Annotated in this window: 33 protein-coding genes; 23 read left to right on the top strand and 10 right to left on the bottom strand. The window is 60.3% G+C overall.

Annotated elements, in window-relative coordinates; genetic code table 11:
* Nucleotides 1–322 precede the first annotated feature (322 nt).
* Nucleotides 323–2,500 (bottom strand): malate synthase G, encoded by a 2,178-nt coding sequence (locus AUK77_RS16485; RefSeq protein WP_296131806.1) that lies wholly within the window; start codon nucleotides 2,498–2,500, stop codon nucleotides 323–325.
* 245 nt (nucleotides 2,501–2,745) lie between these two features.
* On the opposite strand from AUK77_RS16485, the gene AUK77_RS16490 reads away from it, so the two are divergent.
* The gene (locus tag AUK77_RS16490) at nucleotides 2,746–3,192 is read left to right on the top strand and encodes a GNAT family N-acetyltransferase (RefSeq protein WP_296131808.1); all 447 of its coding nucleotides are present in this window, start codon (nucleotides 2,746–2,748) and stop codon (nucleotides 3,190–3,192) included.
* Nucleotides 3,193–3,213: 21 nt separating this feature from the next.
* Nucleotides 3,214–3,732: an ACT domain-containing protein gene (locus tag AUK77_RS16495; RefSeq protein ID WP_296131810.1), complete on the top strand. Its 519-nt coding sequence runs from the start codon at nucleotides 3,214–3,216 to the stop codon at nucleotides 3,730–3,732.
* Between the two features lie 210 nt (nucleotides 3,733–3,942).
* On the opposite strand, the gene rarD is transcribed toward AUK77_RS16495, so the two are convergent.
* The 3 genes from rarD to AUK77_RS16510 all read right to left on the bottom strand — a co-directional run bounded on the left by rarD (nucleotide 3,943) and on the right by AUK77_RS16510 (nucleotide 6,991).
* Nucleotides 3,943–4,839, bottom strand: coding sequence for an EamA family transporter RarD (gene rarD / locus AUK77_RS16500; RefSeq protein ID WP_296131813.1), 897 nt, complete (start codon nucleotides 4,837–4,839; stop codon nucleotides 3,943–3,945).
* A gap of 224 nt (nucleotides 4,840–5,063) precedes the next feature.
* Entirely contained in the window at nucleotides 5,064–6,038 is a 975-nt protein-coding gene (locus tag AUK77_RS16505; RefSeq protein WP_296131816.1) for a serine/threonine protein kinase, read from the bottom strand.
* Between the two features lie 218 nt (nucleotides 6,039–6,256).
* On the bottom strand, nucleotides 6,257–6,991 hold the full coding sequence (locus AUK77_RS16510) for a ComF family protein (protein ID WP_296131818.1): 735 nt from the start codon (nucleotides 6,989–6,991) through the stop codon (nucleotides 6,257–6,259).
* Nucleotides 6,992–7,071: 80 nt separating this feature from the next.
* Between AUK77_RS16510 and bioB the strand changes: the two genes are divergently transcribed.
* The 16 genes from bioB to hutC all read left to right on the top strand — a co-directional run bounded on the left by bioB (nucleotide 7,072) and on the right by hutC (nucleotide 26,739).
* Nucleotides 7,072–8,127, top strand: a complete 1,056-nt coding sequence (bioB, locus tag AUK77_RS16515) for a biotin synthase BioB (RefSeq protein ID WP_296131821.1) — start codon at nucleotides 7,072–7,074, stop codon at nucleotides 8,125–8,127.
* A 121-nt stretch (nucleotides 8,128–8,248) separates the two neighbouring features.
* Entirely contained in the window at nucleotides 8,249–9,430 is a 1,182-nt protein-coding gene (gene bioF, locus AUK77_RS16520; RefSeq protein ID WP_296131824.1) for an 8-amino-7-oxononanoate synthase, read from the top strand.
* Nucleotides 9,423–10,154 carry an alpha/beta fold hydrolase gene (locus tag AUK77_RS16525; protein WP_296131826.1) on the top strand — a complete coding sequence of 244 codons (732 nt, stop codon included), beginning with the start codon at nucleotides 9,423–9,425 and terminating at the stop codon, nucleotides 10,152–10,154. The genes bioF and AUK77_RS16525 overlap by 8 nt, the downstream gene beginning before the upstream one ends.
* On the top strand, nucleotides 10,147–10,959 hold the full coding sequence (gene bioC, locus AUK77_RS16530; protein ID WP_296131830.1) for a malonyl-ACP O-methyltransferase BioC: 813 nt from the start codon (nucleotides 10,147–10,149) through the stop codon (nucleotides 10,957–10,959). Before AUK77_RS16525 ends, bioC begins: the two co-directional genes overlap by 8 nt.
* Nucleotides 10,959–11,648 carry a dethiobiotin synthase gene (gene bioD / locus AUK77_RS16535; RefSeq protein WP_296131833.1) on the top strand — a complete coding sequence of 230 codons (690 nt, stop codon included), beginning with the start codon at nucleotides 10,959–10,961 and terminating at the stop codon, nucleotides 11,646–11,648. The genes bioC and bioD overlap by 1 nt, the downstream gene beginning before the upstream one ends.
* 96 nt (nucleotides 11,649–11,744) lie before the next feature.
* Nucleotides 11,745–12,044 carry a hypothetical protein gene (locus tag AUK77_RS16540; RefSeq protein WP_296131837.1) on the top strand — a complete coding sequence of 100 codons (300 nt, stop codon included), beginning with the start codon at nucleotides 11,745–11,747 and terminating at the stop codon, nucleotides 12,042–12,044.
* Between the two features lie 65 nt (nucleotides 12,045–12,109).
* Nucleotides 12,110–12,895: a putative metalloprotease CJM1_0395 family protein gene (locus tag AUK77_RS16545; protein WP_296131840.1), complete on the top strand. Its 786-nt coding sequence runs from the start codon at nucleotides 12,110–12,112 to the stop codon at nucleotides 12,893–12,895.
* Between the two features lie 166 nt (nucleotides 12,896–13,061).
* A complete protein-coding gene (locus AUK77_RS16550) occupies nucleotides 13,062–14,867 on the top strand; it encodes a phenylacyl-CoA dehydrogenase (protein ID WP_296131843.1) in 1,806 nt (601 codons plus the stop codon).
* A gap of 201 nt (nucleotides 14,868–15,068) precedes the next feature.
* Nucleotides 15,069–16,358, top strand: a complete 1,290-nt coding sequence (locus AUK77_RS16555) for a GGDEF domain-containing protein (RefSeq protein WP_296131845.1) — start codon at nucleotides 15,069–15,071, stop codon at nucleotides 16,356–16,358.
* Between the two features lie 112 nt (nucleotides 16,359–16,470).
* On the top strand, nucleotides 16,471–18,267 hold the full coding sequence (locus tag AUK77_RS16560; protein ID WP_296131847.1) for an acyl-CoA dehydrogenase C-terminal domain-containing protein: 1,797 nt from the start codon (nucleotides 16,471–16,473) through the stop codon (nucleotides 18,265–18,267).
* Nucleotides 18,268–18,438: 171 nt separating this feature from the next.
* Nucleotides 18,439–20,217, top strand: a complete 1,779-nt coding sequence (locus AUK77_RS16565; RefSeq protein WP_296131850.1) for an acyl-CoA dehydrogenase C-terminal domain-containing protein — start codon at nucleotides 18,439–18,441, stop codon at nucleotides 20,215–20,217.
* 189 nt (nucleotides 20,218–20,406) lie between these two features.
* Nucleotides 20,407–21,642: an imidazolonepropionase gene (hutI, locus tag AUK77_RS16570; RefSeq protein ID WP_296131852.1), complete on the top strand. Its 1,236-nt coding sequence runs from the start codon at nucleotides 20,407–20,409 to the stop codon at nucleotides 21,640–21,642.
* On the top strand, nucleotides 21,632–22,630 hold the full coding sequence (gene hutG, locus AUK77_RS16575) for a formimidoylglutamase (protein ID WP_296131856.1): 999 nt from the start codon (nucleotides 21,632–21,634) through the stop codon (nucleotides 22,628–22,630). The genes hutI and hutG overlap by 11 nt, the downstream gene beginning before the upstream one ends.
* On the top strand, nucleotides 22,627–24,309 hold the full coding sequence (hutU, locus tag AUK77_RS16580) for a urocanate hydratase (protein ID WP_296131859.1): 1,683 nt from the start codon (nucleotides 22,627–22,629) through the stop codon (nucleotides 24,307–24,309). Before hutG ends, hutU begins: the two co-directional genes overlap by 4 nt.
* Nucleotides 24,306–25,841 carry a histidine ammonia-lyase gene (hutH, locus tag AUK77_RS16585; RefSeq protein WP_296131862.1) on the top strand — a complete coding sequence of 512 codons (1,536 nt, stop codon included), beginning with the start codon at nucleotides 24,306–24,308 and terminating at the stop codon, nucleotides 25,839–25,841. Before hutU ends, hutH begins: the two co-directional genes overlap by 4 nt.
* 184 nt (nucleotides 25,842–26,025) lie before the next feature.
* The gene (gene hutC / locus AUK77_RS16590) at nucleotides 26,026–26,739 is read left to right on the top strand and encodes a histidine utilization repressor (protein ID WP_296131865.1); all 714 of its coding nucleotides are present in this window, start codon (nucleotides 26,026–26,028) and stop codon (nucleotides 26,737–26,739) included.
* A gap of 6 nt (nucleotides 26,740–26,745) precedes the next feature.
* On the opposite strand, the gene AUK77_RS16595 is transcribed toward hutC, so the two are convergent.
* The 3 genes from AUK77_RS16595 to AUK77_RS16605 form a co-directional block, all read right to left on the bottom strand.
* On the bottom strand, nucleotides 26,746–27,402 hold the full coding sequence (locus tag AUK77_RS16595) for an endonuclease (RefSeq protein ID WP_296131868.1): 657 nt from the start codon (nucleotides 27,400–27,402) through the stop codon (nucleotides 26,746–26,748).
* A gap of 504 nt (nucleotides 27,403–27,906) precedes the next feature.
* Nucleotides 27,907–28,791, bottom strand: coding sequence for an alpha/beta fold hydrolase (locus AUK77_RS16600; protein ID WP_296131871.1), 885 nt, complete (start codon nucleotides 28,789–28,791; stop codon nucleotides 27,907–27,909).
* Nucleotides 28,788–29,378 carry a TetR/AcrR family transcriptional regulator gene (locus AUK77_RS16605; RefSeq protein ID WP_296131873.1) on the bottom strand — a complete coding sequence of 197 codons (591 nt, stop codon included), beginning with the start codon at nucleotides 29,376–29,378 and terminating at the stop codon, nucleotides 28,788–28,790. The genes AUK77_RS16600 and AUK77_RS16605 overlap by 4 nt, the downstream gene beginning before the upstream one ends.
* 388 nt (nucleotides 29,379–29,766) lie before the next feature.
* On the opposite strand from AUK77_RS16605, the gene AUK77_RS16610 reads away from it, so the two are divergent.
* Nucleotides 29,767–29,973: a hypothetical protein gene (locus AUK77_RS16610; RefSeq protein ID WP_296131876.1), complete on the top strand. Its 207-nt coding sequence runs from the start codon at nucleotides 29,767–29,769 to the stop codon at nucleotides 29,971–29,973.
* Nucleotides 29,974–29,996: 23 nt separating this feature from the next.
* On the opposite strand, the gene AUK77_RS16615 is transcribed toward AUK77_RS16610, so the two are convergent.
* Nucleotides 29,997–30,896 (bottom strand): LysR family transcriptional regulator, encoded by a 900-nt coding sequence (locus AUK77_RS16615; RefSeq protein WP_296131879.1) that lies wholly within the window; start codon nucleotides 30,894–30,896, stop codon nucleotides 29,997–29,999.
* Between the two features lie 105 nt (nucleotides 30,897–31,001).
* Here AUK77_RS16615 and AUK77_RS16620 point away from each other — a divergent pair, with 105 nt between their 5' ends.
* Together AUK77_RS16620 and speB are read left to right on the top strand one after the other, a co-directional pair.
* Nucleotides 31,002–32,090 (top strand): polyamine ABC transporter substrate-binding protein, encoded by a 1,089-nt coding sequence (locus AUK77_RS16620; RefSeq protein WP_296131881.1) that lies wholly within the window; start codon nucleotides 31,002–31,004, stop codon nucleotides 32,088–32,090.
* Nucleotides 32,091–32,265: 175 nt separating this feature from the next.
* Nucleotides 32,266–33,237, top strand: a complete 972-nt coding sequence (gene speB / locus AUK77_RS16625) for an agmatinase (protein ID WP_296131883.1) — start codon at nucleotides 32,266–32,268, stop codon at nucleotides 33,235–33,237.
* A 197-nt stretch (nucleotides 33,238–33,434) separates the two neighbouring features.
* Here the strand turns inward: speB and tyrS are convergent, their stop codons facing one another.
* The gene (gene tyrS / locus AUK77_RS16630; protein ID WP_296131887.1) at nucleotides 33,435–34,676 is read right to left on the bottom strand and encodes a tyrosine--tRNA ligase; all 1,242 of its coding nucleotides are present in this window, start codon (nucleotides 34,674–34,676) and stop codon (nucleotides 33,435–33,437) included.
* Between the two features lie 349 nt (nucleotides 34,677–35,025).
* Between tyrS and AUK77_RS16635 the strand changes: the two genes are divergently transcribed.
* Nucleotides 35,026–36,039: a GGDEF domain-containing protein gene (locus AUK77_RS16635; protein WP_296131888.1), complete on the top strand. Its 1,014-nt coding sequence runs from the start codon at nucleotides 35,026–35,028 to the stop codon at nucleotides 36,037–36,039.
* A 150-nt stretch (nucleotides 36,040–36,189) separates the two neighbouring features.
* Nucleotides 36,190–37,593 carry an EAL domain-containing protein gene (locus AUK77_RS16640; protein WP_296131891.1) on the top strand — a complete coding sequence of 468 codons (1,404 nt, stop codon included), beginning with the start codon at nucleotides 36,190–36,192 and terminating at the stop codon, nucleotides 37,591–37,593.
* A 118-nt stretch (nucleotides 37,594–37,711) separates the two neighbouring features.
* On the opposite strand, the gene AUK77_RS16645 is transcribed toward AUK77_RS16640, so the two are convergent.
* Nucleotides 37,712–40,683 (bottom strand): GAF domain-containing protein (locus AUK77_RS16645; RefSeq protein ID WP_296131894.1); only part of this gene is annotated, 2,972 nt, incomplete at its 5' end.

Below are 40,683 nucleotides of genomic sequence, written 5' to 3' on the forward strand. Positions count from 1 at the left end.
CTGCGCTTGAATCCTTTGGTGTGAGAGCCTGGATTCTACCGGTGGCTGGCCCTCTGCCTATCGTTTCAAGCGTTGCACTTATTCTATGAATTCAGGATGCATCAGTCCACATTGTGAACATGGGCGGCTATGCGGTCATCTTGCGGTCATATTTTTCTGTGTGACCATTTATGCTTTCGGCGGGCCTACCTATTTCTATAGCCAATGACGTCGCACTTTGCGCTTTTTTGTCTGACAAAACGTGTTTATTTCAGACCTAAAGCCTTTCGGCGACGCAAAAAAACCGCCCCTAGGGGCGGTTTATATCGACTGCGGTACTACATCACTGCCCGTTGGCCGCTTTGAACTCGCGGCGGCGGCGGTGCAGAACTGGCTCGGTGTAGCCGTTGGGCTGCTTGGCACCTTCAACCACCAACTCCAGCGCCGCCTGGAAGGCGATGTTGCTGTCGAAGTTCGGTGCCAGCGGACGGTACAGCGGGTCCGCTGCGTTCTGACGGTCAACCACTGGAGCCATGCGCTTGAGGCTGGCCACGATCTGCTCTTCAGTGGCAATGCCGTGACGTAGCCAGTTGGCCAGCAGTTGGCTGGAGATACGCAGGGTGGCGCGGTCTTCCATCAGGCCGACATCATTGATATCCGGTACTTTGGAGCAACCCACGCCTTGGTCGATCCAGCGCACCACGTAGCCGAGGATGCCCTGCGAGTTGTTGTCCAGTTCGTTCTGAACTTCTTCCGGCGTCCAGTTGGTGTTTTGGGCCATCGGAATGCTCAGGATGTCGTCCAGCGACGCGCGCTCACGCTTGGCCAATTCGGCCTGACGAGCGAACACGTCAACCTTGTGGTAGTGCAGCGCATGCAGGGCGGCGGCAGTCGGTGACGGTACCCAGGCGGTGTTGGCACCGGCCAGTGGGTGCATGATTTTCTGCTCGACCATCGCGGCCATCAGGTCAGGCATGGCCCACATGCCTTTACCGATCTGCGCACGACCTTGCAGGCCGGTTGCCAGGCCGATGTCGACGTTCCAGTTTTCGTAGGCGCTGATCCACTTCTCGGCTTTCATGGCTGCCTTGCGCACAACAGCGCCAGCTTCCATGGAGGTGTGGATTTCGTCACCGGTACGGTCGAGGAAGCCGGTGTTGATAAACACCACGCGCTCGCTGGCGGCTTTGATGCACGCCTTGAGGTTGACGGTGGTGCGGCGCTCTTCGTCCATGATGCCGACTTTCAGCGTGTTGCGCGGCAAGCCCAGTGCGTCTTCAACGCGGCCGAAGATCTCGGTGGTGAAGGCGACTTCTTCCGGGCCGTGCATCTTCGGTTTAACGATATAAACCGAGCCAGTGCGGGTGTTCTTGCGCTGGGTGTTGCCATTCAGGTTGTGGATGGCGATCAGACTGGTGAACAGCGCGTCCTGTATACCTTCGGGGATTTCGTTGCCAGCAGCATCGAGAATCGCCGGGTTGGTCATCAGGTGGCCAACATTGCGCACGAACAGCAGGCTGCGACCATGCAAGGTCAGCTCGCTGCCGTCGGCCTTGGTATAGACGCGGTCCGGGTTCATGGTGCGGGTGAAGGTGGTGCCGCCCTTGACCACTTCTTCAGCCAGGTCGCCCTTCATCAGGCCGAGCCAGTTTTTGTAGACCACGACTTTATCGTCGGCATCCACGGCGGCAACGGAGTCTTCGCAGTCCATGATGGTGGTCAGCGCGGCTTCCATCAGCACGTCTTTCACGCCAGCGGCGTCGGTTTGGCCGACTGGGGTGTTGGTGTCGATCTGAATCTCGAAATGCAGGCCGTTGTGCTTGAGCAGCACGGCAGTCGGTGCCGCAGCATCGCCTTGGAAGGCAATGAACTGAGCGGTGTTCTTCAGGCCAGTGCGACTGGCGTTTTTCAGCGCCACGCTGAGCTGGCCATCAACCACGGTGTAGGCGGTGGCATCAACGTGGGACGCGCCTTCAAGCGGTGCGGCGTCATCCAAGAAGGCGCGCGCGAAGGCGATAACTTTGTCGCCACGGACTTTGTTGTAGCCCTTACCTTTTTCTGCGCCACCTTCTTCGCTGATCACGTCGGTGCCGTACAGGGCATCGTACAGCGAGCCCCAGCGGGCGTTAGAAGCGTTCAACGCAAAGCGCGCGTTCATCACCGGTACGACCAGCTGCGGGCCGGCCAGACGGGCGATTTCTTCGTCGACATTTTCTGTGGTGGCGTGGAAGTCGGCGGGCTCTGGCAGCAGGTAGCCGATTTCTTCCAAGAATGCTTTATAGGCGACCGCGTCGTGGGGCTGGCCTTTGCGGGCTTGGTGCCAACCGTCGATTTGTGCCTGAATCTGGTCGCGTTTAGCGAGCAGCGCATGGTTTTTCGGGGCCAGGTCATTGATGACCGCTTCGGCACCCGCCCAGAACGTCTCGGCAGCAATGCCGGTACCGGGGATGGCTTCGTTATTCACGAAGTCGAACAGCACTTTGGCAACCTGCAGGCTGCCTACTTGAACGCGTTCAGTCATCACTTGCCTCACTCTGCTCAGCTCTACTTTTAGCCGCATCGGACCCGGGAATTTAAGTCTTGTAGTCCGAGGCGCGGCATACTACATCAAGATCCGGGGAAAATCAGTGGGTGTGCGTCGCTCCGCGACCAAGAAGCGCTCTGCAGTCATTGTTAGCGCACGCGGTTACACCACATAGACTGACAATAGGCGTGCTAGCTGTTGCCCATATTGGGGTGCCTACCCCACTTTCTAGAGGTGAGTTTATGCGTGTTGAGCCTGCAACGGCTGCGGATTTGCAGCCCTTGAGCGAGCTGTTTGCGGACTATCTGCGCTTTTATGAAGTGGGCAAGCCGCAGGCACAGGTGCATGAGTTTCTCGGCACACGTTTGCAGCGCGGCGATTCGACCATTCTGCTGGCCCGCGATGACAAAGGTTCGGCGCTGGGCTTTGTCCAGCTGTATGCGTTTTTCTCATCGCTGGCGTTGCAGCCGGCTTGGCTGCTTAGCGATCTTTACGTCAGTGAGGCGGCACGTCGGCAGGGTGTGGGCGAGGCGTTAATGAATGCCGCCCGCGCCCATGCCGAGGCAACCGGCGCTTGCGGTTTGCAGTTGGAGACGGCAAAGAGCAATCTGCCCGGACAGGCGCTTTATGAGCGATTGGGTTATGTGCGCGATGAGGTGTTTTACACCTATTGGCTGGCGCTCAAGTAAACAGTGAATAAGGAGTGGTTCATGGATCATCTGGTATTGACCGTTATTGCTCAGGATCAACCCGGTCTGGTCGAGCGCATCGCCCAGTGCATCAGCGAGCATGGCGGCAACTGGCTGGAAAGCCGCATGTCGCGTATGGCCGGGCAGTTCGCCGGGATTCTGCGGGTGGATGTGGCGTTGGAGTCGCATGCTGGGCTGGCTGATGCGCTGGAGGCGTTGCAGAGTCATGGCATTCGGATACAGATCGCCGCTGGCGGCGCTGAGCCTTCCGTCGTCTGGACGGCCATTCGTCTGGAGTTGGTGGGCAATGACCGGCCGGGTATCGTGCGTGATATCACCCGACTGCTCAGCAGTCACGGTGTCAACGTTGAGAGCCTGAATACCGAGGTGGTGCCCGCGCCCATGAGTGGTGAATTGCTGTTCCAGGCGCAAGCCCTGCTGGGTGTGCCGCAGAGCCTTACGTTGGAGCACCTGCAGGCGCAATTGGAAACCCTGGCGGATGATCTGATGGTGGAGCTGAAACTACAGGTCGAACCCTAAATGACGTTATCCACGCGTCCTGTGGATAAAGCTGTGCGTAGCATGAGGAGCCCCGGAGCACGCCATAGTGTCCCGGGGCTTTTGGTTAATTGCTTATAAATTAACCACTTGGCTGTTGGTTGTGCACAAAGGCCGGGGATGCTTCTGTGGATAAGCCGGGGGCAACTGGCTGCAGCCCTGTCAGGGAGGGTGCTGCAGTGAGCTGGTTGTTTATTGATCAGTTTGCCGCTTGCGCAGACTTAACCAAGCGTCGACGCTGTAAATCGCCAGGCCGGCCCAGATGCAGATAAAGGCCAGCAGTGTGCTCGGGTCGAAATGCTCGCCAAACAGGAATATCGCCTGCAGCAGCACCAAGGTAGGTGCCAGGTATTGCAGAAAGCCTAAGGTGGTGTAGGGCAGATGGCGGGCAGCGGCGTTGAAACACACCAGTGGCACCAGCGTGATCGGCCCGGCAGCGATTAGCCACAGCGCTTCTGGCGTACTCCAGAACTCCGTTTGAGTGCTCATTGCTGCGGGGTGCAGCAGCAGCCAGCCCAGGGCTAAGGGCAGCAGCAGCCAGGTTTCCACCACCAAACCGGGGAGGGCGGCCACGGGGGCTTGCTTGCGGATAATCCCGTAGAAGCCAAACGTCAGCGCGAGCACCAGTGATACCCAGGGTAAGCTGCCGACCTGCCACAGTTGCTGCAATACACCCACGGCGGCCAGGGCGACGGCCAGCCACTGCAAGCGGCGTAACCGTTCGCCGAGAATCAGCATGCCCAGCAGCACGTTGATCAGCGGGTTGATGTAGTAACCCAGGCTGGCTTCAAGCATGCGCTCGTTGTTAACCGCCCACACATACACCAGCCAGTTACTGGCGATCAGCGTGCCACTCAAAGCCAGTACGGCGAAACGTTTGGGATGGTTCAGTAGCTCGCGCAGCCAGCCAGGGTGCTTCCACACCAGCAACAACAGCGCACCGAACAGCGCCGACCAGAGCGCACGATGGACGATGATTTCCAGTGCGGGCACGCTCTGGATGGCTTTGAAGTAGAGCGGGAACAGGCCCCAGATGATGTAGGCAGTCAGGCCGAGAATATACCCACGACGCGGGTTGGCGGTGGCCATGCAGGGTCCTTGCTTAGATGGCTAACGGAAGGCCTGCGATTCTAGTCGGCGCGGCACGGGCTTGTCCGGCTGGACAGGATTTTCTTCAGGGGTAAACCCATTTGTCTGTCACAAAGACGTTACGGGGTTAGGGCCAACTGTAGTGGTTGGCCCTGAAGCCCGGATAAGCCTTGGCGCAATCCGGGAGTGCTATCCCGGATTACATCCGGACTACGCAAGCAGTGTCAAAACAGCTTGAGTGGTTCTTCATCCAGCGCCGACAGTTGCTCACGCAGGATCAGAATCTGCTCGCCCCAGTAACGCTCGCTGCCAAACCAGGGGAAACTCATGGGGAAGGCCGGATCGTCCCAGCGCCGCGCCAGCCAGGCGCTGTAGTGCATCAGGCGCAAGGTGCGCAGGCCCTCAATCAGCGGCAGTTCGCGCGGGTTGAAGTCGTGAAACTCCTGATAGCCGTCCATCAGCTCCGACAGTTGGCCGAGGCGTTCGTGGCGTTCACCGGCGAGCATCATCCACAAGTCCTGCACTGCCGGGCCCATCCTGCAGTCGTCGAGGTCGACCATGTGGAAGGTGTCGTCGCGGCACAGCAGGTTGCCGGGATGGCAATCGCCGTGCAGGCGAATCGCCTTTACCGGGTTGGCGGCAAACAAGGTGTCCAGGCGCTTGAGCAGGTCGCGCGCCACCGACTCGTAGGCGGGCAGCAGGCTGCGCGGAATAAAGTTGCCATCCAGCAACGTGGCCAGTGAAGCGTGGCCGAAGTTGCTCACTTGCAACGCTTCGCGATGAGCAAAGGGCTTGAGCGAGCCGACGGCATGCAGGCGGCCGAGCAGTTGGCCGAGGCGATAGAGTTGATCAAGGTTGCCCGGCTCCGGTGCGCGACCACCCCGCCGCGGAAACAGGGCAAAGCGAAAACCGGCATAACTGAACAGCGTTTCGCCATCGCGCGATAGCGGCGCGACCACCGGCACCTCGCATTCGGCCAGTTCGAAGCTGAAGCTGTGTTCCTCGCGAATCGCTTCATCGGTCCAACGATCCGGGCGGTAGAACTTGGCGATCAGCGGTGTTTCGTCCTCGATGCCCACCTGATACACGCGGTTTTCATAACTGTTCAGCGCCAGTACACGGGCATCGCTGAGGTAGCCGAGGCTCTCCACGGCATCCAGCACCAGGTCAGGCGTGAGTGCGGCAAATGGATGGGACATGGGCGACTCCGGCAGGTTGGCCGCAGAGTGTAGCGCTTCTGCAAGGGCGGGCGGTGTTTGAGCGCTGTGTAGGATGGCGTTGAGCGCAGCGATACCCATCACCACGAGTCCGCTCAAGCCCGGTGCCGTCAGGGGTCGTACGTAGCCAGATAAGCCTTGGCGCAGTCTGGACGTGCTGACCCGGATTGCGCTGCGCTTATCTAGGCTTCGGGCGCAGCTTAATCCCCCGGCTTTGGCGTGCGTGCCAGGCAGTACACATCGACTCTGCTCGCCCCAGCCTTGATTAATAGCCGCGCCAGGCGTTCGGCCGTTGCGCCGGTGGTCAGCACATCGTCGACTAAGGCCAGGTGCAGGCCGTTGACCTTGCACTCGGGTGTCAGGGCAAAGGCATTACGCAGGTTGCGTTTACGTGTGACGGCGTCCAGTTGCTGCTGCGCTGGTGTGTCGATAATGCGCCGCAACCAGAGCGGCTCCATAGGCAGTGAAAGGTTCTTGCCAAGCCATGTGCAGAGCATCTCGGCTTGGTTGAAGCCGCGCTCACGTTGGCGTTTATTGGCCAAGGGCACGGGTAGCAGGATGTCGGGTCGCGGCAGCCCTTCATCGAAGGCATGTTGCAGGTGGTGTGACAAAAGCTCGCCGAGCAGGCGTCCCATTGGCCACTTGGCCTGATGCTTGAACCGGTTAATCAGGCTGTTGATGGGGAAGGCGTAGCGCCAGGGCACTTCAACCTTGGTAAAGCTCGGCGGTTTTTTCAGGCAGGCACCGCATACCAAACCCTGACTTGGCAGTGGCAGTGCGCATACCTGGCAATGCCCGCCCAGCCAAGGCAGTTCGGCTTCGCAGTGGCCGCAGATGGGCTGTTGCGTGTCGGTCTGTTCATCGCAAAGTAAGCAGTTTTGTTTGATTTTTAACCAGTTGTAAACCGGCTTTAACAGGTTGGGTTGACAGCGCATAAGCCTTCCATAACTATGCCGAACATCCGTGTAGCGCCCTTTGAATCTAGCAGGGTGCCGCCAACAATAAGGAATTACCGATGAGCGCAACCACCGCCGCCCACCTGCGTCACGACTGGACCCTCACCGAAGTCAAAGCACTCTTCGAGCAACCGTTTAACGATCTGCTGTTTGCGGCGCAGACGGTGCACCGCGCGCACTTCGATGCCAATCGCGTGCAGGTGTCCACGCTGCTGTCGATCAAAACCGGGGCTTGCCCGGAAGACTGCAAGTACTGCCCGCAGTCCGGCCACTACAACACTGGCCTGGATAAGCAAAAACTCATGGAAGTGCAAAAGGTGCTGGAGGCCGCAGCCGAGGCTAAGGCCATCGGCTCCACCCGCTTCTGCATGGGCGCGGCGTGGAAGCACCCGTCGGCCAAAGACATGCCCTACGTGCTGAAAATGGTTGAAGGCGTGAAAGCCCTAGGCCTGGAAACCTGCATGACCTTGGGCAAGCTGGACAAAGAACAAACCGAGGCGCTGGCTGCTGCCGGCCTCGACTACTACAACCACAATCTGGACACCTCGCCGGAGTTCTACGGCAACATCATCACCACCCGCACCTACGCCGAGCGCCTGGAAACCCTGGCCTATGTGCGTGATTCGGGGATGAAGATCTGCTCCGGTGGCATTCTCGGCATGGGCGAGTCGCTGGACGACCGCGCCGGGTTGTTGATTCAACTGGCCAACCTGCCGGAGCACCCGGAGTCGGTGCCGATCAACATGCTGGTGAAAGTCAAAGGCACGCCATTGGCTGATGAGCAGGACGTCGATCCGTTCGACTTTATTCGTATGCTCGCCGTGGCGCGGATCATGATGCCGCAGTCGCATGTGCGCTTGTCCGCCGGCCGTGAGCAAATGAACGAGCAAATGCAGGCCTTGGCCTTCTTCGCCGGTGCCAATTCGATTTTCTACGGTGAAAAACTGCTGACAACCGCCAACCCACAGGCCAGCAAAGACATGCAACTGTTCGCCCGTCTCGGTATCAAGCCCGAAGAGCGTGAAGAACACGCTGACGAGGTGCATCAGGCCGCCATCGAGCAGGCCTTGGTCGAGCAGCGCGATTCCAAGCTGTTTTATAACGCTGCGGTCTAATCCATTCGAACCGGTAGGAGCCAGCTTGCTGCGGTCCGACGTCTCGGCGATCCCGTTTGCCGCTGATCGCGAGCAAGGACTGGGCGTCCCCCTCGCTCCTACAAAAGCCACCAGGGCTACCATGAGCTTCGATCTCGCTTCACGCCTCGCCGAGCGACGCGCCGCCAACCTCTATCGCCAACGGCCCTTGCTGGAGTCCCCGCAAGGGCCGTTGGTCAGGGTCGATGGCCAGCAACTGCTGGCGTTCTGTTCCAACGATTATCTGGGCTTGGCCAATCATCCCAAAGTGATCGAAGCCTGGCGCGCCGGAGCTGAGAAGTGGGGTGTGGGCGGCGGCGCTTCGCATCTGGTGATCGGTCACAGCACGCCGCATCACCAGCTTGAAGAAGCGCTGGCCGAGTTCGCCGGGCGGCCGCGGGCGTTGCTGTTTTCTACTGGCTATATGGCCAACCTAGGGGCGATGACGGCGCTGGTCGGGCAGGGCGATAGCGTGCTTGAAGACCGCCTCAACCATGCCTCGTTACTGGATGCTGGCCTGCTCAGTGGTGCGCGTTTCTCACGCTATTTGCATAACGACACCGTCAGCTTGGCCAACCGCTTGCGCAAGGTCACCGGCAATACCTTGGTGGTCACCGACGGGGTATTCAGCATGGACGGTGATCTGGCTGACCTGCCCTCACTGTGCGCCGAAGCGCGCCGCGCCAATGCCTGGGTGATGGTGGATGATGCGCACGGCTTCGGCCCGCTGGGCGCAACCGGAGGTGGCATTGCCGAGCACTTCGGGCTGGGTATGGATGATGTGCAGGTGCTGGTTGGCACCTTGGGTAAAGCCTTTGGCACCGCCGGTGCTTTTGTTGCCGGCAGTGATGATTTGATCGAAGCACTGGTGCAGTTCGCCCGTCCTTATATCTACACCACCAGCCAGCCGCCCGCTTTGGCCTGCGCCAGCTTGCAAAGCCTGGCGTTGCTGCGCAGCGAGCACTGGCGGCGCGAACACCTGAATGCCTTGATCAAACGTTTTCGCGACGGCGCGCAGGCCATCGGCCTTGAACTGATGGACAGTGCCACGCCGATTCAGCCGATTGTCATTGGTGACAGCGGTCGCGCTTTGCAGCTTTCGCAGAGGCTGCGCGAGCGTGGCCTGTTGGTGACGGCGATTCGTCCTCCGACTGTCCCCGCCGGCAGTGCGCGTTTACGCGTGACGCTGTCTGCCGCGCACAGCGTGGAGCAGGTGGATCAGTTGCTCAACGCTTTGGCCGAGTGTTGGCCCGCGCTCACCGGCGGGGTGCCCGCACATGACTGAGTCATTGATTCTGTTGCCCGGCTGGGGGCTGGGCTCTGCACCTTTAGCGCCCTTGCATGCAGCCCTGCGTGAGGAGATGCCTGACGTGGCGGTGACGATTGCTCCGCTGCCGTCATTGGTAAGTGCCGATCCGCGCGATTGGCTGGATGAACTGGATGCCAAGCTGCCGCAAGACGTCTGGCTCGGTGGCTGGTCGTTGGGTGGCATGCTCGCGGCTGAATTGGCGGCGCGACGCGGCGCGCGCTGTCGGGGTCTGATCACTTTGGCCAGCAACCTGTGCTTTGTGGCACGGGCAACGTGGCCGACAGCCATGCCGGTCGAGACCTTTGCCGCGTTTCGTCAGGGCTGTGCGGAGAATGTCGGCGCGACGTTGAAACGTTTCAGCCTGCTGTGCGCGCAAGGTGCTGTGCAGCCGCGTGAGCTATCACGGCAGTTGCTGGCGGCCGCACCGCAAGCACCGTCAGCCGAACTGCTCGCCGGGCTGGATGTGCTGGCGGCACTGGACACGCGCGGGGCATTACAGGGGTTTACCGGCCCGCAACTGCACGTGTTTGCCGGGCAAGATGCGCTGGTGCCTGCGGCCGCGTCGCAAGCCCTGCGCACTGCGCATGCGCAAAGTGATGTCCGGCTGATTGAGCATGTCAGCCACGCCTTCCCTCTGGAGCACCCGCAGGTGCTGGCCGCCGCGATTCAGGCGTTTATTCGTGAGGCGGCAAATGACTGATCAGACCCATGAAGCGCTCGGTCACCTGCCAGATAAGCGCCAGGTAGCGGCTTCTTTTTCCCGCGCTGCGCACAGCTATGACAGTGTGGCGGCGCTGCAACGTGATGTCGGGCAAACGCTGTTGAGCCAATTGCCGGCCTCGCTCAGCCCCGCGCGCTGGCTGGATCTGGGCTGCGGCACGGGGTACTTCAGCCGCGCGCTGGGCCAGCGTTTTGCGAACAGTGATGGACTGGCAATGGATATCGCTGAAGGCATGTTGCAGCACGCGCGACCTTTGCGCGGCGCTCAGCACTTTATTGCTGGCGATGCTGAGCGGCTTCCGCTGCGGGATGCATCCTGCGACCTAGTGTTCTCCAGTTTGGCCCTGCAATGGTGTGCGGACTTTGCCGGTGTATTGGCCGAGGCTGAGCGCGTGCTGCGTCCGGGTGGCGTGCTGGCGTTCAGCAGTTTGTGCGCGGGCACCCTGCAGGAGCTGCGCGACAGTTGGCAGGCCGTGGACGGATTTATCCACGTCAACCGCTTCCGCCGTTTTGCGGACTATCAACAGCTATGCAGCGGCACTGGCCTGGCTTGTAAAAGCCTGCAGGTCATCCCCGAAACCTTGTTTTATGCCGATGTGCGCAGCCTTACCCATGAGCTGAAAGCCCTTGGCGCGCATAACCTCAACCCCGGTCGACCGGGCGGCCTTACGGGGCGCGCGCGCATGCTGGCGCTGCTCAATGCCTATGAACAGTTCCGCCAGCCGCAAGGCCTGCCCGCGACCTATCAAGTGGTTTACGGCGTTCTATATAAGGAGACTCGCTGATGACTGCTGCCTTTTTTGTGACGGGTACGGACACCGAAATCGGTAAAACCACTATTGCCGCCGGTTTGCTGCACGCCGCTCGACGGGCTGGCTTGTCCACCGCCGCGGCCAAGCCGGTGGCTTCGGGATGTGTGCGCACAGCGGACGGCCTGCGCAACGACGATGCCCTGGCGCTGCTCGGTGAATGCACCTTGGCGCTGCGCTATGACGAGGTGAATCCCTTGGCGTTCGAGCCGGCTATTGCCCCGCATCTGGCGGGTCGCGAAGTGGGTGTATTGCTGGATGTTGCTTCCTTGCAGGCTGCGGTACAGGTCATTTTGGCCAAGCAGGCGGACTTCACCTTAATTGAAGGCGCAGGTGGTTGGCGTGTGCCTCTGGCCGGGCAGGCGTCGCTTTCTGACCTGGCCGTAGCCCTCGGTTTACCAGTGATTCTGGTGGTTGGCGTGCGTTTGGGCTGCATCAATCACGCGCTACTGAGTGCAGAAGCAATTACGCGTGATGGCCTGCGATTGGCCGGCTGGGTAGCCAATTTGGTCGACCCGCAGACCGCGCGTCTGGAGGACAATCTGGTCACGCTGGCCGAGCGTATGCCTGCGCCCTGCCTGGGCTACGTACCGCGCCTGGCTGAAGCCACGCCAGGCTTGGTTTCCGAGTATCTGAACCTCGATTTATTGCTTCGTGGGCTATAAGCAGAGCTCCTGCCATAGCCTTTTGCTTGTACGTTTTTCGATCAGCATCTGCTTCAATTAAAGCTGTAAGTGGTTCGCCACCTCGGGAGTCTAATCATGGAAATCTCTAGAAGCGCCTTTGCTTCAGGCACTAGCACCATCCAGTCCGGTCAGCGTCGTGTTGATCAGGCCGCGTCGGATATCGCCAGCAACGCGATCACCCAGCCGCAACAGCCTACCTCGACGCCGCCGGCCAATCAGGTCAACCCTTCTCCTCGCGCAGCCGAGCAAACGCGTGCTGATCTGGCCGAAAGCCTGGTTGCTTTGCGCCAAGGCCAAAACGAGGCCGAGGCTGGGGCTAAGGTGGTTAAGACGGCCGATGAAGTGCTGGGCACTCTGATCGATACCAAGGCCTGAGTCGCTTGTCTCGGTCACACCTCTACCGCGCGGTGAGGTGATCACGCCGAGCGAGGAGGCATACGATGCAAATTGGCGGCGCAACGTCTTATTCCGCGCCAGCAGCCACGTTACTGCCGGCCCGTTCGCCTGCGTCCAGCGTGTCCCCCGACGTCAGTCAAGATATAACCCGCGCGACCCAACCGCCTGTCACGGCTGCTCAGCCTCAGGCTGACGCGCAGTCTGCGTCGTCTCGAGAAGAGGCGGACAAACCCGTTGAAGGTGAGTCCGAAGGCGAGCAGTCAAAGCGCTCAGGTACACAGCCCAGCCCGCAAGAGCAGCGCCTTGAACAACTGGAAATCACCCAGCTCTCTTCGCGCGATCAGGAAGTTCGCGCCCACGAACAAGCCCATGCAGCAGTAGGCGGGCGATACGCAGGCGCGCCTACCTACACCTATGAGCGCGGCCCTGACGGTAAGCGTTATGCCATTGCTGGCGAAGTCAGCATTGATACCGGCTCGGTGCCCAGCGATCCACAGGCCACTATTCGCAAGATGGAGGTGGTCGTCCGTGCGGCATTGGCGCCGGCCGAGCCGTCGGCCCAAGATCGTCAAATCGCGGCCCAGGCCACGGTGCAAATGGCTGAGGCGCGTGTCCAGCTGGCCCAGATGCAGCGCGATGAAGCTCAAGCGGCTATTGAGGCCCGTGCGGCGCAGCGTGATGAGCAGGAAGAAACTGACGAGGCGTCAACGCCGGGTGAGGCAACAGCGGCAAATCCGCAGCAGAAGTTGCTGCCAGCACCTAATCTTGATTTATACGCACAACTGAGCGGTCTCGAGGAGGCTGTCCCGGTGATTGATTTGGTGACCTAAAACGGCAGGGGAGATGCTTGACATTAAATAGGCATAAACGTATGTTTCAAACGCTTGTTTGATTGGCTCGACTGCCAAGGCGCAGGCGAGTCGCGGGGCTGACCCCGAAAATGACCGAATAACCGGTCACCTACACACTAAGAATCCACCGCAGAGGTTAACCGCTATGCCTGATTACAAGGCCCCCTTGCGTGATATCCGTTTCGTACGCGACGAACTGCTCGGCTACGAAGCGCATTATCAGAGCCTGCCTGGCTGCCAGGACGCTACTCCGGACATGGTCAACGCCATCCTTGAAGAAGGCGCCAAGTTCTGTGAGCAAGTGCTGTCCCCGTTGAACCGTGTAGGTGACACCGAAGGTTGCACCTGGTCCCCGGAAGGCGTGAAAACCCCTACCGGCTTCAAAGAAGCCTATCAACAGTACGTTGAAGGCGGCTGGCCGAGCCTGGCGCACGACGTTGACCACGGCGGCCAAGGTCTGCCTGAGTCGCTGGGTCTGGTACTCAGTGAAATGGTCGGCTCGTCCAACTGGTCGTGGGGCATGTACCCAGGCCTGTCGCACGGCGCGATGAACACCATCTCCGAGCACGGCACCGACGAGCAGAAGCACACCTACCTGACCAAGTTGGTCTCGGGTGAGTGGACCGGCACCATGTGCCTGACCGAGCCACATTGCGGTACTGACCTGGGCATGCTGCGCACCAAGGCTGAGCCGCAAGCTGACGGCACCTACAAAGTGTCCGGCACCAAGATCTTCATCTCCGCTGGCGAACACGACATGGCCGATAACATCGTCCACATCGTACTGGCCCGCCTGCCGGACGCGCCGCAAGGCACCAAAGGCATTTCCCTGTTTATCGTGCCGAAGTTCACCGTCAATGCCGACGGCACGGTGGGCGCGCGCAACGCCGTATCCTGTGGTTCGATCGAGCACAAGATGGGCATCCACGGCAACGCCACGTGCGTGATGAACTTTGACGGCGCCACCGGTTTCCTGATCGGCCCAGCCAACAAAGGCCTGAACTGCATGTTCACCTTCATGAACACGGCGCGTCTGGGTACTGCTCTGCAAGGTCTGGCCCATGCCGAAGTCGGCTTCCAGGGCGGCCTGAAGTACGCTCGCGAGCGTCTGCAGATGCGTTCTTTGACTGGCCCGAAAGCGCCGGAAAAAGCCGCTGACCCGATCATCGTCCACCCGGACGTGCGTCGCATGCTGCTGACCATGAAAGCCTTCGCGGAAGGCAACCGTGCGATGGTGTACTTCACTGCCAAGCAAGTGGACATCGTCAAATACAGCAAAGACGAAGCCGAGAAGAAAGCGGCCGACGAACTGCTGGCCTTCCTGACACCAATCGCCAAAGCCTTCATGACCGAAGTGGGCTTCGAAGCCGCCAACCACGGCATGCAAATCTACGGTGGCCACGGCTTTATCGCTGAGTGGGGCATGGAGCAGAACGTTCGCGACTGCCGTATCTCCATGATGTACGAAGGCACCACTGGTATTCAGGCTCTCGACCTGCTGGGTCGTAAGATTCTGATGACCCAAGGCGGCGCACTGAAGAACTTCACCAAGATCGTGCACAAGTTCTGCCAGACCAACGAAGCCAACGACGCCATCAAAGGCCTCGTCGAGCCGCTGGCCAAGCTGAACAAAGAGTGGGGCGACATCACCATGAAAGTGGGCATGGCCGCTATGAAAGACCGCGAAGAAGTCGGTGCCGCTTCGGTGGACTACCTGATGTACTCCGGTTATGCCTGCCTGGCCTACTTCTGGGCTGACATGGCTCGCCTGGCTGCCGAGAAGATTGCTGCCGGTGCTGAAGACGAGGCGTTCTACAAAGCCAAGCTGCAGACCGCCAACTTCTACTTCGCCCGCATCCTGCCGCGTACCCGTATGCATGTGGATGCCATGCTGTCTGGCGCCAACAACCTGATGGACATGGCCGAAGAGAACTTCGCCCTGGGCTACTAAGCCTTCGTCCATTGAGGTCGAAAAAACCGCTGCCCTTGGGTAGCGGTTTTTTTATGGGCGTCAGTCGTGGCGCGTTTCCGGGTGGTTGCAGGTGTTCGCGCGAACTATTGAGAAAATTGCCCGCTGCGTCCCGTGCGAAATTGGCCTGTTACAGGCAAACTGCAGGACGTTAGCCGCGTGTATCGCGCTGTGGAGTTCGTCTTGTCGCGTTTTGCTGCTGTGCGCCTGAGCCATTTCCTGCCTTCACTGTTGCTGTTAATCAGCGGCATGCTGGTGGCGCGCTTGGCTGTGCTCAGCGAGTTCTTCACCTCTCTGTTCAATGTGCTGCCGACGTTGTTGCTGTTGCTCGGCGGCGCGTTTTGTCTGGTGTATGGGCGTCAGCGTGAAGTGTTCCTGCTGCTGACCCTGTACCTCGCCTATTTTCTGCTCGACACCCAGGTTGACCATTTCCGCACCACGGGCCAGGTCCGCAGCGATGCCGCGTTGACCTTTCACCTGTGCAGCTTGTTGCTCCCACTGCTTTATGGGCTTTATGCGGCCTGGCAGGAACGGACTCATCTGCTGCAAGACCTGATCGCCCGCGCCGCCGTGATGCTGGCCATCGGTGCGGTGGCCGCCGGGCTGATGCAGCGTTTTCCGGACGCCTTGTTGCAGTGGTTATCCCAGGTGCGCTGGCCAGCGTTGCAGGTTGAGTGGATGGTGCTGGTGCAAGTGGCCTATCCGGTCTTGTTGATCGGTTTGATTCTGCTGGTGGTGCAGTACCTGCGTACGCCGCGGCCGTTGCATGCGGCGCAATTAGTGGGCCTGTGCGGCGTGTGCTGGATGCTGCCCAACACCTTTATCCTGCCGCATGCGCTCAACGTCATGAGCAGCCAGATCATGCTGATTTTGGTGGTGGCGGTGGCGCATGAGGCCTATCAAATGGCCTTTCGTGATGAACTCACGGGGCTGCCTGGTCGGCGCGCGCTGAACGAACGGCTGCAGCGACTCGGCCGCACCTACGTGATTGCCATGGCAGACGTCGATCACTTCAAGAAATTCAACGACACCCACGGTCACGATGTCGGTGATCAGGTGCTGCGCCTGGTGGCCAGTCAACTGCGCCAGATAGGCGGTGGCGGCAAGGCGTATCGGTATGGCGGCGAAGAGTTCACCTTGGTTTTCCCGGGCAAAACCCTTGAAGAATGCTTGCCGCATCTAGAGCAGGTGCGTCAGGCCGTCGAGCAATACCGTTTGCACCTGCGTGATCCGCAGCAGCGTCCGCAAAGTGACAAACAGGGGCGGCAGCGCCGAGCGGGCAAAGGTGCATCTGAAGTGTCGGTCACCATCAGCATGGGCGTGGCGGAGCGCGGCATACAGCACGCTGCGCCTGAAGATGTGATCAAAGCCGCCGACCAGGCGCTCTACAACGCCAAAAGCGCCGGGCGTAACTGTGTACGCAGTCACGGTCAGCGGCGCAGTGCGGTGAAAGTCGACATGCCGGCCCACTAGGTCGGCCCGCTTATGGCGCTGCATTCAGCGGCTCAACGGTCATTGTTGTCAGTGGTGTTCGCGCCTTAGGTTGAGTGCTTTAGCGATCCCTTGAATCTGCTGGAGCATGACCATGCCTGATTACAAAGCCCCGCTGCGCGACATGCGCTTTTTGCTCGATGACGTGTTTGATTTCCACGGCAGTTACGCTGCATTGGGGGCCAGCGAGGCCACCCCTGATATGGTCAGCGCGATTCTGGAAGAGGGCGCGAAATTCTGCGAACAGGTTCTGGCACCGCTCAATCGCTCGGGTGACGAGGAGGAGTGCCAGTTCAACCATGGCGTGGTGACCACGCCGCAGGGCTTTAAAGAAGCTTTTGCCCAGTACGTGGAAGGTGGCTGGAATGGCCTGGCGGCGGACCCGGCTTACGGTGGCCAAGGTCTGCCGCAATCGCTGGGTTTGATGATCAGCGAGATGGTCGGCGCCAGTAACCTGTCCTGGGGCATGTACCCAGGCCTGACCCACGGTGCGATGTCGGCGATTCACGCCCACGGCACTGAGGCGCAGAAGCAGACCTACCTGAGCAAGCTCACCGAAGGCCGTTGGACCGGCACCATGTGCCTGACCGAAGCCCATTGCGGCACCGACCTGGGCCTGATCAAAACCCGCGCCGTGCCGCAGGCCGACGGCAGCTATGCGGTTACCGGCAGCAAAATCTTCATCTCCGCCGGTGAGCACGACATGAGCGAGAACATCGTGCACTTGGTGCTGGCCAAGTTGCCCGATGCCCCAGCGGGCACCAAAGGCATTTCGCTGTTTATCGTGCCCAAGTTTCTGCCGGATGCGGCGGGTGAAGCGGGCGCGCGCAATGGCGTGAGCTGCGGCTCGATTGAGCACAAGATGGGCATCAAAGCCTCGGCCACCTGCGTGATGAACTTCGACGGCGCCACCGGCTACCTGATCGGCGAGCTGAATAAAGGCCTGAACTGCATGTTTACCATGATGAACCATGCCCGCTTGGGCACGGGCATGCAGGGCTTGTGTCTGGGCGAGGCGAGCTATCAGGGCGCGCTTAAATACGCCAACGATCGTCTGCAGATGCGTGCGCTCAGCGGTCCGAAAGCCCCGGAGAAAGCCGCCGACCCGATCATCGTGCATCCCGATGTGCGACGCATGCTGCTGACCATGAAAGCCTTCAACGAAGGCAACCGCGCGCTGGCTTACTTCACCGCACAGTTGCTTGATCAAGCACACCTAGGAGGCAGTGCCGAACAACGGGAAGAAGCGGAAAACCTGCTCGCTTTCCTCACGCCGATCTGCAAAGCCTTTATGACCGAGACCGGTCTGGAAGTGACCAACCACGGCATGCAGGTGTATGGCGGCCACGGTTTTATCCGCGAGTGGGGCATGGAGCAACTGGTGCGTGACTGCCGCATTGCGCTCATTTACGAAGGCACCAATGGCATCCAGGCCCTCGACCTGCTCGGTCGCAAGGTATTGGGCAGCCAGGGCAAGCTGCTGCGTGGCTTTAGCAAAATTATTCATAAATTCTGTGAGGCGCAGACTGAGCAAGCGCCGTTCGCCGCGTACGTCAGCCAGTTGGCAGGCCTTAACAAGCAGTGGGGCGAACTGACCCAGCAGATCGGCATGGCCGCCATGAAGAACCCAGACGAAGTCGGTGCCGCTTCGATGGATTACCTGATGTACTCCGGGTACGTCATTCTGGGCTACTTCTGGCTGCGCATGGCGCTGGTGGCGCAGGCCAAACTGGCCGCTGGCGAAGGTGATGCGGCCTTCTATCAAACCAAGCTGGCCACCTGCGAGTTTTACTTCAAGCGGTTGTTGCCGCGCACGGCGGCGCACCTTGCCGCCGCGCAGGCCGGCAGTGCGTGCATGATGGATTTGCCGGCCGCGCATTTCGCCCTCTGACGAACGGTTAAGTTGTGTAAAAACCCGCCAGCAGGCGGGTTTTTACTATGGGTTGCCGATCAAACGATTTGTGGCTTAATGGTCACGACGCGACCCTATGTGTCTGAAATGGTGTTCGGTTAGACTCTGGCTTCTTTCGTATACCCGCTGGTTCGTTCGAGGATTTGCTCCATGGCTGACTACAAAGCTCCCCTGCGCGATATGCGCTTCGTGCTCAATGAAGTGTTTGAAGTGTCCAAGCTGTGGGCCCAATTGCCGGGCCTGGCCGAGGTGGTGGATGAAGACACCGCAGCGGCGATTCTCGAAGAAGCCGGCAAAGTCATGGCGGGCAGCATTGCGCCGCTTAACCGCAGCGGCGATGAAGAAGGCTGCTCGTGGAACAACGGCGTGGTGAAAACCCCAGCCGGTTTCCCTGAGGCCTATCAAACCTACGCCGATGGCGGTTGGGTTGGCGTCGGTGGTGATCCGCTATTCGGCGGCATGGGCATGCCCAAGGTGATCTCCGCGCAGGTCGAAGAAATGGTCAACTCGGCCAACCTGTCGTTCGGTCTGTACCCGATGCTGACCGCCGGCGCTTGCCTGTCGATCAACGCCCACGCCAGCGAAGAGCTGAAAGAAAAATACCTGCCGAACATGTACTCCGGCGTTTGGGCCGGTTCCATGTGCCTGACCGAGCCGCACGCCGGCACCGACTTGGGCATCATCCGCACCAAGGCCGAGCCGCAAGCCGACGGCAGCTTCAAGATCAGCGGCACCAAGATCTTCATCACCGGCGGTGAGCACGACCTGACCGAGAACATCATCCACTTGGTGCTGGCCAAACTGCCGGATGCACCGGCTGGCCCGAAAGGCATCTCGCTGTTTTTGGTGCCGAAAGTCATGGTCAATGCCGACGGTTCGCTGGGCGAGAAGAACAGCCTGTCCTGCGGCTCGATCGAACACAAAATGGGTATCAAGGCCTCGGCCACCTGCGTGATGAACTTCGACGGCGCCACCGGCTGGATCGTCGATGCGCCGAACAAGGGCCTTGCTGCCATGTTCACCATGATGAACTACGAGCGTCTGGGTGTTGGCATTCAGGGTCTCTCCCTGGGCGAGCGCAGCTACCAGAACGCCGTGGAATATGCCCGCGACCGTATCCAGAGCCGCGCGCCGACCGGCCCGGTGGCTAAAGACAAAGCCGCTGACCCGATCATCGTGCACCCAGACGTGCGCCGCATGCTGCTGACCATGAAAGCCCTGAACGAAGGCGGCCGTGCCTTCTCCAGCTACGTGGCCATGCAACTCGACACCGCCAAGTACAGCGAAGACACCACCACCCGCAAGCGCGCCGAAGAGCTGGTCGCCCTGCTGACGCCAGTGGCCAAAGCCTTCCTCACCGACATGGCGCTGGAAACCACCGTGCACGGCCAGCAGATCTTTGGCGGCCACGGCTTTATCCGTGAGTGGGGCCAAGAGCAGCTGATCCGCGACTGCCGCATCACTCAGATCTACGAAGGCACCAACGGCATTCAGGCGCTCGACCTGGTCGGCCGCAAAGTAGTCGGCAGCGGCGGTGCGTTCTACAAGCACTTCGCCGAAGAGATCAAAGCCTTCACCGACAGCGCCGACGCCTCGCTGGCCGAGTTCGTCAACCCGCTGAAAGACGCCATCGCCAACCTGGAACTGATGACCAGCGACTTGCTGGAGCGCGCCAAGGCCAACCCGAATGAAGTCGGTGCTGCCTCGGTCGAGTACCTGCAGGTGTTCGGTTACACCGCCTACGCCTACATGTGGGCGCTTATGGCCCGTACCGCACTGGCCAAACAGGATCAAGACGAGTTCTACGTGAGCAAACTGGGCACCGCGCGTTTCTTCTTCGCCCGCCTGTTGCCGCGTATCCACTCGCTGACCGCTTCGGTTAAAGCCGGTAGCGAGTCGCTGTACCTGCTGGACGCAGCGCAGTTCTAAACGCTGTCTGGCAACCCCAAAGCCCCGGCCTCGTGCCGGGGTTTTGCGTTTTGGCAGCCTAAAAAATGCGACGACGGTTTAAAGCCAAAAGCCATCACAGCCTATTTGTATAGTCATTTGTTGCTATATGGGTTGATAAAAGGGTTTTTTAGGTTTATTCGTATATACAAATAAAGCGGAAGCCTGACCATGTCCCGTGCATCCTCCATTCAGTTATGGCGTGACCTCGTGTTGTTTGACGGTGAGCAGACCTGCCCGCAACCCATGGCCGTGTGGGTGCAAGACGGTCGCATCGCCGGCTTTTGCCCGGAGGCTGAGTTCGACGCGGCGGCGCTCAGCGATGTACGTGAGGTGGGACGCGGCGGCGTGATGACGCCGGGTCTGGTCGATTGCCACACCCATCTGGTTTATGCCGGTAATCGCGCCCGTGAATTCGAGCAGCGCCTTGAAGGTGTCAGCTACGCCGATATTGCCCGTGCCGGCGGCGGCATTCTCAGCACTGTGCGCGCCACCCGTGCAGCCAGTGAAGACGAACTGATCGCCGCCAGCCTGCCGCGCCTGGATGCCTTGCTCGCGGATGGCGTGACCACGCTGGAGATCAAATCCGGTTATGGCCTGAGCCTCGATGATGAACTGAAGCTGCTACGCGTGGCGCGTCGACTGAGCCAGCTGCGCCCGGTGCGCGTGCTGACCACGCTGTTGGGCGCACATGCACTGCCGCCGGACTACCACGAGCGCGCGGATGAGTACGTGACGCTGGTCTGTGAGTCCATGATCCCTGCGGCGGCCGCGCAAGGGCTGGCCGATGCGGTGGATGTGTTCTGCGAGCATATCGGCTTCAGCCCGGCGCAGTGTGAGCGGATTTTTCAAGCGGCGCAGCGTCACGGCTTGCCGATCAAGGCGCATGCCGAGCAACTGTCCAATCAAGGCGGCAGCGCGCTGACGGCGCGTTATCAGGGCTTGTCAGCCGACCATATCGAATACCTCGACGAGGTCGGCGTACAGGCCATGGCCGCCGCCGGCACGGTCGCCACCCTATTGCCGGGGGCGTTTTACACCCTGCGCGAAACCCAGTTACCGCCCATCGCGTTACTGCGCCAATACGGCGTCCCCATGGCTCTGGCCAGCGATGCCAACCCCGGCACTGCGCCTATTTGCTTCCCAACCCTGACCCTTAATCTGGCCTGCACCCTGTTTCGCCTGACCCCGCGCGAAGCGCTGGCTGGCATGACCGCGCACGCGGCCCGCGCGTTGGGTCGGCCGGATTTGGGACGTATTGCCGTGGGCGTGCCTGCCGATCTGTGCCTGTGGGCCGTGCAGCAGCCCGCCGAACTGGCGTATGCCGTGCAACCGGGGCGCTTACGCCAGCGCATCGTCAACGGCGTTATTTGCCACCCCATCGAGGTTGATCATCATGCACGCTGATCGTCACTGCATGTCGCTTTGGCAGGGTCGGATTGACCCCGAAGCCGACAGCCCGCGCTGGCATCAGCGCATTCAGCCGCTCGCCGCAGACAGTGCGCCGGGCTTGGCGTTGCTGGGGTTCGCCAGCGATGAAGGCGTGCGCCGCAATCAGGGGCGCGTCGGTGCGGTCAATGGCCCGCCGGCCATGCGCAAGGCGTTGGCCAATCTGGCCTGGCACCGTCAGGGCGCGGCCTATGACGCTGGCGATGTACTGTGCGCCGATGGCGATCTGGACGCCGCCCAGGTGCGTCTGGGTCATAACGTCTGTGCGCTGTTGAATGCCGGGCATTTGCCCATCGTGCTCGGCGGCGGCCATGAAGTGGCTTTTGGCAGTTGGCTGGGCCTGGCCGCGCACATGGCGTATAGCTCTTCACAAATAGCCGCCCCACGGATGGCCGTCCCACGTATTGGCATTATCAATTTCGATGCGCATTTCGACCTGCGCGACCCGGCGCATGCCCATTCCTCGGGAACGCCCTTTGCGCAAATTGCCGAAGACTGTGCTGTCCGTGGTTGGCCGTTCGCCTATGCCTGCCTGGGCGTCAGCCGCGCCAGTAACACCCGCGCCTTGTTCCAACGCGCCGCTGAATTGAACGTGCTGGTGCGCGAAGACCGCGAGATTCGCGAGTCCAGCCTACAGGCCATCAGCGCCGAGCTTTCTGGCTTTATCGCAGGCTGTGATGCGGTTTACCTGACTATCGATATCGACGTACTGCCCGCCTGCGAAGCGCCGGGCGTTAGCGCACCGGCCGCGCGCGGCGTGCCGCTGGCGCTGCTCGAACCGCTGCTGGAAGGCATCCGCGATAGCGGCAAGCTGCGCCTGATTGATCTGGCCGAACTCAACCCGGATTACGACATCGACAGCCGCACCGCCAAGGTTGCGGCCCGCCTCATCCATTTGCTGAGCCTGACTGGCTTACCTCAACCCTCAACAAGGAGCGCGCCATGAACCGTTATCGCGACACCACCATTCGTGCCGCCCGTGGCACCACGCTGACCGCCAAAAGCTGGCTGACCGAAGCGCCGCTGCGCATGTTGATGAACAACCTCGATCCGGACGTGGCCGAAAATCCAAATGAATTGGTCGTGTACGGTGGCATCGGCCGCGCCGCGCGCGATTGGGCGTGCTACGACAAAATCGTCGAGGTGCTCACGCGCCTTGAAGACAACCAGACGCTGTTGATCCAGTCCGGCAAGCCGGTCGGCGTGTTTGAAACGCACAAAGACGCGCCGCGCGTGCTGCTGGCCAACTCCAACCTGGTGCCGCACTGGGCCACCTGGAAGCACTTCAACGAACTGGATGCCAAGGGCCTGGCCATGTACGGGCAGATGACCGCCGGCAGTTGGATCTACATCGGCAGCCAGGGCATCGTCCAAGGTACTTATGAAACCTTCGTTGAAGCCGGTCGTCAGCATTACGGCGGCAACCTCAAAGGCCGTTGGGTGCTCACCGCAGGCCTAGGCGGCATGGGCGGCGCGCAACCATTGGCGGCAACCCTGGCCGGTGCCTGCTCGCTGAATATCGAGTGCCAGCAGTCGCGCATCGATTTCCGCCTTAAGACCCGCTATGTCGATGAGCAAGCCAGCGATCTGGACGACGCCTTGGCGCGTATCGACCGTTACTGCAGTGCAGGCCAAGCGGTGTCCATCGCCCTCTGTGGCAACGCCGCTGAAATTCTGCCGGAACTGGTGCGCCGTGGCGTGCGTCCGGACATGGTCACCGACCAGACCAGCGCCCACGACCCCCGCCACGGTTACCTGCCGGCCGGCTGGAGCTGGGACGAGTACGTGGCCCGTGGCAAAACCGAGGAGGCGCTGGTGGTCAACGCCGCCAAGCAATCCATGGCCGTGCACGTGCGCGCCATGCTGGCCTTCCAGCAGATGGGCGTGCCGACCTTTGACTACGGCAACAACATCCGCCAGATGGCGCTGGAGGAGGGCGTCGATAACGCCTTCGATTTCCCTGGCTTTGTCCCAGCCTATATCCGCCCGCTGTTCTGTCGCGGTATTGGTCCGTTTCGTTGGGTTGCGCTGTCGGGGGATCCGGAAGACATCTACAAAACCGACGCCAAGGTCAAAGAACTGATCCCCGACGACGCCCATCTGCACAACTGGCTGGACATGGCCCGCGAGCGCATCAGTTTTCAGGGTTTGCCCGCACGGATCTGCTGGGTCGGCCTGAAAGATCGCGCGCGTCTGGCGCAGGCCTTCAACGACATGGTCGCCAGCGGCGAGCTGAAAGCACCGATCGTCATCGGCCGCGACCATCTGGATTCCGGCTCGGTGGCCAGCCCGAATCGTGAAACCGAAGCCATGCAGGACGGATCCGACGCCGTGTCCGACTGGCCATTGCTCAACGCCCTGTTGAATACTGCGGGCGGCGCGACCTGGGTGTCGTTGCACCACGGTGGCGGGGTTGGCATGGGCTTTTCGCAGCATTCCGGGGTGGTGATCGTCGCTGACGGCAGCGCCGACGCCCGCGCCCGTCTGGGCCGAGTATTGAGAAATGATCCAGGTACCGGGGTGATGCGCCACGCCGATGCCGGTTATGAAATGGCTGTAGATTGTGCCCGCGAGCAGGGCCTCGACCTGCCTATGATTGCTGCGACCCAAGGAGCCCCCTTATGAGCCTGTTTACCCTGCACCCCGGTCAGCTGAGCCTGGCCGATGTGCGTGCCGCCTACCAAGCGCCGCTACAGGTGCGTCTGGACCCTAGCGCTCACGCCGCCATCGAGGCCAGCGTGGCCTGCGTCAACGGCATCATCGCCGAGGGCCTTACGGCTTATGGCATCAACACCGGTTTTGGCTTGCTCGCCTCAACCCGTATCGCCAATGAAGACCTGGAAAAGTTGCAGCGTTCGCTGGTGTTGTCGCATGCCGCCGGCGTCGGCGAGCCGCTGGACGACGCCATGGTGCGGCTGATCATGCTGCTCAAGGTCAACAGCTTGGCGCGCGGTTTCTCCGGTATTCGCCTGCAGGTGATCGAGGCGCTGATTACGCTGATCAATGCAGAGGTCTACCCGCATATTCCGCTCAAGGGGTCCGTCGGCGCATCTGGAGATCTGGCTCCCTTGGCGCACATGTCGCTGGTGCTGCTGGGTGAAAGCCAGGCGCGCTACAAGGGGCAATGGCTGCCCGCCACTGAGGCATTGGCCATCGCCGGTTTACAGCCGATGACCCTGGCCGCCAAAGAAGGCTTGGCGCTGCTTAACGGTACGCAGGTGTCCACCGCCTATGCGCTGCGCGGCCTGTTTGAGGCTGAGGATCTGTTTGCCGCCGCCACTGTTTGCGGCGCACTGACGGTCGAGGCTGCGCTGGGCTCGCGCGCACCGTTTGACCCGCGCATTCATGCGGCGCGTGGCCAGCGCGGGCAAATCGATGCAGCGGCCATCTATCGCCACCTGCTCGGTGAGAGCAGCGAGGTCGGGCGCTCTCATGAGGCCTGCGACAAGGTGCAGGACCCTTACTCATTGCGCTGCCAGCCGCAGGTGATGGGTGCCTGCCTGACCCAGCTGCGCCAAGCCGCTGAGGTGCTGGCGGTGGAAGCCAACGCCGTGTCGGATAACCCGCTGGTGTTCGCCGCCGAGGGCGATGTGATTTCGGGTGGCAACTTCCACGCAGAACCCGTGGCCATGGCCGCCGACAATATCGCCCTGGCGATTGCCGAAATCGGCGCACTGAGCGAACGGCGTACCTCGCTGATGATGGACAAGCACATGTCGCAGCTGCCGCCGTTTCTGGTGGCCAATGGCGGGGTCAATTCCGGCTTTATGATCGCTCAGGTCACTGCTGCCGCCCTGGCCAGTGAGAACAAGGCATTGGCTCACCCGCACAGCGTCGACAGCCTACCGACGTCGGCGAACCAGGAAGACCATGTCTCCATGGCCCCAGCCGCCGGTAAACGCCTGTGGGAAATGGCCGCCAACACCCGTGGCGTGCTGGCCATCGAGTGGCTGGGAGCTTGCCAGGGCCTGGATTTCCGCCAAGGGTTGCACAGTTCGCCGCTGCTCGAGCAAGCACGCCACGCCTTGCGTGCGCAGGTTCCGTATTACGTGGAAGACCGTTTCTTTGCTCTGGATATCGAGGCCGCCAATACCCTGCTCGCCGAGCGCGTGCTGAGCCCGCTGTTGCCGAGCGGGTTATTACCGTCGCTGACGTAGCCCGGATGAACTCCGGGAGCTCGCGTGTGGTCCGCCCCGGATTGCATCCGGGCTACGTCGTGTATTGCTTTGGTAGGGTGGACAACGCGCAGCGTGTCCACCAGCTCCGCGCGTTGCCCGCCCTACGTCGCGGCTTGTTGACGGGTTATTATCCGCGCATCGGGACCATCCCCAAGGAGCCGCTGTGAGCAGTGCCACCCCGCGTTACAAAGTGATTGAAGCGTTTCTACTGGAGCGTATCCACAGTGGCGCATACCCCATCAATCACCAGATTCCGCCGGAAGAACAGTTGGCGCGGGATTTTGGAGTGAGCCGCATGACGGCCAACAAGGCCATTCGCGACCTGGTGCAAAAGGGCTATCTGCTGCGCCAAGCGGGCTTGGGTACGTTTGTCACCGACCGCAAAGCAGAATCCTCACTGCATGAAGTGCTGAACATCGCCAATGAAGTGCGCGGGCGTGGCCATGCTTACAGCAACGACATTATTTGCTGCGAGGCGCTGGCGGCGGATGATGAAGTAGCGCTGCGCCTGGGGTTGCGCGTGGGCGCTGAGGTGTTCCACAGCATGCTGGTGCACCGCGAAGACACTGTGCCGATCCAACTGGAAGACCGCTTCGTTAACCCGCGTTGGGTGCCGCACTACCTGCAAAGCGATTTTGCCAAGCAGACGCCCAACGAGGTGCTGGTCAACAGCTGCCCGATTTCCGATGTCGAACATGTGGTTGAGGCGGTGCGGGTGGATCAAGCGGTGGCGGCCTTGCTGGATATCGACATGACCACGCCGTGCCTGAGTGTGATTCGCCGGACGTGGTCCGATGACCATCTGATCAGCTACGCCCGGCTGATTCATCCGGGCGATCGCTACAAACTTCGCTCACTGCACAAGACGCGGCCTTAACCGCGATCAGTTTTTGATCTGCTGCTCGACCAGTTCGGGATTATCGATAAAGCGGTTGCGGGTGCCCTGCAGGCCGGCAATCTTGTCATTTCGGGCTTTTTCTTCCGCGTCGGGCGGGTCCATCTGGTGCCATTTTTTGAACATCTGCACCTGGCCGACGATGGGCAGGTCGTATTCAACGTGCATGTAGAAAATCGCCCGGGCTATGTTGCCCTTGGCCTCGTCGCGCGGCTCGACCAGTTGGAAACTGGTTTTCATGTCGCAGCCAATATCCGCGAATTTGCTCGGCACGCTGTCATCCAACTCGCCGAACTGGGCGTTGCGCCGCGCCAGTTCAACACGGGTCAGGGCCGGATAGAGGTTGTGCAGGTCAGAGGCGATGTAGCTGTAGCGCGGGTTCATGATTGAACACTGGCGGTCGGTTACGCAGCGCAGCGTACTCTTCAGTTGTTTGGTGCTGTAGATCGGGCTGGCTTTGAGTTGACCATTTTCGCCGCCGAATGAGCTGCCGCAGTAAAGGGTTGTACCGCCCTGGCCATAAACCTGGCTCCAGAACAGCTGCACCGCGGCTTTAGGGTCGGCAATTTGGTCTTGCCCGTTGGCGGCTGCCAGAGGGCTGGCGACGGCTGTGAGACAGCCAAGAACAAGAAGCAGTGAGCGCATGTTTGGCCCCAATGACCGCCGTTGACGGGGTCTGTTGTTTTTGTAAGACAAGTTTGAGTCTAACAAGACCTGCGTCACAAAATAAAGCCACGGGTTTTCTTTAGGGTTTGCGAAATTTACGCACAGATGCCGCCGCACAGGCGTTTGCCTGCACAGTGGCGTCGCATCAACAGCGTGTAAGTCATTGCTTACAAAGCGTGCAGCCCATTGCCACTATACCTTCGGTCGGTGGGTAACTAATCTGCCACCCATGGACGTCGCGCAGGAAGCGCACTTTAGCAACAGGGATACGCTGGACAGCTGCCAGGATGGCAAGCCGATCAAGGATGTCAGTACACAGTCTGCATAAGCCCCGCGAAAGCGGGGTTTTCTTTTTCTGGCTCGCCATCCATTGCAGCCACCCTTCAGGCCATCGTTGCGCGATGTTAAAAATTGCACCAGGCAATTTTTAAGGTGTTCGCCAAGCCGCACAACTTCAAGCAGCCGAACCCTTTTCAGGGGTGATCAGGCGGTTTGACGCGATCCCTGTAACTCGGCAAACCAGTTCAACGTTTCATCCCACAGTGGCTGCGCCGCCGGGCGGAAGTAGCCCATATGGCCGATTGCGCCGATCGGTTCTGCGCAGTCGATGGTTCGCGCTTGATAGGGGGCACGGCTGTAAGCGGCCATAAAGGCATCGCGCGAAGCCGGCGGTGCCCATAAATCGTCCAGGGCATTGGCGGCCACAATCGGTGTACTGACCTGAGCAAAACGTTCCGCCAGGCCGGGCATCTGCGGGTCTTCAAAGAAGTAGCGTGGGTAGCCGCACCAGCGCTTCCACTGGGTGTAAACGCCCAGAGGCAAGTCTTCGCCCATGCCCAGTTTGCTCCAGGCCAGATAGCCTTTGTAGCGTGTCATCAATGGGCCAATAAGCCGCCACATGGTTAGCACGCGCAGTTGTTCGGCCTTGGGCATCCAACCGTGCCAGCCCGCGCCCGTGCCGAAGGTGTAGAAACCCTGCACCTGATCATGGTTAGGCAGCAAGCCAAAGGCATGCCCGCCAAACGAGTGGCCAACCATATACAGCGGTCGTTGTGCGTGCCGGTGTTGGTCAACGGCGGCGGCCAGATCCAGGTGAGCCCAGTCCAGGTAGTCCATCTTGAAACCACGCAGGGTGTCCGGTTTGGATTGGCCGATGCCTCGGTAATCCAGCGTCAGGGTGCTGAAGCCGCGCTGTGCGGCGTATTCGGCAAAGCGGCGGTAAAAGCCTTGTGGTACGCCGGTCGCGCCGGCAATCACCAACTGCGCGCGTGGTTGCGGGGCGTGATACAGCGTGGCGGTGAGCGGGTAGCCGTCGAGCGCGGGGAGCGTGATGGCTTCACTGAGAATGGCGCGGGTGTTGGCACTCATGGTCGGACTCCTCCCGGAAACTGTTCGCGGGCCAGGTTAAACAGGGCAGTGGCGGCACGTCTGAGTGGTTCACTGCTGCCTGCGACGCGGGCTTGCAACAGCCCGCCTTCATAGATCGCCACAAACAGGGCAGCGAGGTTTTCGGCCTGCTCGTCGGCATAGCCATACGCGCGTAGTTGCCGGCTTAGCGCTTGGCGTACAGCGTTAAAACTGCGTTGCAGTGCGGCGCGAATCTCAACGTCGTCGGCGCTGCTTTCCAACGCGATGGTGGCCAACGGGCAGCCGCGCTCAAAGCCGCTGCTTTCCAATTGCTGTAAGGCACCCTGCAGCCAACTGTGCATGGCGTTGAGCGGGTCAGGCTGATGGCTGAACAACTGAGCAAACAGGCTGTCGATGCGCTCGCTGATGCGCTCAATCGCCGCCACCGCCAACTCGCTTTTACCACCCGGGAAGTGGTGATACAGGCTGCCCTTGGGGGCACCAGCGATATCCAGCAGTTCATTAAGGCCGACACCATGCAAACCTTTGCGCTGCAGGGCGTCGGTCATGGCGTTGATCAGGTTGTCGCGGGTCGAGGTCTTTTTCATGGGAATAATATATAGACCGGTCGGTCTATTTTGCCAAGGGTTTAATGGCGCTTTTGTGGGATTTCATCCGAGCTCAGTGTACGTGCTAGTCAGTTGCCACCCTGCAGGCAGCGCTTGCTCTAGTACCCTTGCAGCCTTATCGCGCAGCTAAATGCTCATGCTGCTGCCTGTTAAGAAACGACCAACGGTTAGTGTTCGGGTTGACGCTCTGTGAGTAACGGCGGAATCTGAAAACCGTATGCCGTGCTCGGTCATGTCGTTGTCACTGAAGTGGCCGATGCTGGTGAGCAGACCAACAAGATCCCCTTTTGGCCATTCGGCCTTTGCGTTACCTGAACTGCCTCCTGACCTTAATCGTCACGCCGGAGTATCCGGCAAGGAGATCGTTATGCACCTCTTACTTCCCTTACCTCTTGGCTTGTTCGACCCCCATTTGCAATTGGAGGCCGAGCAGGTAGACGCGGCGCTGCGTTGGCCGTCTCGGCGCGCGGTGGGTATTCATGCGCAAATCAGCCAAGCCATTACTGCCATTGATCAGCTCAGCGTGCAGTTGCAGCGCGCCGAACTGGAGCGCAAAGCGACCACCCGACATTGACGCTGATCATCCGGGCTGAGGGATCAGCCCGGATGGAAGGCGCGCCGTAGATCATCGGCAAACGCCTTCTGGGCATCGCTGGGGTGTTGGCCGCGGTGGCTGGTGAGGTGGAATGGCACCTCGAATGCCAGCGACTCGGGCTCAATCGGCCATAGCCGACCGCTGCTGTGCCAGGGCGCGGCGATGTGTTCGGGCAGGTAGCCGATATGCTGGCCTGAGAGGATAAAGGCCAGTGCACCGTCCACCTGCTCGGTTTGGGCGGAGCTGGCTGTGCCTTGCAAGGGTTCGCGGGCCTGCACGAAGCGATAGGGGTGGTGCACGCGGTCGGCCTGTTGCAGGTCGCTCGGGCTGATGTGTTGGCGTCCATAAAGTGGATGGCCGTGCGCGCAGTAGAGCACTTGCCGTTCGCGGAACAAAGGCTGATAGGTCAGTGCGCTCTGGTTGCCGGAGAAGTAGCCGATGGCCAGGTGCAGTTGGTCTTGCAGCAGGCGGCGTTCCAGTTCCGCCGGCATGGCGGTGATCAGCTCGATCTGCACCTGTTGTTTACGCGCGCGAAACTGCCGGATGGCCTCGGCCACCTGCTCAAGCACCGAAGCCGCCAAGCCTTCAGATAAACCAATGCGTAGTTCTCCGAGTAAGGTGTCGGCCATGCCCTGCGCTTCCCCTTTGAAGGTGTCGATGGCGCTGAACAATTTACGCGTGGCATTAAGCACCTGCTCGCCCTTGGGGGTCAGGCGAAACCCCGCTTTGCCGCGCTCGCACAGACGAAACCCCAGGCGCGTCTCCAGCTTGGCCATCTGCGTGCTGATGGTGGACTGACCAATGCCCAACTCACCCTGCGCCGCGCTGAAGCCGCCGCATTCCACCACGGTGACGAACAGGCGCAATAACTGCAGGTCGAGGTCCCGCAACTGGCTGAGCATGCTGGCTCCTAACATTGATATACATCGATGCCAGAGTAGAACACTTCATATTTAAACCACGCAAATGGCCATGCAGGATGTACTCAGCCCCTTATCTGATTGAGGTTGTTGACCATGCGGCAGATTGTGATGCCTGTGCTGTTATGCAGCGCGCTGGCCGTGCAGGCCGAAGAGCGCACCCTGAATATCTACAGTTGGTCGGCCTATGTGCCGGAGCAGGCCTTGCAGCGGTTCAAGGATGAAACCGGGATCAAGGTCAATTACGACATCTTCGACAGCGCTGAAGCCCTGGACAGCAAACTGCTGACCGGTGGCAGTGGCTATGACGTGGTGTTCCCGGCCACCAGTGGCCTGGCCCGTGCGATTCAAGCCAAGGCGTTGCAGCCGCTGGATCGCACCCAGTTACCGCGCCTGAATAACCTCGACCCGGCGCTGCTGGAGAAACTCGCCAGCGCCGACCCTGGCAACCAATATGGCTTGCCCTACACTTGGGGCACCGTGGGCCTGGGCTACAACAAGCAGGCGGTGGAGCAGCGCTTGCCCGGCGTGGCGCTGAACAGCCTGAATGTGCTGTTCAAGCCCGAATACGCCAGCAAGCTCAAGGATTGCGGCATTGCGGTGATCGATTCGCCGCAAGAGGTGATCAGCATCGTGCTCAACTACCTTGGCAAAGACCCTTACAGCCGCGAGCGTGCTGATCTGGACGCCGCTGCGCAGGTCCTTACGCAGTTGCAGCCCAACCTGCGCTACGTGGGCGCCGGCCGGCACATCAATGACCTGGCCAAGGGCGAGATCTGCCTGGCGCTGACCTACAACGGCGACGCCTACATGGCAGCCGCCAATGCCGCAGAGGCCCAGCAGCCCTTCGAGGTGCAATACCGCATCCCGCATGAAGGTACGCTGCTGTGGTTCGACACCCTGGCCATTCCCGTCGACGCGCCGAACCCCGCCGCGGCGCATGCCTTTATCGACTACATGCTGCGTCCCGAATCCATCGCCGAGCTGACCAATGGCCTGTTCTTCGCCAACGCCAACCAGGCCGCCACCGCATTGGTTGACCCGGCGATTACCGGTGATGCCGATATCTACCCTGATGATGCCGTGCGCGCCCGGCTGTTTGCCGAAGAGTTATTGCCGCTGCGCCAACAACGTGAACGCACGCGCATCTGGACCACATTCCGCAGCCAGTATTGAGCCGACTGCGAATAGATCCTCGCGGCCTGCGGCAAGGCCGCACCGCACGTCTTATGAGGCGCTGGCTTTGTAGCCCGGATGACATCCGGGGCGCTTAGGTTTCAAGCAGGCACTCCCGGATTGCATCCGGGCTACGTGTGCCGCCCGGTATTTCCTAATCATTGAGAGCAAGGCAATGGAAACTTTTAACGGCAACGACCTGGCCTTCACCCGCGACAGCCTCTATGGCACCTTTTCCGAGCCGACCTATGCCGGCGTCACCAGTTTTATGCGTCGCCGCTACAGCCGCGACCTGCAAGGAGTGGACCTGGTGGTCAGCGGCGTGCCGTTTGATACCGCCACCACCAACCGCCCCGGCACCCGTTTTGGGCCTCGTGCGATTCGTGCAGCGTCCATCACCAGCGCCTGGGAACGGCATTATCCGTGGGAGTTCGACCCCTTCGATCACTTGGCCGTGATCGACTATGGCGACTGCAATTTTGATCACGCCTTGCCGCACAAGATCCCGGCAGCCATCGAAGCGCATGCCGAGCATATCGTTCAGGCGGGCTGCGGCATGCTCACTCTGGGCGGCGACCACTTCATCAGCTACCCGCTGCTCAAGGCCCATGCGCGCAAACACGGTGCGCTGTCGCTGGTGCACTTTGATGCGCATAGCGACACCTGGCCGGACACGGATGACAGCGAACAAGGTGTCAGCCACGGCACCATGTTCTACCACGCCGCCCGCGAGGGCTTGGTCGACCCGTCACGTTCGGTACAAATTGGCCTGCGCACCACCAATGACGATGTGATGGGTTTTCAGGTGCTGGATGCGCGCGAGGTGCACCGCAGCACGCCCGAGCAGATCGCCGCGCAAATCCGCGCCCGCGTGGGCGATAACCCGGTGTACCTGACCTTTGACATTGATTGCCTTGATCCGGCCTTCGCCCCCGGTACCGGCACCCCGGTTTGCGGTGGCCTGAGCAGTCATCAGGCTCTGGAGATTTTGCGTGGCTTGCGCGGCATCAACTTGGTGGGCATGGACGTGGTGGAAGTGTCGCCACCGTATGACCATGCCGAAGTCACCGCGCTAGCCGGGGCCACCGTGGCGATGGAGTTGGTGTGTTTGTATGCGGCGCGGCATAAGTTGGGTGAAAAGACGTAGGGTGGAAATCGCTGTTTTTTCACCCCGGGTGACCGCATGACCACCCTTGTTGGACCGGTGAGCGGGGTCCACCCTACGACTGACGTTAGCCTGTGTCGTGTGTGGGAGGCGCTTTAGCGGCGAGCCATTAGCGGCTGTTGTCGCGGCTAAAGCGGAATCCCACCCAGCCCTCCCACGATAAAACCACGGCCGGCGCGTTACTGCGCCTGCAACAGGTAATGGCGCTTCTTGCCAAGGCTTAGCCGGCGGCCCAGCTGCCAGGCTCGCAACGGCTGGTCCGGGTTGCTCTGACGTTCACCATCCAGCAGCAGCCCGCCGCCGCTCGCCAGGCGGCGTACTGCGCTGCGTGAGGGCTGCAAGTTATGGCGCAGCAGCAGGTCGGTGAGGCTGAGGCCGCCGGCCAGGTCTTCTGGACTGACGCTCAACTGCGGCAACTCAGCAGCCATATTCTGCGCGCTAAACAACGCCCGGGCGGTGGCTTCGGCGTCGCGGGCGACTTGTACACCGTGAGCCAGTGCAGTGGCGGCGTTGGCCAGGATGATCTTCACCTGATTCAGCTCGGCGCCTTCAAGGGCACTCAAACGCGCGACTTCATCCAGTGACAGTTCGCTGAACAGGGCGAGAAAGCGCCCCACATCGACGTCATCGCAATTGCGCCAGAATTGCCAGAAGTCGTACGGCGAGAGTTTGTCGCCATTCAGCCACACCGCGCCGCTGGCGGATTTGCCCATCTTGCGCCCGTCACGGGTGGTCAGCAGCGGCATGGTCAGGCCGAACAGCGGCTGACAGCCCTGACGCCGGCCCAGCTCCACGCCATTGATGATATTCGCCCACTGGTCGGCACCACCCAGTTGCAGGGTGCAATTGTGCCGGCGCGCCAGCTCGGTGAAGTCATGGGCCTGCAGCAGGGTGTAGCCGAACTCCTGAAAGCTCAGCGAATGCTCACGCTCCAGGCGGTTGCGTACGGCATCGAAGGTCAGCAGGCGGTTGATGGAGAAGTGCCGGCCGACCTGATCGAGAAACTGCAGGTAGCCGATGCCGTCCAGCCAGTCAGCGTTGTCCACTACCAAGCCGTCGCAGGGGCCATCGCCCAACTGGATGTAGCGGGCAAAGCAGCCGGTAATCTCGGCGATGTTGTGCTGGATCTGCGCCTCCGTCAGTACCGGCCGGCTGCTGTCGCGAAAGCTTGGATCGCCGATGCGCGTGGTGGCGCCGCCGATCAGCAGGATCGGCTTATGCCCGGCACGCTGCAGGTGACGCATCAGCATCAAGGCTTGTAAATGGCCGACATGCAGACTGTCTGCCGTGGCGTCGAAGCCGAGGTAGAAGGTGATCGGGCCTTGGTTGAGCGCCAGGCGCAGGCCATCGAGGTCGGTGCTTTGGTGGATAAAACCACGGGCAGCGAGTTGGTCGAGTAGATCAAAGGTGTTGCTGGACATAAGTGTCTCCTGGTTAAGGCAAAGGCCTGAGGAGACTGGAGTGAGGGTGTGCTATCCGGGCCGCCTCAGGCGGATCGGACATGCAACAACGCATCTACCGCCTGGTGAGAGGGGGCAGGGCGTAATAAAACGCAGCGATGGGGCAGATGTGTTTATGCATGGGGCGTCACTCTAACGATTGTTGATCGTCTGTCAAATCGAGGCGACAGTGCGCGGTTTAATCCACACGTTCTGTGGCGGTAATTGAACTAGTCTTTGCTACACGGTGCGTTTTCCTGCGCCACTTGGGCAGAGCCACGTTATGTTTTTCAAACCGCGCCCCCCTGCGGGCAATAGCCATCATGCGAGCGTGACCGATCTACAAGACATCGGTCAGCGTTCGCTCATTCGCATTATTTTCGCCACCACCGGGCTGATCCTCTGGGTGTTCTGCATTTTGCAGTTCATGGCCGGTAATTACCTGTTTGCCAGTTTTGAGGCTGTGGTAGGGGCGCTTCTGGTTTGGGGCGGCTGGCGCATTGTGCGGGTGCGCAACGTGGTGCCCTGGGTGTACCTGTATCTGCTGCCGACCTTTAGCTTTCTGCTGTACATCATCGTCATTCCAGATGCCTCCAGCACGGCGTTTGTCTGGGTCTACACCTTTCCGGTGTTGTCTTACTTGCTGTTGGGGCGCGAGCGCGGCGGCCTGCTCGCGCTGCCCTTTGTATTGCTGGCGTTGCTGCTTTACCTCACCACTTATCCCGTCAAGCTCGACGCGCGCAGCCTGATTGACCTGGGCAACGCTGTGTTGTGTGGCCTGATGATCATCGTCTTCGTGCACCTCTATGAAGCCCGCCGCGCTGTTGCACACCAGCAACTGCAAAAAATGGCGCGCACCGATGCGCTGACAGGTGTGGCCAGTCGTGGCAGCTTTCAGCGGGATCTGGAACAAAGCATTCTTGAGGCGCAGCGCACGCGTCGGCCGCTGGTGTTGGTGATTCTGGATGTTGACCACTTTAAAGCGGTCAACGATCAGTACGGGCACCACGCCGGTGATCAAGCCTTACGGCATATTTGTAACCGCCTCAGCCTGCGCTTGCGCCAAACCGATTTGTTAGGCCGTTTGGGCGGGGAAGAGTTTGGCGTGCTTTTGCTTAATACCGAGCGCGACGCCGCTGTGGCGTTGGTGGAGGCGTTGCGTGAACAAATTGCCAGCGCGCCGCTGGTGTATGGCGAGCAGCAGATTTACCTCACGGTAACCATGGGCTTGGCGCAGTGGCCCACCGATGGCATTACCGCTGAGCAACTGTATCGCTGCGCAGACCAACGCCTGTATCGCGGCAAAGCACAGGGGCGTAATCGGCTGGTAAGTGATAACACCTAGCGCAAGCCGTCCAGTGCCAAGATAACGGCAGGCTGTTTATCCAGTGCCAAGCGGCCGTCTACACTGAAGCTTCAGTTGGCTGGTTACGCAGAGTGCCCAGCCCGCCTGCAGCGCTCGACAGTCGGTGCGCAGGCCACAAAGGGATTTAGCATGACCGTCCTTTCGTCTTTCCTCAAACAGCTGATCAAGCTCTGGCTCGCCCCTGATCTGGCGCTGGTCGGGCAGCGCCGTGAGCGGCGCATGCGCCTGCTGACCTGTTTGGTGTTGGTCGTGGTGGGCAGTATCTGGGGCGTCTTCTTCAGCCTGCGAGGCGAGTGGGGCGTCGTGCTGATGGACGTAACCCTGATCAGCTGTGGTATCGCGGTGTTTGTTCTGACCTGGCGCAACAAGGTGCGCAGCGCCAACCTGCTGCTGTTCAGCGTCATTATTGTGGTGGTGGTCGGCATGACGCTGCTGCTCGACCCCTACAGCGCCGAAGCACCGCGCGCCACGCACTTGTACCTGCTGCCCATCGCCGTGGCCGCGCTGATGGCCTTTCGTGAGGAGCCCACCTGGCTGCGTTATGGCGTGGCGTTGCTGTGTTTGGGGCTCTTTATTGCGCTGGCTTCTTCCACCTGGACGCCGACTCGCGCTTACAGCTTGCCGGACGATGTGCGCCTTGTAGGCTCTTGGGTGCAGGGTGTCGCCTCAATGGGCATGCTCATGGTGTTACTGCATATTCTGCAAAGCGATGTCAGCGAGCGTTCGGTACTGGACCGTGACCTGCAAGTGGCCCTGCGTGAGCAGCAGTTTGAACTGCACTACCAGGCACAACTCGACAACACCGGCCGGGTGGTGGGCGCTGAAGCGTTGATTCGTTGGCAGCACCCGCAACGCGGGTTGGTGCCGCCCGCGGAGTTTATCGGCCATGCTGAAACCACCGGGCTGATCATCCCCATCGGTCAATGGGTGTTGGCGCAGGCCATCAGGCAACTGCACGTTTGGCAGGATAATCCGCTGTTTGCAGACCTTGGCTTGGCCGTGAATATCAGCCAAAAGCAATTTCGCCAGAGCACCTTTGTGGACGAAACCCTACGGCTGATTGACGAGCAGGGCATCGCGGCGCAGCGGCTTGAACTAGAGCTGACAGAGACCCTGATCGTGCAGGACGTCGATGACCTGCTGCGCAAAATGAATGAGTTGGTGGCGCGCGGTGTGCGCTTTTCGCTCGACGATTTTGGCACCGGCTTCTCATCGCTCAGCCACCTCAAACGCCTGCCGCTGAACACCCTGAAAATCGACCGATCGTTTATCAGCGACGTGCTCACCGACAATAGCAGCCACAGCATTGTGCGAACCGTCATCGCCCTAGGCCATAACCTGGGTATGTCGACCATTGCCGAAGGCGTGGAAACCGCTGCCCAGTTAGCGTTTTTGCAAAGCATCGGCTGCGAGCAATTCCAAGGCTACTACTTCAGTAAACCGCTGCCACTTGAAGCCTTTGAGGCGTATGTGACGCAGCAGCATGCCAAAGGCTTTACTGCTCACGCTCCCCTCCACATACCCAGTGTCTGAGTGCCTGCGCATAAATGGCGCAGGCTCCTACGTGCGCTGCTTTTATTGCCGTCCAAATAAACGAGGCCCTGTCGTTTGACAGGGCCTCGTTCACCTCATGGTTACAGTGCGCTGACGTTTAGGCCGCACTGGCGAAGGTAGGTGGCACAATGCACAGCTTGGCGGGCAAGTGGATGTGGGTGGTGAAGCCACGGTAGTCGTCGGCCTCGTTGCCGCTGTCCAGCACCAACTCAATGCGACCGCCTTCCTCCTCAAGGAACTTCTTCACCGCATCCATGCCCACGCCACGACCGGAGATTTCGGTCACCTGCTCGGCGGTTGAGAACCCCGAGGCGAAGATCAGGTTGGCTACTTCCTGTGCCGCCGGGCGTGTGCTGCCCGGTGCGTAGATACCGAGATCGATGGCCTTCTGGAAGATCCGCCCAATAGCGATGCCGCGCCCGTCATCACGGATGGCAAAGCTCACCGCGCCATCTTTTTCCACGGCATTGATCTGGATCTGTCCCTGCGCCGGCTTACCTTTGTCCTGGCGCTCTTGCGGGCTTTCAATGCCGTGGTCGATGGCGTTGCGCATCACATGCATAAAGATGTTGTTAAGCATGCCGTGCGCTTCTTTGCGGGTGTAGACGTTGTGGTCGCGAATCTCAATGGTCGGTACCGGCTTGCCCAGTTCCCCGGCCAGCGACTCAATTGATTTGAGAACGTCCGCAATCACTTCCGTCATCGGTTCGGCATCAATGGTCACTAGCGAATGGAAGGTGTCGCGGATGATGTGCATCACCTCTTCCGGCAACTGGCTGCTGGGCAGCGACGCGATGCTGGCCATCAGCTTGGCAATCCGCTCGCGGTCTACTTGCGCACCGGCGATACCCTGGTTGCCATCGCGGCCGAGTTTGTCTTTGAAAATCCCGCTGTAAACCTTGATCGCCTGTTCGGCGAAGGCCAGTTCGTCGAGCAGTTCACCGGGCTGCCATTGCATCTCATCGTTTTTGCGCAATTGGTCGAAGGTGTTCTCGATCCGGTGCACGGTATCGGTGATGTGCTTGAGGCCATAGGTGCGGGCGTTGCCCTTAACGGTGTGGATATTGCGGAACAGTTCGGCCAGCTTGCTCAGGTCGCGCTGCTCGGTGCCTTCGATGATGGTGCGGCACTTGCCGACCAGATCCGCGGAGCCAGCAATAAAATCGCTGAACTTGTCGGCATCCACCGAGAGGATCTCGCCAATGATCATCAGCTCCTGCTTCTGCCCTTCGGCTTCGGCCTGCAGCACTTTGAGCGCAGTAACGTCGCGCACGGTCACCATCAGCTTGGTCACCACATCCTGATCGTCAATGATCGGGTCCCAATCCAGCTCAATTTGCTTGAGCGGTTTGTCGGGCAGGGCGATGGCCAGTTCTTTGACCAGCAGGTGCGAGTTGAACTCATACATCATCGAGTCTTCGCCGATGATCGAAGTCACCGACGTCGAGGCTGCATCGACAATGTCTGAGCTGAGGTTGGAGTGGCTGAACATAAAGTCGACAAAGTGACGGTTGGCCACGTTTTTGGTTTCGAAGATGGTTTCCAGATAGGCCGCGTATTCCGGGTGAATCTGCCCGCCTTCGACGATGGTGAACAAGCCCTGGTGCATGTTGGAGAACATATTGGCGATGTCCTCGTTCTTTTGCTTGAGGGCTGCCGTGCGTTCTTCGACCTTTTTCTCCAGAGTGCGGTTGTGCTCTTCGATCACCTCGACCATGCGGATGTTCTTGATGGTGGTGACCAGTGAGCGCGCCACCGAAGAGACAAACTCATAGTCACTGTCGGCGAACGCAACTTTGTTCACGTCGCCGGAGAAGTTCATCACCCCGATCAGAATGTCCTTATCGACCAGTGGCACGCAAAGCAGGGCTTTGGCTTTTTCGTTCTCGCCGCCGATGTAGTCCGATGAGCTGCTGGTGTCCGGTACAAAGATCGCCTGCTTGCTGTCTGCCGCTTTACCGATGATGCCTTCGCCCATGACGAAGGTAAGGGCTGTAGGCGCGTCGTCCATTTGTTTGGGCGGCAGAAACGCCTTGGCTTCGAGGTCGTTGTCCTTGTTGAACAGGTACACCGAGCCACTTTCGATACCGATTTTGTCGTACATCGCATGCAGCACCAACTCCAGCGCGGTGTCCTGGTCGCGTGCTGCTGCTAGGGTGCCACCGATGCCGTTGAGCTTGGCCAGGTCGATCATCTTCTTGCGAATGGCTTGGCGCATCGAGTTGAAGTTTTGCGTGGCCAGTGCCAGCAGAATCAGCAGGATCACGATGGTGCTCTTGAAGCCGAAGCTCACGCTGTCGGCCAGTTCCTGTTGCAGGCGGGTGAATTGCGCATCCGCCGACACCAGCACGCTGTCGAGCCCGGCAACCGCTTTTTGCACTGAGGCTTTCGAGGTGTTGAGGGCGGCCCAGGAAACCTCCTGCTGCTGCAGTTGCTCGCGTTTATGCGTCACGAAGTTGGGTTGGCTCTGCAGGCGCTCACGCAGTTTTGCCACGCTCTCGCGCGTCATGATGACGATGCCGTCCTGATCCATTGGCTCGAACAGCGGCACGGCTTTATCGAACCAGAGCATGGCACCATTGATGATGAACTCCAGGTCATCCTCGGCGGTGGCCAGTGTCTCGACATTTTTAGTGTTTTGCATTTCCTGGGCAGCTTTGGCCACGCCCGCCAGCAACGCGTCGGCCTGGTTGGCAAAGCCTTGGGCCAGTTGCAGATCGGCTTCTTTGTCGCGGCTTGGGGCGCGGGCGTTGACGATCTCCATCAGGGCAAAGCCCACGTCATCCGCACGCTCGGTGACCACCGCCACCTCATCCAGCATGCGCTGCTCGGCACCCAATGCCGCCAGTTTGGCGCTGAACATCTCGCCAACGGCCACCTTATAAGCCTCGTAATCGGCTTTGATGGCTCCAACCAATTCCGCGCGCTGTGGGTCGTTGACGACCAGGGTTTCCAGCTTGCCGAAGTTAGTACTGTGTTGGCGCTGATGGAAAATTGACCCACCCTGCCGATTGAAATTTGACCCAGGGCGGATTGCTGATTTTGTTACCAGCAACTGTGGATAAGTCT

The sequence above is a fragment of the Pseudomonas sp. Ga0074129 genome (genome assembly GCA_001465025.1).
In the GTDB taxonomy this organism is placed as follows: domain Bacteria; phylum Pseudomonadota; class Gammaproteobacteria; order Pseudomonadales; family Pseudomonadaceae; genus Aquipseudomonas.

What these genes read in the sequence shown, in the direction of transcription:
- AUK77_RS16525 (WP_296131826.1), top strand. Translation starts at nt 9,423, where the DNA reads ATGACTGAGTCATTGATTCTGTTGCCCGGCTGGGGGCTGGGCTCTGCA.
- AUK77_RS16565 (WP_296131850.1), top strand. Translation starts at nt 18,439, where the DNA reads ATGGCTGACTACAAAGCTCCCCTGCGCGATATGCGCTTCGTGCTCAAT.
- speB (WP_296131883.1), top strand. Translation starts at nt 32,266, where the DNA reads ATGGAAACTTTTAACGGCAACGACCTGGCCTTCACCCGCGACAGCCTC.
- rarD (WP_296131813.1), bottom strand. Translation starts at nt 4,839, where the DNA reads ATGGCCACCGCCAACCCGCGTCGTGGGTATATTCTCGGCCTGACTGCC.
- AUK77_RS16615 (WP_296131879.1), bottom strand. Translation starts at nt 30,896, where the DNA reads ATGCTCAGCCAGTTGCGGGACCTCGACCTGCAGTTATTGCGCCTGTTC.
- bioF (WP_296131824.1), top strand. Translation starts at nt 8,249, where the DNA reads ATGAGCTTCGATCTCGCTTCACGCCTCGCCGAGCGACGCGCCGCCAAC.
- AUK77_RS16550 (WP_296131843.1), top strand. Translation starts at nt 13,062, where the DNA reads ATGCCTGATTACAAGGCCCCCTTGCGTGATATCCGTTTCGTACGCGAC.
- AUK77_RS16510 (WP_296131818.1), bottom strand. Translation starts at nt 6,991, where the DNA reads ATGCGCTGTCAACCCAACCTGTTAAAGCCGGTTTACAACTGGTTAAAA.
- AUK77_RS16495 (WP_296131810.1), top strand. Translation starts at nt 3,214, where the DNA reads ATGGATCATCTGGTATTGACCGTTATTGCTCAGGATCAACCCGGTCTG.
- bioB (WP_296131821.1), top strand. Translation starts at nt 7,072, where the DNA reads ATGAGCGCAACCACCGCCGCCCACCTGCGTCACGACTGGACCCTCACC.
- AUK77_RS16545 (WP_296131840.1), top strand. Translation starts at nt 12,110, where the DNA reads ATGCAAATTGGCGGCGCAACGTCTTATTCCGCGCCAGCAGCCACGTTA.
- AUK77_RS16540 (WP_296131837.1), top strand. Translation starts at nt 11,745, where the DNA reads ATGGAAATCTCTAGAAGCGCCTTTGCTTCAGGCACTAGCACCATCCAG.
- hutI (WP_296131852.1), top strand. Translation starts at nt 20,407, where the DNA reads ATGTCCCGTGCATCCTCCATTCAGTTATGGCGTGACCTCGTGTTGTTT.
- AUK77_RS16610 (WP_296131876.1), top strand. Translation starts at nt 29,767, where the DNA reads ATGCACCTCTTACTTCCCTTACCTCTTGGCTTGTTCGACCCCCATTTG.
- AUK77_RS16605 (WP_296131873.1), bottom strand. Translation starts at nt 29,378, where the DNA reads ATGAAAAAGACCTCGACCCGCGACAACCTGATCAACGCCATGACCGAC.
- AUK77_RS16505 (WP_296131816.1), bottom strand. Translation starts at nt 6,038, where the DNA reads ATGTCCCATCCATTTGCCGCACTCACGCCTGACCTGGTGCTGGATGCC.
- tyrS (WP_296131887.1), bottom strand. Translation starts at nt 34,676, where the DNA reads ATGTCCAGCAACACCTTTGATCTACTCGACCAACTCGCTGCCCGTGGT.
- bioC (WP_296131830.1), top strand. Translation starts at nt 10,147, where the DNA reads ATGACTGATCAGACCCATGAAGCGCTCGGTCACCTGCCAGATAAGCGC.
- hutU (WP_296131859.1), top strand. Translation starts at nt 22,627, where the DNA reads ATGAACCGTTATCGCGACACCACCATTCGTGCCGCCCGTGGCACCACG.
- hutH (WP_296131862.1), top strand. Translation starts at nt 24,306, where the DNA reads ATGAGCCTGTTTACCCTGCACCCCGGTCAGCTGAGCCTGGCCGATGTG.
- AUK77_RS16600 (WP_296131871.1), bottom strand. Translation starts at nt 28,791, where the DNA reads ATGAGTGCCAACACCCGCGCCATTCTCAGTGAAGCCATCACGCTCCCC.
- AUK77_RS16560 (WP_296131847.1), top strand. Translation starts at nt 16,471, where the DNA reads ATGCCTGATTACAAAGCCCCGCTGCGCGACATGCGCTTTTTGCTCGAT.
- AUK77_RS16595 (WP_296131868.1), bottom strand. Translation starts at nt 27,402, where the DNA reads ATGCGCTCACTGCTTCTTGTTCTTGGCTGTCTCACAGCCGTCGCCAGC.
- AUK77_RS16490 (WP_296131808.1), top strand. Translation starts at nt 2,746, where the DNA reads ATGCGTGTTGAGCCTGCAACGGCTGCGGATTTGCAGCCCTTGAGCGAG.
- bioD (WP_296131833.1), top strand. Translation starts at nt 10,959, where the DNA reads ATGACTGCTGCCTTTTTTGTGACGGGTACGGACACCGAAATCGGTAAA.
- AUK77_RS16640 (WP_296131891.1), top strand. Translation starts at nt 36,190, where the DNA reads ATGACCGTCCTTTCGTCTTTCCTCAAACAGCTGATCAAGCTCTGGCTC.
- hutG (WP_296131856.1), top strand. Translation starts at nt 21,632, where the DNA reads ATGCACGCTGATCGTCACTGCATGTCGCTTTGGCAGGGTCGGATTGAC.
- AUK77_RS16485 (WP_296131806.1), bottom strand. Translation starts at nt 2,500, where the DNA reads ATGACTGAACGCGTTCAAGTAGGCAGCCTGCAGGTTGCCAAAGTGCTG.